The sequence below is a fragment of the Candidatus Woesearchaeota archaeon genome, assembly GCA_018675335.1.
Classification (GTDB): domain Archaea; phylum Nanobdellota; class Nanobdellia; order Woesearchaeales; family UBA11576; genus JABJCP01.
Map to the genome: position 1 here is coordinate 1 of JABGYH010000007.1, position 57,671 is coordinate 57,671.

Genomic DNA, 57,671 nt, shown 5'->3' on the forward strand with positions numbered 1-57,671 from the left:
CGCGATTAAGAGAAGTTCGGTTTTGAGGCAACCCACAAAACCGAATTTGGATGGAGAAGTCTGCAAGACTTCGGAATCTCTTAATCGCTGTTATAATCCCCGTAGGGCTGAAATTTAGTGCAACGTTCCGAAGGAAAATTTCAGAGTAAATCTGGAGTCCGTACATCAAGCACGAAGTGCCTTAGAGTTAGAGTATTAAAGGCAGGAGTTTTACAAAAATTTATATAATTAGAAAATTTGTATTATTATGATGGAACATGATTTGAAATTAAAGGTGGAAGAGTTTGCAAAAAAGTATTGTAAAAAAGATTCAGAAGATGCAAAACTCTGGGAAAATCATGTTCAATTAGTAAGAAAATTTGCTTTAAAATTAGCAGAGATAGAAAAGGCAGATAAAGATGTAGTCGAAATTTCTGCATTACTACATGATATTGGAAAAGACAAAGGCAGAAAAGGACATAATGAAAGAAGTTATGAATTATCAACGAAATTTCTTGAAAAAATAAATCTGCCTGAAAAAAAGAAAAAGCTAATTTTAAATTGTATCTTAAAGCATAGTAGCAAATTTTCTGAAGAAGATAATGAAATTGAGGTTAAAGTAATACAATCAGCAGATGCATTAGGAACTTTTTTTGATAATGAATGGCAAAAGTTCAGTAGAGAAACAATGCCGAAACAAGAACTTTTGGATTTGTTTGATAAGTCCTTCAAAAAAATCAATTTAGCATCTGCACGAAAAATTGCGAAACCTCAAATCGAAAAACTGAAGAAACTATTAGATTAAAACTCCTGCCCATTCTAATTTAGGACTCCAGATTTATTGATTATAACAACTATTAAACGTAAAAATATTTCGTTTAATGTTGGATTTTATTATAAAATGCGTAATATTTAAATATGCCCTGATTTGATTTTAAATTATGAATTCAATTAATGAAATTGAAAATTTAATAATACAAGAGTGCAAACTTAGAGGATATTCTCAAAAAACCATAACTAGTTATTTATATCATACTAAAAAATTTATTGAATCAAAAAAAACACTTAGAAAATATTTACTCTCATTAATTGAAAAAAATAAATCTAATGAAACAATACGATCTTCAGGTTTTGCAATAAAATTTTACTTAAAAATAATAAATAAAAATTCATCAAGCACAAATAATATTTTGAGCAATTTACCCAATGTTAAAAGAGAAAAAAAACTTCCAGTAATTTTATCAAAAGAAGAAATAGAACAACTAATCTTAGCAACAAAAAACATTAATCACAGACTTATAATTCAAATCAGTTATTCTGCAGGACTTCGCATAAGCGAAATTATTAATCTTAAATGGGAAGATATTGATTTTAGCAGAAATATTATCCACATCAAAAAAGCGAAAGGAAAAAAAGATAGAATTGTAATGCTTTCAAAAAAAGTAAAATGTGAATTGCAAAAATTAACTTCAGATAAGACCTGTCATGTTTTTATAACAAATAGAATAAAAAAATATACTTCAAGAACCATACAAAAAATTATTGAAAACGTAGCGAAGAAAACAAACATAACTAAAAAAATAACTCCCCACACTTTAAGACATAGTTTTGCAACACACCTTCTAGAACAAGGAACAGACATTAGATACATAAGAGATTTATTAGGACACTCTAATATTAGTACAACATTGATTTATACAAAGGTTTCAAACAAAAATTTAGCTAAAATTAAAAGTCCATTAGATTAATATAACTTTTTTCAATCAGTAACTTAATTAAATCATAATTTAGAATTAAAGAAAATATTTATTCAGATTTTTCTTCTGATTTAACGTCTTTTGGTTTTGATTCAGCAACAGGTTCTGGTTTAGCTTCTTTTGGTTTTGGTTCTACAGGTTTGGCTTCTTCTTTTACTTTTGGAGTTGTTTCTGTTTTAGTTTCTGCAAATTTAGTTTCTGTTTTTGCTTCAACTTCTTTTGCAGGTTCTTCGTCTTTAATACCCATTTTACCCTTAACTTTATCCATCAGAGAATTTCCTTCTTCTTTCTTTTCTTTAACAGAAAATGAAGTGAATTTAACTCCAACAAGCTCAACAGTTACAGTACCCTCTTTATCTTTAATTGCAGTTACTTCAACTGAACTAGGAGGATGTTGCATACCACGAGCCCAAACCGCTTCATTAAGTTTTGGACCAATAAGAACATTTTCAGATTTCATGTGCTTAGAAATAAAAATACGCACCGCACTAACTGCACGCTTAGCTCGTCTTTGACGAACAGCTTTTCTCCATTCTTTCCTTAAAGGAATTACGTAGTTTCGTTCTAAATCTGCCATTTTAACTGATCAAATATTATTTGTTTATGCGTTAGTTTTTGTGCGTCTCCAATGACGTTTAACTTCAGTATGTCGACCTGGATGAACACGTCTACCAACACCGTAAATTTTAGGCACTGTCCAAAACGGAGCCCATCTTGTTCTTCTACCAAGTTTAATAAGTCTTAATTTTCGACTTTTATGTTTGTATCTTGCCATTTTCAATCGCGTTAAACTTAATTAGTTTTTTTTGAATTTTTATTTTTATGAATAGTAACTGCTAATTTGTCCATCATAGAAACACCTTTAGGCGTAATAATTCTACCTTTATGAACTCCTTTTTCAACATACTTAATAAGTCCTGCTTTTTCAAGTTGTTGAAGTGATTTACGAATAATATTACCAGATGCTCTGTAAAAACGCTCAGGTTTGTGACCTCTGTTTTTTACACCACCATATTTTCTTCTAAGTTTAGAAACTCCAACAGGTCCTAAAATACGAATTGATCTAAGAAGTGCTGCTGAACGAACATACCACCAATCTTTTCTTACTGGAGGACGCTCTCTGTTCATTCCAGTTTTAACCAACGGAGCCCACTCAGGAGCTTCTATTTCAGGCATATTCTGCAGCTCTTTAGCTACATCCTCAATTAGGTCATTTACTGGAACATCAAACATAGTAGGCATTTTTTAATCCTCATGGTCAAAAATAACATATTTTAGTTATTTTCTGGTTATTTGAAGACTTTTCAGTCTTGAATTGGCACATTCAGATGAATGAAACCATCAGAATCCCAAAATAACGATTTTTTGGAATCTTTTTAATAATGTAGTAAATAATAGAGGTTGTTTAAAAAGGTTGTGGTTGGAAGATAAATGAGTCAAAATTCTTACGCCAGTTACGTTCTTATAATCTCAGATTCAAAGAATGATTCTTGAAATTCAGTTAAAGCCCTAATTTGTTCATCAGAATATCTTTTATCTTTTGGCACCACAACTAATTTATCATCACAATCATTAGTTCTGTGAATTATCGCAATACACATTCCAGTAAATTCTTCTTTGGGTTCAAAAACACCTAAAACATATGCATCCAATTCTTCTCCGTCCGGCGCTTTAGTATTTGGAATGAATCCATAATTTACAGGATAAATAAAATTCCACTTAGGATGTTTACTTCCCATTGGACGATCCATTTTCACAGTTACTTCTTGCCCCAAATATTTTTTTGAATAATCCATAATGAATATGATTGTTAAATTATTAATAAATTTTTTGATATGAGATGAAAATAACTTAATATGCAGAATAAATTCAATAAATCTGGTCAAATAAATCAAAACCAAATAATATTCAGATAAATATAAATAAGTTCAACCGATTATTTTACCATTATGCTTAAGAAAAAAGTAAAAGAATGGTTTAACAGATATGCATTTGCCGAATTTATAGGCCTTATTCTGGCAATAATATGTTCATATATCTCAATGCAATTAACAGGAAATATCATAGTCTCAGGTTTTCTCGCTACATGGGCAGACAATTTAGGATTCTATGGAACAATCATTTATAGAGACTTACGAGAAAAAAGAAAAATGAAAGATAAAGCGCACACGAAAAACTATTTAATTCAACTAAGAAATATTTTTATTGAATTTGGACCTGCAGAATATTTAGATAGTTTTCTCATTAGACCTTTTTACTTAATTTTTTTCCCGTATATGATGTCTAACTATTCATTGGCAATTCTTATTGGAACAATTTTAGCAGACATAACTTTTTTTATCCCGACAATTATTTCTTATGAATTTCGTAAGAAAATTTTTAAGAATTAGTTTTGTATTCTAAATTGGTAGAGTGTTTTCTAAATTGAAATATGCCATCCCTTGCGTAATGCCCCTAATTAATAAACGAGTTAAGAAAATACTATTTTTTGTTTTTGATATAGTGCCTATAATAACCAATAAAATTACTTAATAAAAAAGCAAGTTCAGCAATAACTCCCAATGGAGTAAAAATAATTATATTATAAATAAGAATTATTGAAGTTCCAACCATCATTAATTTTCGCATCAATTTATTATCTTTCTGAAAGTTTCCAACAATAAAAACTATTAGACCAATATATATTATCAAATCATAAATTTCCGAGTAAGTAAAAAATAATGAAATAGTATTTAACCCTATAAATATAAATAAAAATTTCTTATTTGTAGTAAAATAACAAGTCATAAATCTTAAAACTGAAATAAAAACAATAACTCCTGCTGCAATTTTATTTAATAAAAAATAATGAGCACTAATTAAGCTTGCAGAAATAATTAAACATAAAAAAGTATATTCTCGTTTTTTGTACTGCAAACTTAAAAAATCAAATCCCATTGCAATAAACATTAAAATTTGTGAAATTACGAAAGCAGCAGTTAATTGAATCATATTAGCATTGAATGCTTGTTTTTTTATAAATGTTCATTTCTTGTATTTAGACAATACTTTGGTCAAAAAGAAACTTTTTTAAATAAAAACCACCGTAGAAAATCCATGAAAATATATGTGAGTCATTCAAGAGCAAAAGGATATGATTTTAAAACAGAGCTTTATGAACCATTGAGATCAAGTAGTTTGAATGATTTGCACGAGATCATATTACCCCATGAAACAAGTGATAATGCATTTCCCACAAAAGAATTATTTGAAAGTGGAATTGATTTAGTAATTGCAGAAGTAAGCCACAATAAATGCGGCCAAGGCATTGAATTAACCTGGGCTGATGAAACATTTAAAATACCAGTTCTATGTTTTTATAAGAAAGGACATAAATACTCAGGATCATTACACGCACTAGGCATAGAAAAATTTATTGAGTATGAAAATAAAACTGATTTAATACACCAAATAGAAATTGCAATGAGTGACATAACACAATGAAATTTAACATAACAAAAAAAGAAATAATTGAAAACGCACCATTAACAATATCATATTTAATTAGAGCAACTTATCTAGTTGCAATAATCGTTACTGCACTCCAACAAAAATGGACAATGCTTTTTGTTAGTTTAGCAGGATTGTTGTTAACATTCTTACCCGCAATACTTGAGCGAAACTATAAAATATACTTACCATCAGAACTTGAATTAACATTTGGTTTGTTCATATTCACAGCATTATTCTTTGGTGAAGTCAGAGGATTTTACACCAAATTTTGGTGGTGGGATATGTTTTTACACACACTTAGTGGAGCAGCACTAGGATTTTTAGGATTTTTGTTATTATATTCATTATATCAAGACAGAAAAATATTTGCAAAGCCCGTCACAATTGCACTCTTCACATTTAGTTTTGCACTTGCAATAGGTGCAGTTTGGGAGATACTTGAATTTAGCCTTGATTCTTTTTTTGGACTGAACATGCAAAAGTCAGGTCTTGTTGATACAATGAGTGATTTAATAGTTGATGCAATCGGAGCAATAATTGCTGCAACCATTGGCTACTTTTATGTTAGCGGAACAAGACATCACATATTCAAACAAATGGTAGAAAAATTTGTAGAAAAAAATCCAGACATGTTTCCTTTGCATCGTAGACGTAAAAAATGGAAAGATAGGGTTAGAGAAAAAATCAAAAAGAATAAAGAAAAACTTAAACGTAAAATAAAAGAAAGCAAAAATAAAAAACAAATAAATAAAAACAAAAGAAAATGAGTTATTTATTTTTGAAGTATTAAATCTAATTCTTCAGGTTTGAGTTTACGAAACTTACCTGTGCTAAGGAATCCCAATTTAAGTCTTCCAATTTTAATTCTTTTAAGAAATCTAATTTTAAGATCGAGTTTTAACATCATTTTACGAATAACTCGATTCATACCTTCATGAATTGTAATTGCAACCATATCTTTTTCATATAATTCAACTTTATGAGGTTTAACTTTTTTACCATCAATTTCTAGTCCCTTTTCAAGCATATTAAATTTATTCTCAGGCAATAATTCAGTTAAGCCAACCAAATAAGTTTTTTTAATTTCATGACTTGGATGAGAAACTTTATTTGCAAAATCACCATCATTAGTTAAAATAAGCATTCCTTCAGTGTTATAATCTAATCTTCCAACGGGAAATACTCTTTCTTTAAGTCTGATATAATCCATTATTGTTTTGTAACGAGGATCAGTTAATGCAGTAACACAACCATGAGGTTTGTTAAAAAGAATATAGGTCTTACGTACTTTTTTTACTTCAGTACCATCAACAGTTATCTTATCATCTTCTTCTGCTTGATCACCAATAGTGATTTTTTTATCATTAACACTAACTCTACCATCTTCTATTAGAACTTCAGCTTTTCTTCTAGAACAGTATCCTCTGTTTGATAAAATCTTTTGAACCCTATGCATGATTTAAAAAGATGAGTTAAGTATTATAAAGTTAACTATTTTGTATATTCGAACGCACAGTTTAGATTATGAAAATATTTAAGAAGGGTTTTGCAGATATTGGCACCATAATGGCACAAATGATAAACTTTGCAGCACTCGGATATTTTCCAGTAGCAAGATTTTTCAGAAAAGAACTTAGCATACCCCATTTTCAAGTACCTGACATATCATACATCAATCCTGAAAGATTAAAACAAGTAGGAATAAAAGGACTGGTTTTTGATAAAGATAATACCTTAACTGCGCCTTACGGCAGAGAAATTTACCCCACAATTAGAGATGCGTTTGAAGAATATAAACGAGTCTTTGGATATCGAATTTGTATAATGTCAAACTCGGCTGGAACTCGCGATGATAAAGGATATAGGGACGCTAGACAAATTGAAGATGATTTGGGAATCAAAGTTTTGCGACATATTCACAAAAAACCAGGAGGGCTTGAAGCAGTCATAGAATTTTTTGATTGTGATCCTTCAAAACTTGCAATGTTTGGAGATCGAATTTTTACAGACATAGTTTTTGGAAATCGATACGGAATGTTAACTGTTCACACAGCATTTTTAACTGAATCAGGAGATCTAAAAGCTGCAGCAAGTGTTCGAAGACGAGAAGTTAAATATATTGAAAAATTAACTCGAAAAGGATTTCTTTCACCTAAACATGACCTTTGCGGACCCGGAATTAGAAAATATTAATAAAAATTAATTCGAACCATTAACATACGGTACAACTGTTACAGGATCTGGCTTAACATAAACTTGATAATTCATGCCATTTCTTCCTTGAAGCGATCCAACACCTCTAAAAAATTGTTTGACATGCATTCTTTGCCCTTTCATGTTAACAAACTTATCAGAACGAAGTGTTTTCCAATAACCCCTCACAGGATGAATTGGCCGAGGAGTTGATGTTCTTGATTTTAAAAAATCAGCAGTATCATTTGTGCTCAGTACGCGATAATGAGGTCTTACTGCAGTTTTTCTAACTTTACCATTAGCTTTCTTTTTAGGAGATTTTCTTGCTAGTTTTCTTGCAATAGCTAAACTATCATTACTTTCAACTCCAATAATAAAATTTTCTGGATCCATAATGTAAACTGTTTGAGCAATATAGGACATAACAGAATTACCAATAGGTTCTTCTGCAGGAAATGATGAAGGCCGCCTAATACCATTTTTCCACTCAGAATAATGGATTAATCTAGCATTAATATTAACTGCACCATATTCAACCAGTTCGCCAATTTCAATATCTGCGATTTTTACTGTATCATCAGGAATTTGTGCTAAGGCCAATGCTTTACTTAACGGATCCATATCTAATTCATCAATACCCCTTTGATCTGAACCAATATGATCACAAATACATTCAACAAAACGATATTTTTTGCCACCCAATGGTTCAAGAATTACAACTGATTGAGCATCTTCAAGTGCAGTAATTTTAAATGGCCTAACTAAAAAATCACCATTCTCTGCTGAAAGTGTTAAATAATCCTTAAGATAAACATGAAACTCTTCTAACCCTTGTCCTAATAATACAGGCCTCAAATCGCGAGAATCAACAGGGAAATCAAATAATGCTGAACGATTAGCCAAACTTGCAAGATACTCATGAACAGAATTTATGCCTGCGGCTGACTCAGTCTTAGAAATTTCAGTTTTATTAATAATCTCAACTAATCTATCAAAATGTACTCCCATAAAAATCTCAACCCTTCAAACACTAGAAATAGGTATTCAATTTTTAAAGCTTGTGGGCGCATTTATAAATAAAAAGAGTCACAAATAGCTTTGAAACACTGTTAAACTAGCACTTATTTCAGGAAGATAATTTATTGCAGCTCCAACTCCATAAGGTATAGTGTAAGGACTTGGCACCCCCCAAATAGAATCCATTGCAGGAGGAATAATTGGAATCCAATGTTCCCCAGTTAATTTTCCTACCAACCCCATAGAAAACCCAAAAATAAAACTTATTCCACTAACAACAACAATATCTCTTGAATCATCCCAACTATTAGATACTTTTGATAATATTTTTTCTAACTTTACAGACTTAGCCATATTTTTCACACCAATTAGACTTAAATCTGCCAACCAATATAAATCTAAGTTGTTATTTTTAATAACAACATTTAAATAGTTATTTTGATCATAAACAAATATGGATTTAATTGAAAAATTAAGAACTGCAGGACTCACAGGAAATGAATCAAAAGTCTATTACGAACTATTATGCAAAGGAACATTATCCGCAAATAATCTTTCCAAAATAATAAGCATGGATCGCACACTAACATATTCTATTTTAAATAAATTAATTGACAAAGGACTTGTAAGTTATATTGTCAAAGATAAAAAAAAATATTTTGACGCAGCAGATCCAAACAACTTACTAAATTCAATCAAAGAAAAAGAAGCGTATGTTAAAAATTTAATTCCATCATTAAAAAAAATAGAAATATCAAAGGAATCAAAACAAGAGATTACTGTTTATGAAGGAAAAGCTGCAGTGCGAATGTTTTTTCGCGAATTTAAAAAACATAAAAAAACTTGTTCATTTGGTGCAACTGGCAGAGCATACGATATACTATATGAGTCACCTGCACTAGTAAAAGAATTAGAAAAAATTGGATTTAGTTCAAGAATAATAACTCACCCAAAATTTAAAAATCATCCTATGACTCAAGTAAAAAATATACAAACAAGATTTTTGAAATTAAAAAGTGAAGCAACTACAACAATTTTTAATGACAACATAGTCATCCACACAATTTCAGAAAAACCAAAAATAATACAAATCAAAAATAAAACAATTGCGGAAAGTTACCAAAACCATTTTGAAATATTATGGGATTCATCGAGTAAAAAATAACAAATACACCCCAATTATTAAGAAAAGTATATAAATAAAGATTGCGTGAGCGACTATATGAAAAGAGGTAAATTATTTTTAGGACTAACACTGCTGATCATTCTATTTATTTGTTCTATTACTTTTGCAATCGCAAGCATAGGAGATGCAATTGAAAACATAGACAATTATGTTGAACAATACAATTCAGGAAAAATAACTGCACCAAAACTTGTGGTATTCATAGACTATGAACTAAATAAAGCATACGAAGATTTAGATGATTCAGGCGAGCGATCATTTTCAGAATCCGACATTGAAAATGTAATGGACGAACAACCAGACAAAAAAAGAAGTCGAGCAAAATTTGAAAAAATTTGGCACACAAATGATTTTGAAATTGCTTTGATGGCAAACGAATTCTACCGACACGATCGAGATTATTACGAAAAAAGAGAAAGTGAATCCGAAGCATTTTATGATGTATTTTTTGATGTTCGATCCAGCGAAGGATTTAGTGATTCCGAAATTGACGAATTTAAAACAGATGTTAAAAATTTTATTAAAGATCTAAAAAAAGAATTAGACTCAGTAGATTCAGATTACCAATATAATTCTAAACAAATGAAACAATTACGTGAAAGATTTAGTAAATTAAAATTTATAGCATTTCAATTTCAAACTGAACAAGAAAAATGTGTCGAAGTCATGGACGAATTATTTGAAGACGAACGACAATACAAAGAAGAAATACAATTTAATACCCGACTAAAAGAACTCAATAGAACGGACTGTCGTTGGGAAAATAGATGTGATCACGTATGTGAACCTGAAGAATTTTGTTCTGACAGTTGTTATGTAGAAGAAGTTTGCGACGATAATTGTTGGGATGATTGCCACAGAGAAGAAGTTTGTGAAAACGTATGTAAAACTGTTGGAACTGGACTTGGAGCAGCAAGTGAACCCTCAAATAATACTGAGGATAATTCAAATGATAATACTACTGAAGATGATTTGGAAAATGATAATACCAACAACAACACAACTTCTGAAAATAATGATGAACCAGATGATTCTGACGATGCAAATTCAAACAACAATTTAGATGAAAACGAGTTCCCAAAAATAGAAGAATGCCACAGGGAATGTCGTCAAGAAACTAAATGTGAAAAAAGATGCGATACAAATTGTCACACCGAACCAAGATGTGAAACACACTGCGAAACTCGAGATAGATGTTTTGATCAATGTTTTCAAGAAGAACACTGCAATAATTTTACCGAAGGCGAACTATGGATAGAAGGAGTATGTTCACCACAATTTACCGATTTAAGAATTAATGGTCATGGACCTGGTCTTGATATGTTTCATGAATTAAATGAATTTGATAATCAAATGGATTGCACAAACCGAATTAAAAACCATGTCCAAATAAGAAAAGCGTTTCAAGATGATGTTGACTCAGAATTTGTACAATGGTATTTTGAAGAATTTATAGGTGACGATCCAGAAAAACTAAGTAATGGAGACTCAGGATTTAGACGAGTTTTAGAAACATTAACTAGAAATGAAGAAGAAATTTCTCGCGAAATGCATTGCGGAGAAGAATCAAGCTCATGGCCTGAAGGATTTGATCAAATAGATATAGATTACAAAAAGAAAAATACCCACGTAGAAGTATGGGAGAAAAAAATTCCAGTAGAAGGAGATATGAAATACTGGACTACACTTTACAAATACACTTGGATGCCTGAAAAAAATCTAGTAAAAACTATGATAGAACATCAAATGGAAAAGAAAAAAGACTTCGGACCAAGCGCAAAAGAAATCTCAGAAATTAAAGCCGACGAAGGAAAGATGGAATTAATATCTCGCCTTGCCGAAAAACATGGAGGGTCATTTGATGTATTATTACAACTTGAAGATTCCAATGGCGCAATTGTAAAAAAATACTTACAAATCAATCCAGATGTTGCCATACAATTTGTTGATAAATTTGAAGGAGATGAAGATATTTCAGTTTTTATAGACTATGACGTATTATATAATTTCATAAGATATATTAAATTTGAAATAGAAGGAGACGAAATAAGAGGACCTTACTGGGTAAATTTTGAAAATGATGATGGGGGCCCAGGAAAATTCTTTAGCATCATTGGAGGAATCTCTAAAATGTGGAGAGAAGGAGTAAAAATACGACCAAGATATGCAATCGCGAAAATGTTTTTTAGTGCAAAAGATATCATGGGAATTATGAAAGAAGGCGATGGAAATAATTTTGATGATAACAACTATGCAAATGAAGGCGGAACAAAAATAAGTGGAAATGTTGTTCTTGAGAGGGAAAGATGAAACTTAATTTAAAAAATAAAAAACTCAAAAATAACGAGGATGAGATTATAGCATTAAAATCCAAAAATAAAAAGAATAATGAAAATTTAAATTTTAACAATAAAAAACATTTATTTGGGACAATACAATTAGGAATAGTCATTGTTGTTTTTTTATTGTGGTTGTCAGGAGCATTATTTATTGAATCATACATTTTACCATTTTTTATAATTCCGTTTGTGATTGGAAACATAGTATTTCTTTTTATTAACAAAACAAAAGGACTACCCGTAAATGTTATTATGATGTTACTCACATTTGTTCAATTCGTGTTTTTACTTGAGTATCTGGCAACAGTCATAGGTGCATTTCTTAGTTTATATCACACAATAAGAATTGGAATTTGGTGGTGGAAAACCATTAAGTAGAATAATATTTTTCATAAATTTTTATTAAATCTAAAACTTTTTTTCCACATCCAAAATCAGTTGCTAAACCAACAATATTTTCTTTTAATTTTGCAGAATAAGACAAAACTTTTTTTTGCGCTGCAACAATTCCAAAACGCTCAGAAGTCTTTGGACTAAATAATTGAAATAATAAAACAGTAACTACATCAGGAGAACTTCCAGAGGGAATCCACTTAAGCCTATCTTGCAAACTAGTATCCCCAACATAAAATGGAACTCCAATTTCTTGATTATATGCAAGAGTTCTATAAACTGAATTTGGATGAAACCAACCCATTTGATCTGATGCTTGAACGATTTTTCCAACTAATGAACTTGGAGGATTTAAATGAGGAGTTAACGTAGGACTTTGATAATCATGAGATAAAATTGCAGACGTCATTAATGGATCATATTCTGCTAAATTAAAATAAGTAGCGAATTGTTTAGCACGAATAGAACTAATCACTTGATGATTATTTTGCTCAGAAGGAACTACTAATCCAAACTCATTAAATCTTCCAGAATCATGAAATAATGCCGCAAGTTTCGTTGCAACAGTTGCTGCAATTAGCGGTTGCGCAGGATTTATACTCAGTCCATCCCCCACAAATTCTTCACGCTCAGACTCAGATAAATTTTTAATCAAATCAACAGACCTATCTTTAACAACAATCCCATGTTTAAATCCATGATGTTCGCTTTGAAAAAAAGCACCAACCCAAGGAACTGACTCAAAACATTCTTTTAGAGCTTGCTCTAAAACTGAATCATGCAATTTAACTAAATTTAATGATCTCATCAATATTGCGTTATTTTAGAACAATTAATAAAAGTTGGTATACGCCCTAAATACTAATTCTCGAAGATTATAAAACTAATATCAGTCAATGCTTTAATTTTATGATAAGTTTTTGCAGGAAATTGAAAATTTGATGGTGCGTTAACAATCCAAGTTTTATCTTTAAGAGTTATTTTGGCCGAGCCAGTTATTAAATAAATAGATTCTGAAACATTAATTTCGTTATCTCCTGCAATAGAATCTTTTACTCTGTAAAGAATTTTAAACTTATCTGCTTGAAAAGTTTTACCTTTTTCGTTTTCTGCAATAAGTTTTATTTCCATGAGGGTTTAGATTAAAATAATATTATATAAAATTATTGTGAATCATATAAATAAAATCAAAAAAAAACAAGAAAAAACCCAAGGGAAAAAAACACACAATAAAAAAAATTATAATTTCTTAGACTTTAACAATAATGAGTTTGATACAACACTAATACTACTAAAAGCCATTGCAGCACCTGCAATCATAGGAGATAAAAGCCAACCAGTTAATGGATACAATAATCCTGCAGCAATAGGAATTCCTAACGTGTTGTAAAACAATGCCCAAAACATATTCTGACGAATTTTTGTCATAGTTAATTTACTAAGCTTAATTGCTTTTGGAACATCTAAAAGATCATTTCGCATTAAAACAATATCACCTGATTCCATCGCAACATCAGTTCCAGAACCCATCGCAATACCAACATCTGCAATTGCCAATGCAGGAGCATCATTAATACCATCACCAACCATTGCAACTAAACCTTTTCTTTGAAGTTGTTTAACATAATCTGCTTTGTCTTTTGGAAGAACACCTGCAAAAACATTTTTTGAAGAAAGATTTATTTGTTTTGCAATCGCATTCGCAGTTCGTTCATTATCACCTGTGATCATAAATACTTTAAGTCCTAATTTGTGAAGTTTTTGAATTGCAAATCTCGATGAAGGTTTAATTGTATCAGCAACTGCAATAACTCCTAATAATTTTGAATTATTTGAAAGAAGCATAACTGTTTTACCTTCTAATTCTAAAGAATTGATTGATTCTGTAAATTCCTCTGAAGAAATTTTATTATTAAGTAATAATTGAGCATTACCTAAAAAATATTTTGTAGAACCAATTTTTCCAGTCACCCCATTACCAGGAATTGCTTTGAAACCCGAAACTGATTTTAACGCAAACTTAGATTCTTTAGCTTTTTTTACAATTGCTTCAGCTAGCGGATGTTCACTAGAATTTTCAAGACTTGCCATAATTTTAAGAATATCTGACTTTGAATGCTTTTTTGAAAAAGAAACAATATCTGTTACTTTTGGTTTTCCTTGCGTTATTGTTCCAGTCTTATCAAAAATTATGTATTTTAATTTATGCGCAGTTTCTAATGCTTCACCACCTTTAATAAGAATTCCTTTTTTTGCACCCTTACCCGTTCCAACCATTATCGCAGTCGGCGTTGCAAGACCAAGTGCACAAGGACATGCAATAACTAAAACAGATACTGCTGCAACTAAAGAAAATTTAAAATCGCCATGTGAAAAAAGAAACCAACTAAAAAAAGTTATGATTGCAATACCTAAAACTGCAGGAACAAAATACGCAGCAACATTATCTGCAAAACGTTGAATTGGAGCTTTACTTCCTTGAGCATCTTGAATTAATTTGATAATTTGAGCAAGAGTAGTATTAGCACCAACTTTAGTTGCTTTAAATTTAAAAGATCCATGTTTGTTAATCGTCCCACCAATTACAGATTCTCCTTTGTTTTTTTCCACAGGAATACTTTCTCCTGTAACCATACTTTCATCAACTGAAGAAAACCCTTCAACAATAACACCATCAACTGGAACTTTTTCCCCAGGTCTTACAAAAATTATATCATTTAATTTAACTTGATCAACAGGGATTTTAAATTCAGTTTTATCCCTAATAACTGTTGCAAGTTTTGGTTGAAGATTCATAAGTTGTTTTATTGCATCAGAAGTTTTACCTTTTGCTCTTGCTTCTAAAAAACGCCCAAACACAACAATAGTTATCAAAACTGCACTTGCTTCAAAAAATTGATGACCTGAATTTGTAACTGTTGCATACACACTGAAAAAATATGCAGAACTAGTTCCAAGAACAATCAAACTATCCATGTTTGCAGAAAAAGATTTTAAAGATTGCCATGCACTTTTATACATTGGCAACGCAACATAAAACTGAATTGGAGTTGCTAAAACCCACATAATATAATTTTGATAAGGAATGGGTGATTTCATAAAAAACATGCCCAAAATAAAAGTAGGAATTGCAAATAATAAACTTAAAAATAAATAATTTTTTAATTCATTTAATTCTGATTTCTTTTTTTGAAAAGATTTAGATAAAGATTCCGATCCACTTAATTTTGCACCAAATCCTTTTGAGTTTATAATTTTCATTAACTCTACAGGAGAAGTTTTTGTATTTGTTGTTATTGTCGCACTATTAGTTGTTAAATTAACTGTTGCTTGTGCTACTTTAGAATTTTTTTCTAAAGCTTTAGTAATTATTGCCGAACAACTAGCACAATGCATTCCTGAAATATCCAAGTTAATTTTGTTATTATCTTTTTTCATATGAATCACCAAACACAAATAATATATGCTATTATCTAAATAATATGCTCACTTATCTTTTCATCTAAACAAACCTGAATTTATTTTGTTCTAGATCCGCCCCATTAATTAAAACAAAATCATCTTCAATTGCGTGTGCTAAAAAACTAGGCCAACATCCTCCAGGCTTATTCTTTGTTCCAATGTCATCAATTTCAAAAGAAGTTCCACATTTATTACATTTCATCTTTGAACCTACTTGAACATAACCTTGACTTCCTCCGCAAACATCACAAGCATCAAATGCAGTGTGAACTTGATTGTCAGAACCAAGCACTGCAAAATACCTAACTTTTGTTCCTGCAGAATCATATTCATAAAAGGATGCGCTGTTTGAAAGTTCGGAAAGTGGTATTTTAACCATATTTGAGTTTGTGTTTGCAACTACATTTCCTGTTGGAGAAGTTGAACTACCACACCCAACTAAAAAAATACTTATTGAAAACAATGCCAATATTAATAATAATTTTTTCATTTCTGACCACCTTTACGCTTATTTTGTTGAATAAGATCTTTAAAAATAAAATAATACACACTCCAAAAAATAAGAGCGAATAAAAAAATAAACAAAAGCCAGCTTAATATTGCTGATCCTGTACCAAAACCTAAACTGCCAAACATAGGGCATGTTGAGTAAGTCATTAAAACTTAACCTCCACAAGATCCACCACACGAACCTGTGCAAGATGGAGTTCCACAACCACCACAACTTCCTTCAGCTGCCCCTGTTGTTGCTGTTGTTGGTGCTACTTTAGTTGCTTGAGTTGAAGGTAATGATTCACTAACAACAGTTGATTCGCTAATAACAGTTGCGGGATACTCATTAAAAACTTCCAACTTAAGAATTTCTTCTTTTGATGTTTGTTTCGAACTAAACGTTACTTCAAAATCATTAGGAAAACTAAAATGAATATTTGAAACTCCGTTAATTGTTTTTAACTCTTCTGAAATTAGCGGTGCGTGACCAGGACACGGAATATCGACACTTAATGTGAGTGCCGCATCTCCAAACTGGGCAGTTTGCGAGGGAGATGCGACAGACACATTTGCAAGTAGCGGAAAAATCAACATAAATAATATTAAATTAATACCAATTGTCGAACCATACATGATAGATAGATACTGCCATTTCTTTTTAGCACCTTTCCAAGATAAAAGCGCATTATTTTTAAGATAAATAAAAGAAGATAACGTTGCAAATCCCAAAGAGATTAATATTAACACATGGAAAAAATATCTATTCATAAGCATTGGTTTAAAAAAATTCATCAGAACAGTGACACCTAAAATTGAACCAATAATAAATGCAATGCAACCAATATGTGGAATTAATCCATACATCACGCCTTTCCAAAAAGTATTTTTTGAAGTTGAATGTTTTGATGTTTTATGTTTAGAAGTATGATTTGCACCTTCAGGCGAAAATCCTAAATGTGCAATCTTATCTTTAATTTTTGTTAAACTTATTTTTTTGCTGTCAAAATCAACTGATACTGAATCATCTGCTAAATCCACATTAATAGATTTAATTCCTTTAATATCCGAAAGTTCAGATTCAATCAATTTAGAACAACTACCACAAGTCATTCCAGACACTTTAATTGTCTTTTTCATATATACCACCTCATAATCCTCGTGAATGTCATAAGGTTTAGTAATTGAGGGTCTTATTAAATACATTCTAGACTGATTAAGCAAGTTTATCGTTTAGAACTACAACATATGAGGGTTAGAACGTTTATGGACGTATTTTAATACTTTTTTCTTAAGAATACTTTATTAGTTTTACCAGAGGGTTTTTTAGTAATAAAATTACGTTCTTCAAGGGATTTTAAAATTAAAGACAGCGTTGATTTTGAAATTCCTGTTCGATATCTTAAAGTAGATTGTTGAATCCCATCTTGTTCATGAATTGCTTTTAGAACATTTTGTTCATCAACCTCAAACCCTGCAACAAACGCTTCAAACTTTTCTTTTTTAGATGAGTCTTTTACTGCAGTTGCAATTTTTGATTGAGTTTGAATTAAGATTTCTTGAGTCTTATCAATAAATGTTAAGTAAATACCGAATAAAAATAAAGCAATTGCCATTGCGTAGCCTGCAATGTAAACCGGACTAGTTTTGAGATCATGCAAACAAGTTCCATCTTCTAAAAAACAAGAATTGCGTTCTTCAATAATTTGATTAACATAAAAATCTTCTCGAGATTTATTAAATAAAACTAAGGAAAAAACTAATATCCCAACAATTATTAATACAATTCCAATATGTTTTTGATTCATAAATAAGAATACATTCACATTTTATTTATAAAATATTGGTTTTAAAACAATAGTCCCCCAGTAATGAGTGAGAAAACTATTTAATTCAACAGCGTTTTTTATAGATTATGAAATTATTTGTATGGGATTTTCACGGAGTATTAGAACAAGGAACCGAACGCGCAGTAATGTCAGTTAGCAATGCAGTACTTGAAAACTCAGGCTATAGTGAAAGATTTACAATCGAGGACTGCCAAAGAATGTTTGGCCTGAAATGGCACGAATATTTCGAATTTCTTTTGCCTGGTACTAACAGATCAATTCATTTAGAATTAGAAGAAGCAAGTTATGCATATTCGCTCGCAAATCCTGGAATTACTGCAAAAGTAATATCCCCTGCACCTCATTCCCAAGAAGTTTTAGAAACAATCGCTCAAAGCGAACATGATCAAATAGTAATCTCAAACACACTTGATTCCGGGCTTGCATGGTTTTTAGGGCTGGTTGATTTAACAAGATATTTTCCAAATGGCAATTCTTTTGCAACCCAAAATCCAGGCAATTCAAAATCTAAATTAGAATTATTAACCGAGTATGTTATCCAACAAAAACTTTTGGGAAAAACATATGATCAAATAATTGGAGTTGGAGATTCTCCCCCCGACGTTGAATTTATCACACAAAGTGGTGGTCGCGCATACCAATATTCTCACCCTTGGGTTGATGTTCGCAATGGAGGCACTAAACCTTACAAATTAATACAGGATTTAAGAGAAGTTTTAGTTGAGTTGAATTAAGTATTTGGTAAATAGAAATTAAATTAATTATTAATGAAAAAACTGAAATAAAAAAAATATTTAAAAAATTAAAAAGATTTTGATGCGCCAACATATAACATAGGAGTCATTGCACCTGTTTCTAAATTAATCGGCAAATCAATCCAAGCTTCTAAAGGCCCATAAATTTTTGCATAAAGTTCTGCTCTCGCAATAGGACTATGATCTCCAGTTACTTTATCAAATGAATCTCCCGCACCAATACCAACAAAAACTGACGAGTTCGGTCTAAAGTAAAACATCCCACTCGCAGATACTGCATCATCACTATTTGCCCAATTAACTGCAAAAGATATGTTCTCAGTATGATGCGCACTAAAAGGAGCCCATCCGTCGAGAATATGTCCCGTTGCAACCATTCTCATGCCAGTTCCATTAAAAACATGTTGCTTAAAATCATAACTTCCTTTTTTGTATGTTGACTGATCTGCAATCATAAAACAACCACTTTGAACATGATCATCAAAATCAACACTCACCTTGTTAAATATCCCAACACTACCAGGATTTATCCAACCAGTTAAAGTGTTAAGTGTTCTTTGCTCGATGTCTCCTCCAGCACTCAAGTATAAATGACCTGAATTCGCTAAAGGGATCGCACCACTAACAAAACCATGTCCGTTAAATTGAGTTCCATCGTACCAAACATCAGCATCAAGAGTTAAAAAATCCATTGCAAACTTTGCTCCGATAAATCCACCCAAAATATCAGTACTCGAATCACTTCCTGCTTGAAATGCACCACTTCTCAAAGTAAGACCTTTGGTCGGGAATGCTTCTAAAAATGCAGTATATCCCCAACTACTAAGATCATGAGCTAAATCTGTTGCTGTTGCAACTCTAAATAAATCATTTCCAAAGGTAGGCGATTTTAATCCTAAGCTAAACAAATGAATTGGTGCTTCATCCCAAATAGGATTTTTTGATTCTGCATTAATTACCGCGCCATTTTCATGACCATACATAACTAATGTATCCACACCACCAGATTTGCTAACTAAAGTTCCACCAAATACATCATTTGGTTTTGGTGCTTCTTCGGCAACCATTTCAACTTGCGCAGCATCATCAGTCGGCACACCTTGATCAGGCACAGGTTGATCTGCCAATACAGGCGTTGCAGTTGCAAGCACGATTGTTGCCAAACCTAATGCCAAAGTATTTTTTCCCAGATTTACTGCTTTACTTAACACAGGATGTTCTAATTCAAAATGATACTCTTTTGGCACGTAAATGCCACTTTTTAATTGTTTGAATGTTTCTCCCTCAAATTCTGCTTTCATTTTTTCGCCCTCCCAAAAAACAAGTTTTCTTGTCGTTATTACGCAATAGTTACAAAGTTTAAGTTTCGGGAAGCAAATATAAACATTTTGATTAAACTATATATACCAGTATAAATGTATAAATATTAAAAAAAGTATAAATTTTTAGAAAGGTTTAAATATCCCGCACAGCTTACAAATCCCATGAAACGAAAAGTAGTCAAACAAGGTGCTGCAACACTCATGGTTAGTTTACCAAGTAAATGGGCCAAAGAAAATAAAATTAAAAAAGGCTCAGAAATAAATATAGACATAACAAAAAATAATCTTTTACAAATTTCTTCAGATGAAATCGAAGTAGAATATAATGAAACAACAATAGAATTAACAAAACAAATAGAAACGTCAATAAGAACTTTAATAGTTAACACATATAGAAGCGGATATGATAAAATACTCGTAAAATTTGAAACAGAAAAACAATTTCACAAACTAAATGAAATAATTAAAACTCATTTAATAGGATTCGATATATCCCATAAAGCAAAAAACAGTTGTTTAATTGAAAATATAACTGAACCAGCACCAGATCAATTTGAAAAAATACTGCGAAAAGTTTTTTTTAATATTTCAGAATTAATTGAAGTTACAAGATCAAGAATTAATGGAGAAGAAACGGATTATTATATAGAAATACAACAAAGAATACAAAAATATGATAATTTCTGTCGACGAATGATTTCTAAAAAAGGTTTAGAGTTCGAAGAAGCAAATCTTTTTTGGGCATTTTTAAACACAATAATACATGGCCAAAGAGAATTATATCACCTAAATAAATATCTCGATAAAAACAAAACTAATTTCAAAGATTTTAAATTTGTAAACAGATTAAAAAATCTATTTAATTTGTTAAAAGAAGCATATTTGTACAAAGACATTTCAAAAGCAGAACTCGTACATGAGAAAGAAAAAATAATAATTTATAAAGATTTTTATTCCGAAATTAAAAAGAAAAATGCAGAGAATATTGTTTATTTTCATTTAGCTTCATCAGCCAAACATTTTTATTTATCAACAAGCCCACTCATCGGCATGTTATTATCACCCAACAATTCTGTGTGAACAACACCAGTTTCATCAGTAATTGAATATAATGCAATAGCCCTCATAATAAGATCTTTTTTTGTGGTTGAAAGAAATGAACCATAGCCAGGACCATTCTTTGTTGTGTAAAAACTATGATTATTCGCTTTAGCTCGTGCGTGAAAAATATCCAGCACAGGATCTTCATCGTCAGCAAAATAACAAGCATAAACATCCGCAACAGAACCATTAGTTCCAAGACACTGTTTCAAATAATTCATACCAAACCCTATTTTTTGCCCAAGATGTAAATTAGGAGATGCCGAACCCACACCATATCTTCTTTGAAATCTCATTGAAAAAACATACGGCACTAAAGAAATATCAAATCGTTTTTTTCCATACTCTGTTTTAATTTCTTCTTTCGGAGTTAACATAATACTCATCAACATTGCTTGAGTCATTCTAACACTAAATTTACGCATTCTAACGTCCAGTTGAACTGCATCACCATATTGCTCATATTCTTTTTCCAACCAACCAATATTTTCTTTAATCTCCGCATAATATGGTTGAAGATCAGCCATTTCATATTTTTCTTCATTTTGGAAAAAATAAGATTGAGATTCTAAAAAATTACCACCGAACAACATGCGCTCAACAGTAGGTTCTAGTCTTTGCGCATACTCATTAGTTAAATTCATGAAATGACCTCCAACTATAATTCCCATAATAACTCCCGTTGCAGCACCCCACATTTTAACTTGATGTCCAAATTTCTTAGCAAGTTTCCAAGAGGTCGAATTAGTTGCTTTTTTAAAATGTCCATCCAACAATTCATGCGCTATTTTTGGATTCACATACTGATCAGGATCATTTTCTAAACTCAAACAAAATTTTAGTAGTGGGCGATACGCACGAGGAACTTCTTTAAGTCTTTTCTTTATTGCTAATTCATGCTCTGCAGTTCCAATGCCATCAATAATTTTTCCATCTTCTCTAAGAACAATATCAATGTATTTATCCCCTGCTTTAATTCTCGTCCCACCTTCTCCCACAACTAATTCCCTATCAAATAAATGTGATCCAGTAAGTGCAAAAAACATTGTTGCACCCAAAGAATAAAACTCAGTTCGTACACCTGATTTAGTAGGCTTTCCCTCCATAAGACAATTCAACAAATCAGGATACGAATATGCAGTTCCACCCCTAGTTTGAGCCAAAGAATCTTCAACAGAACCCATACTCGTCGCATTTTGAAAATCAGTTAATTTAAGATGTGGCATTGAAGAAGAATTTCTAGTTGAAGCAAGAATATTATTTGGTTTAATATCCCTATGAAGAATCTTTTTTTCACAATGAAGATATTTTAGCGCAGAAAGAACTTGTCCAAAAATACTTCCAAATCTTCGAGGGTCATCCGCCAAAGGACTCCACCTGATAAGTTCTTCTAAAGAAGTTGAGTCGTAATAATCCTCAACAGTCATAGTTTTACCTTCAAACTCAAATGTATCTAATATTTGAACTATATTTGGATGTGATAAGTTATTAGATGCCGCAATTTCTCTTTGATTAAGATCTCTTCCACCTCGCCAATTAATCACAGTAGTTGCAGAATTGGAATCAAATACTGATTTTGGAACTTTAAGAACCCTTTTTGTTTTAATTAGTCCTTGTTGATACTCAACAACATAAACATCACGAGTATTTCCTTCCCCAATTTTGTCAATAACTCTGTAACCCCGTTTTTGAAGGATTAGTTCTAGTTCAGAATTAGATTTAACATCACTTCGCACACCAGGCCAAAATCTACTAAAACCTAATTGATCAGGCTCAGATGTTACGTGCATAGGATCAGCAGTCATCTTTTACCTCTTTGATAACGATGAGCTTGACTTCCACAATTGTTCCTGGCGGAAGTTGATCTTCTAGGAGCTTAGGAACTACAATAATTGCTTGTTTACCGTGTTTTGCAACCTTTTTTGTGATTGTGAATTGTTTAAGTTCAACCATAATTTTACCCAATTTATACATAAGATATGTATTTATTGCACAGTAACGAAAGAAGTAGTATATAAATGTTTGGTTTTTTTAGTTACTTAGTAGTAGTTAATTAATTTGAATTAAAATATTTAAAAAACACTTATAAATCCCAACCAATTCAATTTGATAAAATGATTGAAAAACCATTATTTACATTAAGACCAAATATTGCAGTTGCAATAATTCCAATAATACTTGTTGCACTATTCATGGGCTTTTGGGCAAGTTTTTTTTCAATAAGTCTAGGAATAGGAGTTTCAGTAATAATTGGAGTATCAATTGCGATGATTATAACAATTTTTAGATTGTTAAACTTAAATGCGAGAAAATATATTTTTTACCCACAAAAAGCGGAATTCTATGAAGGATTTTTAAACATAATTCAAAGAACAGTACATTACAACAAAGTAACTGACTGTATTCTTACGAAATCTGTTTGGGATAGACTTTTTGGAACTGGAACTATAAGTTTAGCAACTGCAGGACATCAAACAACTGCAAGAGGTGCTTTGGGAGGAGGAATAAATCTACAATATTTAGATAAACCTGATAAACTTTACAAAGAACTTCAAAGATTGTTAAATAAACATTAAATTTTTTTATTAACTTTTTCTTAAAAAATTAACAAACCAATAACAACAATTGATTGCATTATCAACCACAATAAATTTAGAATAAGAATTGGTTTTTCTTTGTGAACAACACCATAAATAAACAAAGGTATTGAGAGAAAGAAAAGAAGTAACCACATTAGTAAAGAAACACCTTCGGTTTGTTTAAGAAAATAAATTTTATGAATTTGAGGTAATGCTGACAAAGGCATAATAACTGCAACCCAAGTACAAATACCATCAAGAAGTTTAATTTTTTTATCAGAAATAAAATGTTTCTGATTATTTTTATGAACTGCCTTTCTTTTATGAATATGATGTTGCGTATGTTGCATAAAAATAATTGATTAAGAATAGTATATAAAATTATTGTTTGAATCTTAAATTTATTTATTATTTTTTTGACGTTGCACTATTCGTTTTTAAAAAAGAATTAATTGTTTTATACGCCCAACCAAATGCTATTACTGAACCCAATCCGTTGCCAATTACAACACCTAACCAAACTCCAAACTCTCCGAAAGAAAAAACAAAAGTAAATAAAAGACAAAATAATAAAACAAAAACTAATGTTCTTAACAAAGTAATTATGAGCGATCTAATCCCTAATCCAACTCCTTGAAAAAAAGATGAAGAAAACATACCTAATGGAGTGAATGGATAAAACCAACAAATAGTTCTTAAAAATGCGATAAGTTGAGGTGCGATATGAGCAGAATTTTTTGAAAAAGTAAATAGAAATGCTATTTGAGGTGCAAATACAAACGTTAGTACTCCTCCAACCACAGCAATTATTAAACCTAGTTTAGTTGAAAATAAAAAAGCAATTTTAAGATTGTTAAATTTCTTTGCACCAAATGCTGCTCCTGAAACTGACACAACTGCCGTTGCCACACCAACTAAAGGTAAAATTGCAAAAGTTACAACTCTCCAACCAGTAGAAAAAACAGCCACTGCATCTGTTCCACCAACAAACACCAAAAAATAATTTAAAAAAAGCATCATCACCGCCATCGAAAATTGTTGCAGCGCAGTTGGAATTCCAACACTAAAAATTTGTTTTACAATAAACCAATCAAACTTAAAACTTCTAAAATTAATATTAAGATATGAATCACTCTTAAAAAATAACCAATACGCAATAATTAATGACGCTACAAAAACAGAAATTACTGTTGCAATCGCAGCACCTGAAACACCAAAACCAAAAGTGTAAATAAATAATGGATCAAGAACAATATTGAGTCCCGCGCCAACCATTAAAGCATACATTGAACGTTTAGCATCACCTTCTGCACGAAGAACTGCATTTGCAACCATCGAGAAAAAAATAAAAAAAGATCCTCCAAAAATAATTTTAGCATAAGGCCCCAATAAATGAATAATTGACCCCGCACCCAATGCAACAAAAATATGTTCTGAAAAAAACATAAGAGGAATACAAATAATAATAAAAACAACAATTGTTAAAACAAAAGTGTGTGTTGCAACTGAATCTGCAAGTTTTTTATTTTTAGCACCAATGTATTGAGAAATAAATGCGCCGCCACCAACACCAAGACCGGTTGCTATTGCAATTAATGCAAAGAAAAATGGAAAGAAAAAACCAACAGCAGATAATGCATCAGAACCAAGACCTGACACCCAAATTGCATCAACAACATTATACACTGTCTGCAAAGACATCGCAATCATCATAGGCCAAGCTAGTTTAAGAATTGCTTTTTTTGGATCTGCCAAAAGCGTTTTGACCCCCATAGTTTTATGTTCCATCAACTCAATAGAAAAATGAGTTAGTTTAAAACATTTTGGATAAATTTAATAAGAATAAATGAGTATGTCTTGTTATGGACCATGTTGCGATACTAAAAAAGAAATGGAAACTGACTTCAAAGATTTTATCAGGTGAAAAAACAATAGAATCTAGATGGTACAAAACAAAAAGAGATCCTTGGAATAAAATAAAAAAAGGAGAAACAGTTTATTTGAAAGATTCAGGAGATCCAGTCATTGCAAAAGCGGAAGTTTTGCGAGTTATTCAAGTACCAGATTTAAATAATTCTAAACTAATTAAGTTATTAGAAAAACATCACCAATCACTTGGAATTGAAACTGATAAAATATCTGAATATGCTAAGCAGTTTTCTGATAAAAATTATTGCATATTAATTTATTTAAAAAATCCAGTAAGAATTGAACCATTTTTTATTGATAAAACAGGATATGGACTTATGTCTGCATGGCTATGTGTTGAGAATATAACCGAGGTGAAAAAATGAATCGAATAATTGCAATTGGTGGTGGAGAAATAGGAAGACCTGGACAACCCATCCAAACCACAAAAATAGACAAAGAAATAATTAAATTAACTGGAAAGAAAAAACCAAAAATTTTGTTCATTCCAACTGCAAGCAATGATTCTGAAGGATATTTTAATGTTGTAACAAAACATTTTGGTAAACGACTTGGATGCAGCGTTGATGTTTTAAACTTACTAGATAATAAAATATCAAAAAAAGAAATTGAACAAAAAATATTTAGGAGTGATGCACTATATGTCGGCGGAGGCAACACACTAAAACTTATGATTGCATGGCGAAAAAAAGGAATTGATAAAATAATAAAAAAAGCAATTTCAAAAGGAATAGTTCTGTCAGGCATTAGTGCAGGTGCAATATGCTGGTTTAAACAGGGAAACTCAGATTCTAGAAGAATTACAAATCCATCTGCAGACTTGATAAAAGTTAAAGGATTAAATCTAGTGAATGCACTTTTTTGCCCACACTATGATTTTGAAAAAAACAGAAAAAAAGATCTAAAAAAAATGATGAAAAAAACAAGCGGAATTGCAATTGCAATTGATAACTGCTGTGCAATTGAAATTGTGGGCAAATGGTATAGAATAATTTCTTCAAAAAAAGACGCTAATGCTTACAAAGTTTATTGGAAAGCAGGAAAATATTACCAAAACCTCATTGAAAAGAAAAAAGAATTTTATCCACTACCTGAATTATTAAAAAAATAAAGAAAAAAAATTGAGATGCTAATTAATCTTTTTTTCTAATAAATAAAAATCCACCTACAACTGTGTTTTTTTAATGCTTTTGCAACCCCAATTAAAGTTCCTCCCGTTCCAAACCCTGCGACAAATGCATCAATTGTTGGAAGTTGACTTACCAATTCTTTTCCCAAACCAAATTCATGGGCTTCAAAATTATGTTTGTTTTCAAACTGCATAGGCCGCCAAGCGTCAGAATGAGTTTTTATCAGTTCGCCATATTTATTTATTGCACCCATTATGTCTTCTTCTTTTGGCGTTTGAACTAAGTTTGCACCAAATTGTCTCATAATTTGTTTTCTTTGTTTGCTCATGTGTTCAGGCATAACTGCAGTAAACTTAAAATTAAGATTTGCAGAAAACATTGCTAACGAAATTCCAGTATTGCCTGTCGTTGCTTCAATAATTTTAGAATTTGTTTTGAGTTTGTTGCTTCGTATTGCTTTTTGAATCATGTAAGAAACCATGCGATCTTTGATGCTTCCACTCGGATTATAAGTTTCTAACTTTGCAAAAATATTTTCAACTTCAACTAGTGGAGTATTACCAACTAGTTCGAACAAATTTGTTGCTACAGGAGGAATCACCCTTTATAGTTTTTATTTTTTTCATTTTTTTATACCTCCAAATAGATTTTATTTATTAGAAAAAATTTTGATAATAAAACTAGAACAATGCAATTAGAATTAACAACAACATACAATAATTTGATTAATAATTGTTTTCATATTTTTAGTAATATGTTATTTATTTATAAAATTTTTGTTTAAATAAACGGAAATTATATATAAATCAAAAACAAGTTAACTAATATGAAACCAAAATTAGTTCGGGATAAAATACCAGAAATAATAAAAGCAGATGGTCGAATTCCACTCACCAGAATAGCCGAGCCAGATGAATATTGGATTAAACTTCGCGAAAAACTAGTTGAGGAAGTAGATGAATTCTTAGAAAGTGAAAAAAAAGAAGAACTGGCAGATATTGTGGAAGTAATAAAAGCCATTTGCGATTACAAAAATCTAGGTTTTGATCAATTACGAGTAATACGAAAAAAGAAAGTAGAAGAACGAGGCAAATTTGAAAAAAGAATAATTCTTGAACGAATAGATTGAGTTCTTAGAAGTTTTAATCAATGTTATTTTTTTCCATATTGAAAATAATTATTTCTATAATCATTAATTAAATGTTTTAAACTTTTTAGTAAGATAATATTTATAAACAACACACCAATAAAAACAGTCATGAAGCAAAACATTCCACTAATATATACCATTGGAAGCCTGATGTGGGCAAGATTTTTTATTCCAGTTCTAGCACTATTTTATATCGCATCAAAAGTAACAATAGAAGAATTCGCATTAATCATGGGAGTATTTGCACTCGCAACACTACTTCTTGAAATCCCATCAGGAGTAATTGCAGACTTACTTGGAAAAAAGAAAACACTAATTATCTCAAGATCATTGTATTTAGTAGAACTATTTATGATTGCGTTTTATGATGGATTTTGGATTTTTTTAATTGCAAAAATAATAAGTGGAATCGGAGTTAGTTTATCTTCAGGAACAGATCAAGCACTGCTTTATGACACACTTAAAAAATTAAAACGAGTTTCCGAACATAAAAAAATAAGTGGAAACTTACAAACCATAACAAGTATCTCCATGGCCCTAGTGTTTATTATTGGAGCCTACCTATTTAGTTTAAATCCCAAACTACCCGCAATACTTTCAATACCTTTTGTTGGAATAGGATTTATATTAACATTTTTCTTAGAAGAACCTTATTTGAGTTCTAAAAAATTAAGTTTTAAAAATTCAATCACTCATTTAAAAGAAGGGCTGAGTTATTTTAAAAATCACAACTACATCAAATATCTTGCATTTTATTCAGTCCCCCTCGTCGCAACAATATCCATTTGCTTATCCATATCATCAGCATATCTCGAAGCAATATTAATTCCAATCTCACTCATAGGAGTAGTTGCATTTGTCGGATCTTTACTTGCTAGCTTTGCATCAAAGCAAACTTACAAATGGGAAGCAATAATTGGAGAGAGAAAATCTTTTTTTATTACCCAAATGGGAATTTTACTCGGTGTCGCTCTTATGAGTTTAATGATCCCAAAAATTGGATTTATATTTTTATTAATCATACAGTTTGTTTCAGGTTATTTTTACGTTTTTGTAAATCATTACACGAATCACCACATTGAAACATCACACAGAGCAACAATGCTTTCAATAAAAAACATGTTTAACAATTTAGGAATTTTTATTATGTTCCCCACAATAGGATACATCACCAAAACACATACGATGCAAAAAGGATTCATATTTTTAGGAGGAGTTTTAATTATTTATTTTGTCGTTTTGTATTTTTATTCTAAAAAATTAAATTTAAACTTAGTGAGATAGATGAGACAATTAAATGTAATAGTTCATGAGGAAATAATTATTGAAAATTCATTCTTAACCTGCGATTTAGGTGAAAAAGCAACAACAACACTCGCAGAAATTAATTCTTTAAGACAAACTGCAACAACTCCCCCCTTAGAACTCATGGGTCCCGCATACGAACTTCACCCTTTGATGCCTCAACCAACTGACGATTTAGAAGTAATTGTATCAGGAGGTTTGAAAAGAGCATGTTGTATCACCCAAGTTTATACATTACTAGAAGCAGGCTATCGTGCAAAACTACACCCAACTGCATGTCTTGATTTTGGAAGTTTACCAAAAGACACAATAGCTAGAATGATCTCAAAATACCCCTCAATTCTTAATTAACTTTTTCTCTTAACATATTCATTAATTTTTAGTGTTTGATAAAAAAATCTCCAATTAATATTATAATTATCTAAACCAATATTCTAAGCAATGAAAATTAGAGGTTTTAGAAAAATGAAACTCATTGCTTTATCAGATTTACACTTAGACAAAGAAGAACACAGGGAAACTGGACTTGAAACAATTGATCAAGTCGCACAAATCCCAGGAGATGTTTTAGTTGTCGGAGGAGATGTTTCTCAAACAAAAGAATATTTAGAATTGGGTCTTGAAGGATTAAGTAAATTTGAAGGAACAAAGTTAGCTTATCTTGGAAATCACGAATTAAGAATCAACGGATTTATTGGCGAGAACTATTCTCGTTTGAAAGATGTTTTTGAAAAATACGGATTCCAATTACTTGATGATTCCCCTGCAGTTGTTAGAAATATAGGATTTGTTGGAAACGTTGGATGGTATGATTTAAGTTTATACTCAGGATCCAGACTCGAAGAATACAGAGAAATTTCAACTGATTTTTACAAAAAAGAATTTGATACTAGAGGAATTAATCAAACACAATTTAATCAAATATGTTTTCGCAGAGTAAAAGAACATATTGAACAAGTTTCAGATAGTGTAGATAAAATAGTTTTAGGAATACACCACGTTGCATTCAAAGAATTTTTAAAGTACGGACACACAGAATATTTTGATTTTAAAAATTTATTTATGGGAAGCACCGAATTTCAAGAAGCATATTCGCACCCAAAAGTTGCCATCGGACTTTGCGGACACACACATAGATCAGGAAGAATTAATTATTCAGGAAAACCAATTTATAATATTAGCAGCGATAAGAAACAAAAATTTCTAGAAATTGAAATTTAAAATATTAAAATAATTTTAATTGAACTGGCCCTTCCGCTTTAGGAGGAACTGGATCTTCTTTTTTAACAGGAGCCGGAATTGTTGAAGGATTAACATGAGTTGGATCATAACTTCTCAAAACAGTACTGATTGAAGAAACATATGCTTGCACGATTCGTCTAGTATCGTAACCCGCTGCAGGAAACGGACGAGGTAAAACACGCACGCGTTTTCCAGAATCATGATGACTTCTTGGATCCCTATGAAAATCAGTTTCAAATAAAAATAAACTAGGTTCGACAACCAACCTTTCTCTTAATGTTCCCACATCACCTTCAGAAACTAAAGATAATCTTTCTTTCAAATTTCTTGTTTTGCCGAATGGATTTAACTTACCATAAGTTTTAGAATCACTTTCAGAAGGACGTTGACCCCTACATCTCCCAATAAATTTATTATATTTTACTAATTTAGGAAATGCCCCCGAATAATTAGGAAACACCCCATCAGATGCATTATAAACTTCCCTAAATAATTCATAAATAGTTGCATGATCAACAAAATCTTTAAAAAATACAGGGTGCTGATTTCTAAGCTCAGTTACTCCAAGTTCAAACGCTAAAACATCATCTAAATTAAGAACAGGATAAAATTCCCTCACAGGAGTGTCAATTAAACCTTCATAAATAGGTCGCACAATTGCTACCACTCCACCAGTAGCGCCTTCAATTACCGTCTTTGTAGATTTAGGACGTTTCATACGATTGCCTGCTTACGAAGAAGTATATAAATGTTTCTATTTTTACCACTACTTAGTAACCACGTAAAGAAAAACTTATAAACTAACTAAAAAACCAACCAAAAACTAACTAAAATACATTAAAATAAAACAAACAAAATAAAACAAAATACCAAAAATGGATGCATTAGAAACAATACTAACTTCAACCATAACAGGAATCGGAATCTATCAAGCAGCAACCATTCCCGATCCAGTTTCAGTGGGCTTTAATGTATTTACTGCCGGAACCACCCCAATGGGCAAATACTTAAGATACATTTCATCCCCATCAGGAATATTTGCAGGACTATACTCAGCAGTAATTTCTGCAGGAGAAAATAAACCACTAAATGTTGCACTAGGAATTGTTATGGCTGCAAGTTCATTAACATTATTAATTTACTCAGCAACTAAAACAAACGAACAAACATCAGATTCAACAAATCAAAAAAAGCCATAAATAAAAATAATCAAACATACAAATACTTAAAACAAAATAAATATTAAAAAAACATGAGGCCCAGAAATATATGAACGACGAATATTCGCACTTACAATTAGGAGAAGATTTAATCTGGCTCGCAGTTTTTCAACGAAAAGAGGGAACTACCCTATCAAGAGGATATTTAACACCCGAAGTAGTAATTAGCAAAGTTGGAAGCATAGATACTTTCGTTACAAAATACATGAGCGCACTTAATTGGCATACCCATCGCAACGAGCATAACTGGGCCAAATTAGTTCAAAAAGGAGCAGACTACGTATTAAACGAATATGCGCGACAAGAACAAAAATTAGAACCTGCATACCAACCACAAGCTTAAGCTAATTAGAATAAATAAAACAAATAAATTAGAATCAATAAAATAAATTTTTAGAAAAAATATTGTAAAAAAAATTAAATATTTCTAAGTTCTTGAATTTGTGAAGATCCAAGTTTAGCTTCTAGTTTTGCAACTTTTTTTTCAAGTGCTACAAGTTGTAACTTCATAGTCCTTTGATTAGAATTTAAGAACAAAATCCACTCATTAACTGAAGTTTTAAGACTTAAAACATCTTCTTTAACACGTTTAAACGCTTTTTTAACCATATTTTCATTTAAAAACACTTTGAATGCCTCCGATCGAGTTTAATAGTATGAAATAAACTTAATTAAAATTAATTAGTTCGTACTCAATAGGTTGCGAAGTCCAGTATATAAAGTTTTCTATCTACCAGTAGTGAATATTACTTGAGAATTAATAAAAAAAAGAAATAATTTAATCAATTCAAACTAAATTTTATGAACTTGATCATACACAATTCTAGCTGCAGGAATTAAACGCATATTTTCCTCATCAACAGTTTCAGGTTTTAATTCATACCCCATATGAACAAACTGTTCCCTTGCAACTTTACCGTCGTGGATTATTTCAAATCTAGGCGCAACACCATACACCCTAAATCCTAGTTTTTCAAAAGTACGCTGCATCGCAGGTTGGTCTCCCCGAGCAAATGCTTCAACAAACCCCAATTTGCGCCCTCGCGCTTCATCCAGCAAATAATCACACATACTATGTGCAACACCATTTCCCCTATGAGGCTTCGAAGTACAAACACGTTCAATTTCTCCAAGGCCAATTGGTCCAACAACACATAATGCTGCAACACCCGCAATTTGTCCGTCTTTTTCTGCAACAACCCAAACCTCGTCAGGATTGTGAATATGATCTTTAATATAATCTGGATTATTTAACAAACCACGATCAACCATTATATGTTCGGGAAACTCTGTTTCGTATAACTTTGCAATTATATCAACATCCCGATCTTTAGCCACCCTTACAATAGTCTGGCTCTCAATAAACTAAATCTGCAATTTCTGCTGGCATTCCTGCCACCTCCATAAAAACTTTTACATCGCCCTTCAACTGATTTTTGAATCTCGTTCTCCAATCTAAGCTATATACTACTAAACAGATTTAACTTAAATATTTAATTGCCAATTATTCGAAAAATAAGCAAAAAACTTATAAATTATCGAATGTTATTCAATTTTGTATGAAAGACATCAAATCTAAACTAATCCAACTATTCAAAACAGGCCACGCAACACCTCAAATCGCACAAATAGCACGCAAAATAAAAGAGCCAGCCACCACAATACATTACAACATAAAAAAATTAGAAAAGATAGGTGCAATAAAAACTTACAAAGCAGTATTTAATCATAAAAAAATCAATTGCGGATTCACTGCATTTGTACTTTTGAATTTATCACCTGACGAATATGGCGATCCAGAAAGAATTGGAAAGGACCTTGCCAAACACGACGAGATAGAAAGCGTAGATGTAATAACTGGCGATTGGGAATTAATAGTAAAACTTAGAGTAAAAGACCAAGATGAATATTATAATTTAATTAAAAATGTTATTTCTAGAAAAGGAGTTGTAAAAATAAAAACACTTACGTCACTTAAAGAAGTAAAAACAGAATTTGTTGAAATGTAACTATTAACCTTGCACCAACCACACAATCACTACACCCTCCACACGACCAACACCCCCAACTCACACAATCCAATAGATCTTTGCTCAAAAATAGTACTCATAGTATTAAAGAATAAAATACTAGTATTTCTATAAATCAGCAACATTTATATATAAACAGGGCAAAGCTAGAAATAAGATGAAACGAAAACTAGTAACCCAAGGAAAAAAAGCACTCACCGTAACACTTCCAATCAATTGGATACGAGACCATAACCTTAATTCAGGCGATGAAATAGAAATAAGTCCACTAGATAACGATTTACGCATTTCAACATTCTCAAATAAAACAACAATAAAAAGCACAACAATAAACATATCAACCGAAAATGCTAGAAATTGCAGCTACCAAATAAGATACGCACTCGCACAAGCATACGATGCAGGCTACAATGAAATAATTATAAAATCAGAACTATTACCAAATCTTAGCACAATACAAAAAGAAATAACTACATTTACAGGACTAGAAATAGTATCGGCAGAAAAAGAAAAACTAATCATACGTTGTTTTCTAAATGATCATGACACACCAGTAGATTTACTAATTACTAAAATGATTCAAGTTTCAAAAACAATTGCTGAAACGTTAAAAAAAGAATGGAATCAAACAAAGTTAAAAGAAATAACCGAATTATTTAATATGAATTTGCGTTTAAGCAATCATTGCAGAAGAACAATACACCAAAATAAATATGGAGATCATAAAACTTACGCATACTATTATCTTGCATCAAGACTTGAAAGATTAAGTGCAAACTTATTTTATCTAGGTAAAAAAATAATTAAACTTAACCCAAAAAAGTCAGACTTACTCGAAGAATTATTTGAAATCCAAAATAAAATTTATGAATGCTTTTTGAAAAAAGATTTTAATGAAATAATGAAATTACAAAACAAACTATATGATCTGTCAAGAAATACAGTAGAAGCAGATGCAATAAAAGAAACAACCAAAAAAATTGATCCAGTAATACTAATTCATTATTATTCCGCAATCATGAATTTATTATCAATAACCAAATCATTACAACGAATAACCTTAGAACTAAAATAACAAAAATACCAAATAAAAATAAGATAAAATAAAAATTAAAAAAAGTTAAAAATTAAAAAAAATCTTAACCAAGATAACTTAAATTCTTTTTTTGACTTTCTTCTTGTGCAACCATACCTTTTTCCATCACACCCTTAATTTTTTCTTCAAACTTATGAGCTTGTTCAAGTAAAGGTTTATAGTCAATCTTTAAGCCATAATATTTATCTATAACTTCAACTGCTTTTGCTGCAGCCTTACTATCCGGCAAGTTTGAATGAGTCTCAACAAAAATACAAGATAGACTAGGTTTTGATTCTGCTTGTAACAATAATGTTGACGTCACACCCAAAATAATACCTTCTTTTAATGGTTTCATACCAATCTTTTGAAATTTATTAGCATTCTTCTTTTGATTAGCATAAAAGTACGCATTAGTAGAATCTTGCATTGCCTGTGTTCCCACACCCTCTAAAGATAAAATTTCGGTAGCACCTAAATCTTTTGCGAGTTTCATTAACACTTGCGAAATTTCCCATTCAAGACCTTTAATATTAGTCATAATATGTAAAATCACAAAATTTTGTTTTTCCGCATAATAAATTCCTATTGGTTGAACTAACTCACCATCATGAATCGCAACTAATGGAGGAAGTTCATTTGCATGAATTGCTCCAATTTGTTTAGCTTTTAATTCATGAATAAGAAATTCAGTAGTAATAGTACCTACAAGACCAAATCCTGGAAATCCTTCAATAATCACCGGATTCTTTGGCTTTTTTTTAAGAACAATATTCATTAACATCACCTCGTTTAAAAATTTTAACAAATTATACTTTATAAAACTTTTTAATCTAAAATATAATTAAGATATTTATTTTTTTGTTTTCTTTTTTACAGTAGATCTTACTTTAGATTTCTTTTTAGGTTTTGGTTTAGATTTAGGTTTAGATTTAGGTTTAGATTTAAGTTTAGATTTAAGTTTAGATTTAGACTTAGGTTGCAATTTAGATTTCGTGTTTGGTTTAGATTTAAGACTATTTTTTGAAGTTATCCCTTTTTTTTGCTTTGCTGTTGTCTTTTTCTTAACAACTTTCTTAGGTGCTTTTTTCTTAACCAATTTCTTTTTAACTATCTTAGTCTTAGTTATTTTTTTAGTCGGAGAAATATGTTTTGATACCATCGTCTTCTTTTTTTCTAAATGCTTAGATCTAACCTTATGTTCATACATCAATTCAATACGATTCTTTGAATTGTGATGTGGTTTAATTTTCCAAATACCAATTAAACACCCAAGACTTGTTGGAATTGTAAAAATCCAAGATGCGAAAAGTACCACCAAAGTAAATGCTCCAAAATCTTCTAAAGTAAAAAATTTCCAACCAATCTTATTTGTAACGAAAAACAAAAATGAAACTAAAGTTACAATAAATGAAATTAAAAATCCAAACAAAAAACCTTCTCTATACAACTTAATATACTTACTAGCCCAACGATCATATACCCAAACAAAATAATAACCGCCAACAACTAACAAAATAACAAATAAACCTAAAAATATCTTATTTAACACAGCAATTGTTGACTCAGACACAGCAAGTAAGAAAAATAATCGAACAACCCCTGCAATGATTAAAACTGCACCACCAACAATTCCTGAAGACACAAAAGCTTTTTTGAAATCAACAGAGTGCGCGATCTTGTGAATAAATCTTGCTTTCAAACCATAAAGCATACCTAATAATCCGCCCAGGGCAAAACCCACACCTAAAACTTGAAAAAACAAATCAGGACTAGAAAATAATTGAAGATTAAATAATCTAATTACAGGAGAGAATGGAACAACAAACCAATCACCTAACGCCCAAACAAGAACTGTCATAACCACTCCAAAAATTCCAGTCAATGCACCCATAAACAAAGATTGTTCAGCAGTCACATGCTCACCATGCTTTTTATGATACACATGCGAGGCTATAAGTGAACCAAAAAATAACCAAAACAAAAAGAATCCATTAACGTAATACAATCCAGGAATTATTGAAACTAAAGTAAAAAATAAAGCTCCAATAAATGCAGGTAAAAAAGTTCGTTCCATAATTATTACACCCTTTTTTTAATTTTTATAATAAAAACATATAATTTGCAAATTCACAGATAATGTTTTATACACACAAATTTATTTTATGCAGCCCTATCACGAATTTGTTTTTGTTCATCAATAAACTCATGACGTTCTTGAGCGCGTGTTTTAATATGTTCTAAATCCATATATTCTCGAAGAGCTTGTTGTTGAATAGATTTTAATACCTTGCCAAATTTTTTGTGAACTGCACCAATACTTTTTTTCAAATGAAGCATATTATTTGATTTCGCCTCCCCTGAAATTTCTTTAAATAATTTTTCAGAGGTGTGAATAAGAACATGCCCTTCATGCATGATATGTTCCAAATCTTCAAATTCTTCATGATATAATGCAATTAACTCTTCAAGTTTCCTATGTAACTCAACATGATTTTTAACCTCATCTAATGAGTTTTGTAATTCATCAATTTTAGTAATAACTGTTCTTACTTCAACCGCATTATGTCTTAACCGACGCTTATGAGACCTGGGCCCCCTCAAAGATAAAAGTTCAATTTTAGTAAACCCTCGAGCTTCTGCTTTTGATATAATCCAAAAATGATGTTGTGCTTCAACCATTCTTTCAATTAAATGATCAATTTTATGAACAAGCGCTCTTTTTTCATTAATAGGAACAATAAACGCAGGATGAGAAACTAAATCCGCTGCTTTTTCTAACGAGTTTGCTTCACGAAATAATAAAGTATCATCATCTAAAACTACACCCTCTAAATCAGTTAAAGCATCACCTAAATACCTAAATGCAGTTTCAAAGTCTTTTTGTGTTTGAAGAACTTGTTTTTTATGTTGTTTTACAATATGATGTCTTTTTTTTGCAGACTCAATTTTATTTAATTCAACTAACAAATGATTTAATTCGGAAACTTCAGATTCAGACTTTGCATGCAAAAGAAGAAAATCTTTGTAAACCTCATAGAATTCAACAACTAATCTAATAATCTCAACTACCAAACCAGATGTTTGAATGAGTCGATACCCATGTTTTCTAAACGGATTTAAACTAATCATTTTTATTTTATAAGAATCAAACCTTAAATTTAATGAAAAAAAAATTAAAAAAATTAAATTACATCTCCATTAAGAATCCAGATATCAATAAAAAGAATCCTTCAACAATAAAGATAATATGGAATAAATAATCTCCAAGACCTGCTAAAAAACTTAAACTAAAAAATGCAGGACCAATGCCAAATCCATTAAGTATTGGAAGTAATCCAATTGATAATAATACCAAAGCAACAATGATGGAAATACTACCCATACCATTACTATTAGTAATTTCAATAATTGATGCATACACAAGAAATAACGCTCCTGCAGCAATAACATAACTTAGAATATTTGTAGGCAATGATAGTGCAAACCAAGATGGACCAACACCCAACTTACTCAGTAAGGGAAGTAGCCCTAATGCAATAATTGCAATACCAACAAACATAGCAACAAAATCACGAGTCTCAAGCATTTCAAAACACCTCTTTTAAAAAAATAAAGAACTCAATACTAAAATATTGTGTCCTATAGTGCTAAAAGTTTTTATAACTTTTAACAATGAATAATACCCCATAATTATTAAATTAAATAAACTGTATATCTAATAATATATTATTTATAAAACAGGATTAATTGGTATATAATACTTTCGGTAAAATAAAATCAGAATATTAAAACAAAAAAATGTTTAATATATGTCATAAGTATATGAATAAAAAAAAAAGAAACAGAAAGAAATAAAAAAATTAAAAAAATTAACCAAGACGTTTAGCTAAAGCCGCAGTTTGTTTAATCTCTCCTTCAAGTTGAACATCAACAATTCTTAAATTATGAAGATATGCAACTTCAAGACGCTGAACAATTTCATGAGTTAAATCTTTAACATCTTTATCATCTTGTGCTGGCAATTCATGAATTCCAACTGCACGCGCAATAATTTGTAAAAACTCATAGATTTTTTTGTTTAATGCATCCCAACTTGTAAAAACAAGTTTATCAAATTTCGCAAAATCTTTATGCAGTTTATCTTCTAAAACTTGAAGTCGTTCTAATAATTTTTTTAGATCTGGATGTTTTTTTATCTCAGCAACCATATGTTCTACACTAGAATCAGTTTTTCTAATATCACGAACAAGACGGTACTCTCCAAAATATTTCATATAACCTTCAGTTTTAACTACATCAGTCATAACATTTCTGAAACCATGACCTCCTTCTGCACGAGCATAAGTTGCATTAATGGTTTCTCTTTGTTGTTTAACATCTGCTTTCCAAGCATTAACAATCCCTTCAAAGAATTTTCTGATTTTTGGATCTTTAACTTTCAACTTAATTAATGCAGCTTCAATTGCTTGAATTTCTTCCAAATCATGCTTTTTGTAAAGCGCAGTTGAATGAATTAAACTATACATCATCTCAAAAGCATGAACTAACTCAGTAATGATGTGTTTTTCATCATCTTGTGCATGCCTAATTAAATGTCCTTTAATTGCTTCCTCAAGATGTGCCATATCTGCATCAATATGTTTTTCATCATTATGTGCATGTTTTGATTCTAACTTTGTTGCCATATATCTAATTATGCCGTGGAGTTTTTCTCCTTTAACTCCCGCAATATGTACTCTAGAAAGCCCATGATGAATTTGCTCGAGTAATTTTCTTTTATCTTCAGGTTTCATAATAAACACCTCGTTCTTTTATATAATAATGATTAATGACCAACCGAATATGAGTTTATATAATCAGCTGATATTTAATATTTTCTACATTTTAATTTTTAATTTAAAAAATTTAAGGTAATAATAAAATAATCCTTGAATATGACTGTTTAGTTACTTTTATTTAAAATATTAATATCTTTAAAAGACATCTTTCTAAGTTTTGCAGGAGTTACACTTTTTAACTCAGCCCATTTTTCTACAGAGTTAGTTGAAATCCATAACTCTTTCAAACCACCAGTAGTTAAATCAAATTTTTTCTGAAGTTGTCCAATTAATTTATCCCCTGTAATGTTTAAATGTTCACAAAGTCCATTAATAAATTCTAGCCAACCAGATTTTAATTCAATATCTCCTGAATGAAACGTTTTATCATCCCAAGCACGAACTGCTTTATCTAATTCGTCAGCTAATTTAGCGCGAGCTTCACGTTCTGAATCAGACACGGGTTTTCCAAATGTTAACATTTCCCATAAATAATCAAAACCTTGACGAAGAATGTTATAATGCGCACATAAATGATCTAAATCATTAAACTTAAGCTCTTCAGGAAGTTTAAATGCAATGTACACATATCTTTTTTTACGTGCAATTTTTTTGTATGTTTCATTGTATCTTAACATATGATCTTTAAGTTCTCTAAATGAATTTTCAAGTGCCATTAATTCTTCAAATTTGTATTCAGGCAAACCATCTTTATTGGTTTTTTGAGGTTTTGCAATACTTAACGCAATAAGTTCTTTTTTACCTGCTAGAGTATACATCCAAAAATCAATTAAATCAGACTTATCAATACTTGCTTTTTTACAAATATCCTCAATATTTCCCCCGAGTTTTTTGTTATTTACTAAGAAATTAATTAAATCATTAAACCCACAATTAGCTAGTGCAGGTTTTGAATTTTTAGACTCATTATCCCACTCAGTAATTGCATCCAATAAATTATCCTCATAATCTTGTTCTTTCTTTTTCTCTTTAACTTTTTCTGTTTCAACGTCTAGAGGATTTTGCTTAACAACTTTTCCGCTTTCATCGCGCACTTCAAATTTAAATGTGTCTAGAGTGCCGCACTGAATGATATCACCATCTGCTAAAACAAATTCTTCTTTAACTGGATTTATCATATAGACTTTTTGATTTTTAGGAATTTTTAATTGGGATTTGAAAGTTTTATCTTCTAAAAGTTTTAGTAAAGGTAAATCCTCTAACGATAAATAGAACCAACCATCAGATCTTTTAACAACTACTGGCGCGAATGCTAGTTTTCCCGGGTCATCAACTGTAGGAGTATTTCTTTTGAATACTGAAATCTTCCAGTCTTTTGAAATTGAGAACATCTTTGGAATAACATTTTTTTTATCACTCACTACAACCCAATTACCTAATACTTTTGAACTACCAACTAATACTTCTGGTGATTCGCAATCTTCTAATCGAATCTCAGTATTCTCAACATACTCGTGCTTGCCTTCAAATACATGACTAACACTTACCTTAACATTTTTTAAAGGAATTAAAAAATGACCTTTTTTACGAGCAGTAATTACTTTATTTAACTCTTCAAGTTTAATTTTAAGTTGTTGAACATAACCAAATATTTTATCAATTAAAAACTTCTCATGATAAATATCAATACGTTGAAACTGATTAGGATTTGGATCTGAAACTAAAAGCTCTTTTTCTTTAAGCATCTCTTCAAAATATTTTAGTAAAGCATCTTCTTTACCATTTATTGAAAGAATTTTATCAATAAGTTTAACTTCATTACCCAGTTGAACATCTTGTTCTTTTAAAATCCATAAAAATCTAAGTGAAGATATATGTAAAAAATGTAATGTAACTGCTAAAAATTTAATAAGTAATAATTCTTGATCTTCCAATGATTTAGGATTTTTAGTAATTTCAATACGTCCAGTCTTTTGATTAAGCACAATTCGTTTGTCATCAATCATTTTTTGAACTTCTGCTGATACTTCCGATAAATTATCATTTTCAAGAAGCTTTTCTTTTGCATCTGCTTCTTTTTCTTCTTTTTGCACTTCTTGTTTAGCGCCTTTACCTAAAACATTAATTTCAATTTTAGTTAAGTGAGCCAAAATATCTTCTTCAAGTGCTCTCATGTCTTTAACAAGTTTTGACTCTTTATTTGAAATTTCAACAATATGTTTACACAATATTTTTAATTTATTTAAAACTTGAATTTTATCAGTTTCACTATAAATTGCAATATAAATTGCTGCGATTGATCCTGCATTTATTTCTTTTAAACCAAACTTAGACATAACTTTTTTTAATCCTGACTCAGGAGTTTTATAAACACCCAAATGTTCTTTTAAGAACCTAATCTCAACTTGAGCATGCACAGGTTTTAACGCCTGACTCTCAACTGCAACTCTAATATGTTCATCAAGTTGAACTTGATTTAATTGTAAAAACTTCATAAATTGTTCTTTACCAAACTCTTGATCTCTAGGATAATTAAGAACTGCATTAATATTTGCAATAATATCATCATGTTCCAAAATCCGTTTAACGTGTGCTTCAACCATTTTTATTAAATTTATTTTTTTAAATATTATGTTCTAAATATCATATTATAATTAAATATTAGTAAACTATTAATTTTGATCATATTTTTTATGAACTAACTCTACAAACTTACCCCTAATGCCTTCTGATTGAGTTAACTTAATTGCCAATCTATCCAATGCCATAAATGCTTCAGGCATCCCTTGTTTTTTACCAATTTTATAAAAATCACTCAATACTCCATCAATAATAGTTACAATTTGATCTCCCGAAAATTGATTTTTAGATCCTTGAATAACTTTATGTTTTTTAATTCTAGATTTCAAATCTGCTAAATCTTTTGCATCAGAAATTTTATCTTTATTTCTTAATCCGCTTAAAGCTGAACTTAAACTTCGCTTCGGTTCTTTTTGAACTTGAGATTTATGTTTTTCTTCTTCTGTTAAATGACGAACTTCTTCAAGATTTTTTTTAATAAGACTTTCTTTAATCTTCCAAAGTTTTAATAATTCATTTTCTAAATGTTCCAGTTTAGATTCATCTTTTTCAGACTCTTTTTCTTGTTTCTCAGTGTTTTCATTAGACTTTCGTCTAATTCTAATCCATAACCAAATCAATAATAAAATCGCTATTGCTGCAATCCACCAATACCAAGGCAAAATAGAATCAGACTCTCCCTCGTTCACAACTGAAGTAGGATCATCCCCACTAAGTTCAAGATACTTGGAATTCCAAAGTGCCATTAAATCAGAAGATCCAAAAACTGCTCCATTATCAGAATCTGCAGTCTCAACAAAAGACTTAATGTCATCTAATTCCTCAACAGAAATGCTTGAACTAATAAGTGCTTTAATAAGATCATTAGACTCGCCAATTGTAGTTGTTACTTGAGCTTGATCTAGTGCTAAAACAAATGAAGAACTAACTAGTAATATAATCAAAAAAGGTACAAGTTTTAATAAATTAAATTTTTGTTTCATCTTTTTTTAGTTTATTTTTTATTCAACCTTGAATTTATTATGTAATTCAAATAAAATCTTACGAGCTTTCGATATTTTATCAACTGCTGCATTTCTTAAATCTCTTCTTTGATTTAAGTTAATTTCATTCTCTTCACAATTTAATAAACATAAACCCGGATCTGCATCAAGCTTATTTGAGTCTTCAATTAATTTTTTAGCATCAATAAGTAACTTTTTAGCATTATCAAAATTTTCTTTATCAGTTTTAGATAATTCTGTGTGACCTTCTAAAAGATAAATAATACGTTTATCTTCAGGATTGTTTGGATTTAATTTAGTTTTTTGTACACACTGAGGATCTAAACATTTGTACCAGTCAGCACCTTGTTTTACAAAACAACCCAGATCATCAATGCACTTAACACCCTCAGGAACTTTTGACTCATCAAAAGGAGGAGGCATACATGCATCAACAGTAAAACTACCCAAAGAAGGCGCAGGCAAAAAACTAGAATAATCAGATCCAGTAAATGAAATAGATTCAGTTGATATTACTGCTCGCCTATCAGAACCAAAACCATTATTTGAAAAAGTTTTTGGAATTTCACCAATAGGATGAATTTGAACCATAGGATTTGCGAAAGTTCCCATTGCAATTGCAATATCGGCAATTTTATGTTCAATTGATTGAGCACGCTTCTCTGCTAGAACCAAGTTCTTTTTAACTGATCCTTCAGGAGATGCGAACGTATAAATATGAATTCCAGTGCCTTGTGCTAATGCACCACGAAGATAATCTTGAAGATCTGTGTCTGAGATTTTTGGCTCAGCCTTATTATAATCAAATTCTACGTCCAATCTACAAACACCATTGATTGTTTTTCCAACTTCTATTTTTTTAGGTTTTGTTTTAGTAGTTTTTTTTGGTGTTGATTTTTTATTTTGATCATTAATACAAATAACTTTGTCATTCATAATAGTATATGGATAATTCGTTCCTTCAAACTCTGCAGTACCCAGAACTTTAATTTTACTTTCGTAATCATCCCCTTTTTCAGTTAGGGTTTCTTTAGAATTAAAAATTGACTTAACATCATTAATCCACCAGTCACGAACTTCAACACATATTTTTTCATGCGCGCCTTCAATACAATGACATTCGGAACCTACATTAATATATTGAGTGTAGTTTTTATTTTCACACTGAACTTTTCCTTGCTTTAATTCATACTCCACATTATTATACATTATATGAGTATCTTTGCCAGGAATTTTTGAAACAACTCTACTAGGAATTTTAGAATGACAAGTTTTTGTGTCAGGAAGTTTATCGCCGTATTGACAAACAAACATGGCGCCAGAAATAAAACTATCAACTAAATAATCTCCAGCTAGTTCAGACTCACACATAAATTCAGGCAAATCTTTAGGTATACAAGCTTTTTTATCTCCTTGACCAAGATATCTAGAATAAGAAACACCATTAAAAAATAGATTATTTTGAGATCTATATTCCAAAGCAGTGTAAGTTAGTTGTTTTTTTTCTAAATTTACTCCTTTAGTTTCTTTAAGTACTAAATGTTTACCTCTTAACGCATACTCTTCAGGATTTGTAACACCTATACATTGTTCAGATTTTTTATCGACTAAATCAACTGTTCTATCTTTAATAGCACCAAGATAATGCACTCTTAATTTAATTTTTCCATTAAACGGAGGGGAAACACCTAAACTTTTAAGTTTAGCATAAGTAATAATAATTTTTGAAAACCCTTTTTCACCAGAATAAAAATATTCTTGAGTTTTATCATAACTAGCAAAATTAGAATTAATTGTTTGATACAAATAATTTTGATACGTTTTTTTAACAGGATCATTATGAACATAAGTAACTTCTAATTTAAAGGGGGCGCTTTTAGGAGGGCAATTATCAGTTCCAACAGTGCGTTTACCATCAATTACAACTTTAAATGGAATTTCAACAGAATCAACTAAATTAAAATCATTACCACTACCTGGCTCGCCCCAATCAAGATCAAAATCACCACTAACAGAACTAATTTCGCAATCTAAACCAAAAGCAAATGAACTAGAAATTAGAAAGGTAATTACTACTAATAATGTTAATAAAAATTTTCGCTCACTCATCCTCTTTTTTCACCAATTTTTGATTCAACGAACCAAACGTAATTTGTTAATATACATTAAATATTAAAATAATATATTAAAATATACTAAAAATATACGATTAGTATACATTTGTTGTTTTATATTATATAAACATTTCGTTTTTAAAAATATTTTTTGAAAAATAATTTCTCGAATGTGAATTTATAAATAAAATTTAACAATTTTATATTTATTCCTGCCAATCGCAGTTTAACCCTGTCAATTGCAATCACAATTTTTTAAGATCCAAAAACTAACCCTAACAAAAAATTAAAAACTTACAAAATAAGTTCTAATTCTTACTAAATCCTCCACTATGTCAGGAGAAAAGGCTTTATCAAATTCTCTAAATGATCTAATTAAATGGTCATTAATTAAAGCATCAGAAGGACTGCTTCTTTTCATAAATTGAACAAGATTGGCAATTTTATACGGTGCTTTTTTATGAAGTAATAATTCAATTTGTTTTAAATTACGAGTTACAATAACTGCATCATTAACCGCAGTGGGATTTAATGGAATCCAAATGTGCTTTGGATACTCATGAAAATGAATAAAATCTTTGCCATTTTTGTGATGATAATCGTCAACAATAGCATAATGACTACCATGCCGGACTTTATGTTTAAGAACATGCTCTTTAATCACAGAATCATTTGAACCTTGAGCACGAATAAAAATAATATAGCGACAAAGTTCAGCTGCACTAACTTCAGGCTGCATTTTTTCAACAACAGGGTTTGTTGCAATTGTTAAAACTTTTTCTAAAACATGTTTTGTGCAAGGAATCCACCCTGCAGGAATACCAGGAATGTGTTCTACTTCATGTAATCCTGCTAACATAACATGTTTTTGATGATAATTTAAAATTTGGAATTTTTTATTTCTAAACTTAATAAATTTTTGAACAAGCAATGTATGAACATTATTACTTGGTTCTGCCACATTAAATTCAAGAATTCTTAAAAACTCATCAACAGTAAGTTCATCTTTTTCTTCTAATTCTCCACGAGCCGCACGTTCTTTTTTAATATCTCTAAATTTCGGCACTTCACGTCTTCTATCTGCGAGTTCATGTTCTTCTCGCTCAAACGCGTTTTCTTCACCCGCTACAGTTTGTTCTTTAGCTAAAGCATGATCAAGAGCTACCATTGCACCTTTAAAATCTATATTTTCAAACGCAGATCTAGCTTGAGCTATTTGTGCTGCCAAAGATTTAACATCCACAGGTTCGTTTTTGGGTAAAGGGACTGCAACCATTTTTTATAACACCTATTTTGAAATTTATTTTGTAAATATAACCTTACTTTTTGATAAAACATTTATTTGGACATAATATTTATTTTTCATGTAACATTTATTTGGATATAACATTTATTTTGTAAAAGTAGACCATTGCCCACTAGCATCTTTATAACCATGAAGTTCATCAGACTCTAGACGAGTAAGATTGCCTGCAGGATTTCTATAAGTAATCGCATACCTATAATGATATTGACCATCAGGTTGGCCTGCAGGAGTTTGAAAATCCCAAATATGATTATGTTTTGCAACTAAATCATGAGTTGTTGGACTTACTGCACCAGGAGTTCTAATTTGAACTTTTGCACTTAAAACATCAGTTGAATCATTATGATAAATAAATAAAACACTACCATCAGGATTTACAATTGGCGACACTGTTAATTTTTCTAAACGATTAATTAATCTTGTTGCGCGATTATATCTTGAATGAAATAAATGATAAAATTTTTCATTAACTAATCTTTCAGCTTTCCTTAACACATAACCAGTTTCGATAAAATCATCTCTTAATCTAACACGATCAGCACCAGTCAATCCAGGAATAAACGAAGCATCATCAAATAATTTTTTAACTGCTCTTTTCATCCCAGTAATAGATTTTGTTTGAAGTGCTTTTTTTAATTTAGCCATTTCTTGATTATAAGCAGGACTTGCTAAATACCCTCGAGGAAGATTATGCATGGTGTGCGATAGAACATGAATCTTTTTTTGTGCGAGTAAAAGTAACCGCCTTATTTGATCCAGTTCAGTATTAAGAGTTCTATTCCTATCAGTAAACTTACGAAAACCAAAAGCTCCGCCAAGTACTAGTAATAATATCCCTCCAATTATTAATGCCCAAGCCCACCAAGGCAAACTTGATCCAGAATTGTTTGATGCAATACACGAACCATCAACACATTCTTCTCCTGAAGCACAATCTGAATCATCAAGACAAGTTTTTTTCGGAGGAGTTGGAATTACACAAGCACCATTAACACATTTTTCTCCCGCTTTACACTCGCTATCTTTTGTACAAACTGGAGGAGGAATAGGCATAGGAATACATTTTCCATCATCACACTTCTCTCCCGCCTTACAATCTTTATCAACTTTACAAACAGGAACTGGTGGAACTTCTTTTTCACAATCAAAAATTGAAGATCCTAAACTTGGAGCAGGAGTAAACACGCCCAATGATTGAGTTGAAATAATAAATCTACGATTAGGAGGATATGTACCATCAAATAGATCAGTTTCACCTTCACCACTAACAGAAACACTTAATCCAACACCCACTGAATTAATTTCAGACTCAACAGTTTTTGCTCGCCTAGTACTTAAACCAGCATTATGGGATTCACCACCTTCTTTTGATGCGAACCCATAAACATAAACTTGATTTATACCTGCAGCTTTAACTCTTCTAGAAAAATCTGCGATATTACCTTTAGTAACAAAATCAATTGTATCATATTTAAAATTACCATCTAAACGACAAATGCCTTTTTTTACAGGAGTTGTACCACCTGAGCCTTTGCCATCATCCGAACCAGTTCCACCTAACCCCGCACCAGATGCTCCACCTGAAGTACCAGATCCAGAATCTCCAGATCCACTAGAACTACCGTCAAACCAACTCGGATTAATCCACTTAGCAAGACCTCTCATTCCTGGAACAAGACCTTCCATACATTGAGGATCATTACGATTAGGTTCCATTAAGCAAACGTAATTAATTGCAATATTGAATAATACAAATGCAAGAATACCTGCAAGAACACCTGCAACTATTTTAGAAGTCCAAGACTCACCACCAATAAGTGCATCATTACTCAGAATACCATATAATACAAGCCAGAATATAACCAGCATAAAATTCTTTGCGATAGGAAATAAATTAGTAACAGAAAAATTAGTAACAGTCACAATTGCAAATGAAAGTAAACAACCAATAGCAAAAGATAACCCTATAACTGCACCTTTTGCAGAACCAGCATTACCAAATCCACCACCAAACCATTTTGAAAAAGCAAGAAATGCTGCTGCGAAGAATAACGTGAAAAATAAAAAGAAATCAATCATCTTACTATAATTTTGATATTTTCCTTGCGAAAAAAAACTATTAATTGAATCAAGTGGACCCGCACTAACTGAAGATGCGAAAATACCAATTAACGAAATAACTAAAACTAGTAATAAAATTGCCTTTAATGCTCCCTTTTTATTCATTTTAACAGCTCTTTTTAAATTCTAATTAATTATGGTATATAAATATTTTTATTTTATAATGTAATATCATAATTTTTTATTTTAAATTTTTAAATTTGTATTTTATTTTAATTTAAGTTTTATTTTTTTATTTGATAAATTATTCAACTTTATTATGAATTAAATTAGTTCGAATCTGCTTCGGATTTGGGTTTTGATCTTTTTAACCTTGCCCACTTTGGCCAAAATGAAGGAGACTCCAATACCTGCTCTTCTTTTGCTTTTCTACCCACAACATAATCTAATGCGTCAAGATTTGATTTATTTTCTGAATCAGACGAGGTACTTGCACGATGAATTTGAAATTTACCTTCAGTTGAAATTGCAAGCCACCCCCCATAACTCCTATTATAGAAATTAGACATTCCAAAATCAATATTATAACGAGCAGTATCTTTTTGTTTGAATTGCCGATTTGCAAGCGCAATACTTTGAGGCTCAGTATGCCCGTGAACTAATGCAACATAACCTAATTTCTTAATTGGATTTTGCTCATCAAATAAAGTATTCTTTGTTTTTTTATTTTCAATATTATACCATTCCCACACACGACCATTTTCATCACCTGCAAATAACGGAGTTTGTGGTCCAAATACATCACTTACTTGAATATTATCAGCACGTATTCTTGATTGTAATTGCATACAACAATCTAAAAATTCCCGTCTATCAAAAAATCTTTTTTCTTTTTTAATAACTGGAATTCCCGCATGAACAAATAAAATATTTGAATCAACATGCATAACTTGAATTGATTCTTTTAAAAATTTAAAATAATCATTAACAAACAATCCAGAGTACCAAACTTTTGCGTGAAGCAATGCAGGATTTAACCTACTCAAAAATGAAGCATATGTTCCATCTAATTCTGCAAGAACTGATTGAATCGCAACATATTCTTTTAACCTTACACCATACAAATAATTAAACATCTTTTTACTGCCATTATCTTCTGATCTTCTATCATTGACAAACCACTGAGACATCAATTCAATATTATGTGCAGCCATACCACTTAAACCACCTAAAAACATACCTTCATGATTACCACACAACATTACAAATTCATCAGCAGGTGCTTGAGATTTTAAATGCTTAAGCAAATCAAGAACCATAAAGGTTTGCCCTCCACGATCAACATAGTCCCCAATAAAAACTACTTTTTTACCACCAATCCAGTCGAGATTATTATTAATTATTTTTGCTTGCTTTAAAACATTAGCTAGACGGAAAAAATCGCCATGAATATCCCCAATTGCAACTATTGGTTTTTTAGGAGTTTTATTTTTTATTTCAGATTTAAAATTAATATGAAATTGCTCCCACTCAAAAATATTTGATTTTTTAACTAAATTAAATACGAACCCAAATTCTCTTTCTGAATCTAACCAAATAACATCTCCATCATTAAGTATGCATTCAGTTTTAACCGAATCAGTATTAATTATCATCCCAGTTCCTGATTTGTTTTCTAAACAATACCCGTTAGCAGAATGAGTTATACAAAATTGACTAGGAACTAACCCCCTAATAGTTGAAGGTTCTAACTCCTCATGATAACGCAGATCTACAAATCTAATAACAACATCAGATTCATTAGATGTTCCAAATGAAATTTCTTTTTTATTTAACAAAATTTCTCGATTTGTTATAAGTTCAGAATCATCACATAAAAATTCAACATCCTCAACACTACCAATAATAGAATCAGGATGTTTATGAACTGCAACATGCGGGGTCAAAACTCCCACTAACACAGGAATTTTCTCAGATTTTAATTTCCTAATATGCACAATAAACTCTTTAATCTGAGTTATTTTTTCATCAGGATACGCAATTTCTTGAGCTAACACAAATGCTCTCTCCATTAATACTAATGCAGCATCATATCGCTCATTAAAATACAAACTAACTGCTTGATTTTCAATACCCACTTGCAAAATTTCTTTTTCAGTTCTTTCTCGTTCATTTTTTAAATTATTCAATTCTAATTCGGTTTGTTTAAATAAAGTTTCTGACATCAATAACTTCCTAGACAAATCACTAATTTGCCCATTTAAACGTTCAACATCTGCCTCAATTCTTAGTTTATCAGATTGTTCTTGTGCTAATTTTTCTCGCATACCTCTAAGTTTTGCAACCATCAAAAGACCTAGCCTGTTTAACCTTATATTCTCTTGACTTGCCATTGCTGCTGTTTGTTGAGACTCAGCTAATTCTCGCCCCATATCGCCAGCAGCAGAATTTGCAACTTGTGCTTGTCGTTTCAACTCAGCAACAACAACTGCATGAGCCTGCCCTAATTCAGCAATTCTTTGACCTTGCCTAATTTGTAAATCTTCAATCTGCCTCACATGATGCTCAGTTAATTTTGTAATTCTTGTTGCAACCGAATCAGATCCATCTGCACTTTGTTCATTTGACTGAGTTAATGCCGCAACACTCAATTCATGTTGTTGATTCATTCTTGCAATTTCCCCTGCATGAGCCGCAGTTAAATCTGCAAGTTTTGTTTCGTGTTGTTGAGTTAGTGAAGCAATTTTAGATTTATGATCTTCATTTTGATTATCCAATAATGAAACATAATTATCAATCCCTTCTGATAATTCTTGGATTGTAAGATCACTACTTGCCAAATCACCCCTCAATATAGATACATTTTCTCTTAAAAATTTAATTGCTTGACTTTGTTCTAACACCAGTAAACTTACTGAAGACAAAACACTTTGTGCACTTACTTGAGATTTTCTAACTGCAGATTTCAATTTAGTTCCCATTTGAACTGCATGATCAGACGCTAATTTCATGGAGCGTGCTAAGCGAGATGAATGATCTGATCCTGAACCTAAAGAATTATGTGACCCAATTACTTCTGCGCGCAAAAGATCAATCTGTCTAACAACTTCCCCATAATCTTTTTGTGATTTTGCAACTTCACCTTTAGACACGTCAAATTTGGAATGTTCTTCTTGTAATTGACCCGTCAGTGACGCAATACGCAACATCAATTCACTAATTAAAGATTCATATTCTGAAACTCGTCTTAAAAGCATAATCCTAGTTTTTGTAAATGCTTCAGAAATACTTTTTGTCTCATCGACCAAGCTATCAATTTTTTCTTCGCAAGCACTAATTAACTTAAGCACTCTTTTAATTTCAGATTTTACAAACGAGATATCATCATTAATTCTCGCTGTTTCTTCCTTAAGAAGATTAGGATCTGAAATTAACTGAGGAAGTTCAACTAATTTTTTAAAATATAATTTTTCAAAAGAATTTAATTCAGTTAATTGAGAATCTAATTCTTCAAGCAATTCTAATGATGATTTAATTTGAGCAGCAATAGAATTATCTAAAAAAGATAAATCAAGAACTGCTTCTGAACGCGAAGAAATATCTTGAACTAAAGAAATAAGTTCTCTGTGAATTTGAGCTAATGCAAACTCATAATTTTCTTTTTCTTCTTTGTGTTTAGCAACAAGTTTTTGAAATGCTTCCACCCAGAAAATATTAGAGTCCTCAGTTTCTGATCTGTTTTGTGCGTAGGCTAACTCTTTTTCTAATTCAACTTTTTCTTTTTGTAACTCACTAAATCTTTGGTCAAGTTCTGCAAGACGCGCCTTCGCATCTTTTGTTTCTACCCAAAATTTTTCTGATGCTCGAGCTAAAATATCAATTAATTCTTTTAATTCTCCCGTAATTTTTGATTGAACTTGTTTTTGTTCGACTAATGTTTTGGATGTTTTACCCTTATTTTCTTTAATTTTTTGATGCTGCTGTTCCGCTTCCAATCTTTGCTTTGCAAAAAGACCTGATTCAGATTCTAATTGTTCAATAGTTCTTGTAGTAACACTTAATTTAGATTTGATAATTCCCAGTTCAATACTTAACTCTCTAATTTTATCTTCATTAGTTTGAGATTTTAAGTTTTCTTTTTTCAACAATTCTTCAACATGTTTTTCAGATAAATCTAAAACTTCAAAATGAAGATACAATAATTCAGTTAATTTTCTACAAATAAAATCCAAATCAGTTAAAACATAAGTTTTATGCTGATACCTAGAATTAACTCTACCCAAAACAGATTCTAATTCAGACAATAAATCAATTAAATTAACAGTTGCGTCAAATTTTGCCTTAATTTTTTTAGATGTAATTGATTTGGACTTCAAAGACTTAACAGTTTTTTTAGCTGCAGCAAATAAAGATTTTAATTTATGATCTAACTCGGATTGAGCAGTTAACTCTTCTGCAAGACGAGCATTTAAGAATGTAAGTTCATTTTTTTTGAATAACAATAAATCTTCCAACGCATGAATACTTTTTTCTGCTTGTTGATCTAATAACTTATTGCGTCCACGTTCAAATTCTAAATCTTCTTTTTGAACTTTTAATGATTTAGCAGCTACTGCTTGAACATGCACAATAATTCCACGTAACAACTCTTTCTTTTTTTCAAATAATGCACTCATTCGAATAGCATTTTCCTTAATTGATCTAAGCTCTGCTGCTCTACTTTTATACGCTGCAGGTTTTTTTGCCTGAGATAAATGTTTATTATACGCAACTGAAACATCCTCAACTTGTTTACACAACTCAGTTAGATAACCAAATTGTTGTTCAGTAACAGATAATTCCCCAATTAAATTTATTAGATCGTGATCTTCTTGACTTGCCAAATAAACTAATGCTTCTAAGTTGCCATCAAACGAATCAAATGCGACTTTTGACTGATTAAGCTTAGCAATTGTTTCTTCAAGTTCGGATTTTTTTGCAGAAACTTTTTTTACATCTGCTTGAAGTCTTTTAAAAATTTCCTCTGCAAGTTTTAATTCAACCCTATTGTGCCGCCTAAGATCTGAAACATCAGGAGATACTTTTTGTTCTACTTTTGCCACAACCCCTAACTGGTCACCAACAGTTTCAGCAGCTTCTAAATTAGCAGGAACTGCAGTTAATAAATCATCCACACTAATTTGTTCCGCTGCAGTTTCACGACTAAACTCAGCAGTTTTTCTAGCAATATCCTCTTGATCTAAACTAAGTGGAGGAATAACAGTATCGCTTCCACTAGTTTTGCGAGCCTTTTTACCTTTCCCAGGCAATAAATTTTTTAGCCACCTACTCATTTGTCACCTTCGATTCTCCACCTATTTTTGGAGTTGGAACTATTGAATCTGAACTAACTGGATTAGAACTTACATTACTAGAATCATCAGGAGTTTCAGATGTACTTGGAAGGAGTTGAGATGGATCTGTTGATTTTTTGAACTCTGCCTCGCATGCGTTAATCTTATTTGTGCAAAATTCTATCTCCCCAGTACAAAGTTGAATTAAATTATCTAATCGGACAATTACTTTTTTTAATTCATTACGACGAACATCAGGATGAATAATTTTATTTGCGACTTCTGCAAAAGATTTGCTATCTTCAAACTGTTTTTTTGCAGTTGAAAAATACTTAAATGCATCAGCATAAGTTTTTTCTGCGAATTTGGTTTCACCAATTTCTTTTGCTTCAATTGCTGAGTTTTTTAGAGTTACAGATAAACCTTCAAATGCAATTGCTTTTTCCCCTTCTAAACTTCTTAAATCTAAAATTTTAGAATCCAACTCATTACTTAAACTAACGATTAATTGGAAATAACCATACTTAATTCTAAATCTTTGTTCTACATCCAAAGAAGTTGAAACTAAATTTGCAATACCACTCTTTAAATTGACCCAACCCTCGACTTTTTTTAACCCTTCAAATAAATCTCTAACTTCACTATAAACTTTCTTTAGTCGTTCTTGATTATTAATCCGCTCAGAATGAATAACTTCAAAACTCAGTTCATCAGTAAATTGATCATATTTTCTCTTTTTAAAATCTAGAAGTAACTTTAACTGATCAGCATTTATTGCTATTAATTTATATGATTTGTCTAAAGTTCCAAACGCATTTTCAACTTGTTTTTTTTCTAATAAATCAATTTTTTCAAAAATTTGACTCATCGCAGGAATCCTAGATACTAAAGTATTAATAACATCTTTAATTGCGTTAAAATAGTCTTTTTCGTCACCACACTTAGTTGGAAGATGTTTAAGTTTAGTGCTAATATTTCTTGATAAATCAAATTCTTTAATTTTTTCTATTACTTTACCAACAACAGAAAGATCCTCCCGATCAGTTCTTTTATCTTTGACATGTTGGTTTAGCCATTCAAAAGTAACTTTACATCCTGCATCCTTACTAAAAAAATCAGTTTCTTCTAAAGATAATTGTTCTTTTAATTTTTTTAATTTTGTTTTCAAAACTAAATTTTGATCTTCCAAATATTTAATGAAATCACGAACTCGTTTAAACTCAACTTCTTCTTCAGCTTTAATTGGATCTGGATCTGACTCGTTTTCGTCCACACCGGTCTTTTTTGAAGAACCATCATTTTCTTTATGTGGTGCACTATCCGCAGCAGCATTTTCATCATCTTCATTTTCTGAAGCCTTTTTAGAATACCGATTCCTAACTTTACCTGCAATTGCAAGAACAACTAATAACACTAAACATATTGCAACACCAATAAAAATCCATTTAATTATATTCCAACCACTCCACGAACTAGAACTTTCTGAGTTAGACGATTCACAATTATTATCTTCACAAGTTTCAGTTGAAAGACAATCAGAATCAGAATTACACTTAAGATTTTTTGAATTAGATAAAGCTCTTGCTTTATTAATAAATGCATTTTTAACAAGTGCAGTATCTTTTGCAGCCAAATATGCTGGAGATGATTTTATTTCAATTAATTGATCTCTACTCGCATCTTCAATTGAATTAAATAAAGCAGTATTTCTAAAAGTTTCTAACGATTTAATTTTTGAACTAACTTCTTTTGAGGATAACGCAAAAACAAATACTGCAGATGAGATTAACAAAATAGTTAAAACTAGTAAAACCAAACTACCATATTTTAACATTTTATTTGAAGTCATTTTTTTGATTGAGTGTTTTGAGCAGGAGTTACCTGAGAGGACGTTTTAGCTTTTAATTCGGATTTTAATTGATTAAGAGATACAATATGACCTTGCGCTAAATTTGCATCTTCAAGATTTTCAGGAGATGTATCTGACAAAAACTTAGTTGCGGCAACTAATCGAGGATCATTATCAGACCCAGGTTCACCAACTTTTGAAGAATCATCTGATTTTGATTTATCATCAGAATTTGAAGAACTAATATCTCCAAGACCTAAATGGCCTAAAATTGAATCCGATCCAAACATTTTTTTCAAAACTGAATTTGAATTACATGAATTATCATTACAAACAGTGACTATCAGAAAATAAAATATCACACAAGAAAGTATTAGTGCAAGAACTAATGCAATAATTGCTTTACCCGCACCTTCACCCAGAACTTTTCTAATAACCCAAAATAGCCCCCCCATTAATGCAAAGAATAAAATAATCACACTAATTGGAAGAAGTTTAGTCACAGTAATTTTTCCTCCAAAAACAAGTCCACCAGTAAGGGCCGCACCAATTGCTAAAACTGCTAAATAAACTGCAGCGTTATTTCCCTCTCCCCTAAATTTTTGAAGTCCCATAAATGCTATGAAGCAATAAATAATCATAAAAATAAGAAAATCACCAAATGACGGAGTATCATCAAATGCGAATAATTTTTTCATTGAATTTCCAACTGCAGCCAAAGGTGCTGCTTCAGCCACTTCTGCAAACAAAGAAAATGCAAATAAACCAATAAGTAAAACTAACAAAAACTTCAAACAATTATTTGAACTCAATATTGTATTTATTGAATTTCGTTTTTTTGTTGTTTTTTTATTCATTTTTTATGGTTTATTTTTTTGATTTTGATTATTTTTGATTTTATTTTTTGAACTTTAGCCGATCATGCTGCTTTTTGATTTTGTACTAAACTTAACTCAGGTTTTGAGTTTGAATCTGACGAACTATTTTGAGATTTATCTGACGAGCGTGAAACTACATTTGCAGATTTTGCATGTTTTTTTGTAGCAATATCTTTTGCAGAAAAAATACGACTCAATCCAAATGGCAATCTAAGATAATGTTTTTCTAATGGAGGTTCGCCAAGTTTAACTCTTATTTGCTCATCTTTTAATTTTCTATAAAATGCAATTTTTTGTTTTAAATTATGAATATCATTCAATAATTGTTTAATTTTAGCATCCCGTTTAGAAACATTCGATTTTATTCTTTTGTCTAATGTAACTATAAAACCAGAATTATCATTTGCAGCAGTAAATAACTCAACAACCCGTTCTGGATCTGCCCCTTTAAAATTAGATGTTGCAACACTCCCAATAAAGTCTTCTCGTTTTGATTTTTCTTGTTGCGCTACAACCGCCAAACTATGATAATGCATAATAACTGATTTCGCAATTGCAAAATTACGATACAACTCACTTTCATCAGTTTGAATTTTTTTTAATGAATTAAGTTCATGACTCAACCCCTTTGAAAGTTTATGCGCTCTATCACTAATTGATTCAATAAATGCAACTTGTACTTTTTGAGATTTTTTCTTTAACTCTTCAAAGTATAATTTAACAATAACCTTAACTTGAGCTACTGCTTCATGCTCAACTTTACTCAACCT

Annotated in this window: 60 protein-coding genes (1 of these 60 running past the window's edge); 22 read left to right on the forward strand and 38 right to left on the reverse strand. The window is 30.9% G+C overall.

The genetic code is table 11. The annotated features are described in order from the left end of the window. Positions 1-250: 250 nt before the first annotated feature. Complete coding sequence (locus tag HN587_04325; GenBank protein ID MBT7903068.1) at positions 251-784, forward strand: HD domain-containing protein; 534 nt, start codon at positions 251-253, stop codon at positions 782-784. A 136-nt stretch (positions 785-920) separates the two neighbouring features. Next, positions 921-1,727, forward strand: a complete 807-nt coding sequence (locus HN587_04330) for a tyrosine-type recombinase/integrase (GenBank protein MBT7903069.1) — start codon at positions 921-923, stop codon at positions 1,725-1,727. Between the two features lie 58 nt (positions 1,728-1,785). Here HN587_04330 and HN587_04335 read toward each other — a convergent pair whose 3' ends face one another. From HN587_04335 to HN587_04350, 4 genes are all read right to left on the reverse strand, one after another. Next, complete coding sequence (locus HN587_04335; protein MBT7903070.1) at positions 1,786-2,313, reverse strand: hypothetical protein; 528 nt, start codon at positions 2,311-2,313, stop codon at positions 1,786-1,788. A 24-nt stretch (positions 2,314-2,337) separates the two neighbouring features. Continuing rightward, complete coding sequence (rpl39e, locus tag HN587_04340) at positions 2,338-2,511, reverse strand: 50S ribosomal protein L39e (GenBank protein MBT7903071.1); 174 nt, start codon at positions 2,509-2,511, stop codon at positions 2,338-2,340. 17 nt (positions 2,512-2,528) lie between these two features. Continuing rightward, on the reverse strand, positions 2,529-2,978 hold the full coding sequence (locus tag HN587_04345; GenBank protein MBT7903072.1) for a 30S ribosomal protein S19e: 450 nt from the start codon (positions 2,976-2,978) through the stop codon (positions 2,529-2,531). 212 nt (positions 2,979-3,190) lie between these two features. Then, the gene (locus HN587_04350; GenBank protein MBT7903073.1) at positions 3,191-3,532 is read right to left on the reverse strand and encodes an inorganic pyrophosphatase; all 342 of its coding nucleotides are present in this window, start codon (positions 3,530-3,532) and stop codon (positions 3,191-3,193) included. Positions 3,533-3,685: 153 nt separating this feature from the next. Between HN587_04350 and HN587_04355 the strand changes: the two genes are divergently transcribed. Further along, positions 3,686-4,126 (forward strand): hypothetical protein, encoded by a 441-nt coding sequence (locus tag HN587_04355; GenBank protein MBT7903074.1) that lies wholly within the window; start codon positions 3,686-3,688, stop codon positions 4,124-4,126. 91 nt (positions 4,127-4,217) lie between these two features. Here the strand turns inward: HN587_04355 and HN587_04360 are convergent, their stop codons facing one another. Further along, positions 4,218-4,727, reverse strand: coding sequence for a YgjV family protein (locus HN587_04360; GenBank protein MBT7903075.1), 510 nt, complete (start codon positions 4,725-4,727; stop codon positions 4,218-4,220). A 105-nt stretch (positions 4,728-4,832) separates the two neighbouring features. Here HN587_04360 and HN587_04365 point away from each other — a divergent pair, with 105 nt between their 5' ends. Both HN587_04365 and HN587_04370 read left to right on the forward strand, forming a co-directional pair. Continuing rightward, positions 4,833-5,219, forward strand: a complete 387-nt coding sequence (locus HN587_04365; GenBank protein ID MBT7903076.1) for a hypothetical protein — start codon at positions 4,833-4,835, stop codon at positions 5,217-5,219. Then, a complete protein-coding gene (locus HN587_04370; protein MBT7903077.1) occupies positions 5,216-5,995 on the forward strand; it encodes a hypothetical protein in 780 nt (259 codons plus the stop codon). The genes HN587_04365 and HN587_04370 overlap by 4 nt, the downstream gene beginning before the upstream one ends. Before the next feature lie 5 nt (positions 5,996-6,000). Here the strand turns inward: HN587_04370 and HN587_04375 are convergent, their stop codons facing one another. Next, on the reverse strand, positions 6,001-6,684 hold the full coding sequence (locus HN587_04375; protein ID MBT7903078.1) for an rRNA pseudouridine synthase: 684 nt from the start codon (positions 6,682-6,684) through the stop codon (positions 6,001-6,003). A 110-nt stretch (positions 6,685-6,794) separates the two neighbouring features. On the opposite strand from HN587_04375, the gene HN587_04380 reads away from it, so the two are divergent. Beyond that, positions 6,795-7,421, forward strand: coding sequence for a YqeG family HAD IIIA-type phosphatase (locus HN587_04380; protein MBT7903079.1), 627 nt, complete (start codon positions 6,795-6,797; stop codon positions 7,419-7,421). Positions 7,422-7,427: 6 nt separating this feature from the next. Here HN587_04380 and HN587_04385 read toward each other — a convergent pair whose 3' ends face one another. Next, the gene (locus tag HN587_04385) at positions 7,428-8,429 is read right to left on the reverse strand and encodes a hypothetical protein (protein MBT7903080.1); all 1,002 of its coding nucleotides are present in this window, start codon (positions 8,427-8,429) and stop codon (positions 7,428-7,430) included. A gap of 78 nt (positions 8,430-8,507) precedes the next feature. Next, a complete protein-coding gene (locus tag HN587_04390; GenBank protein MBT7903081.1) occupies positions 8,508-8,792 on the reverse strand; it encodes a hypothetical protein in 285 nt (94 codons plus the stop codon). 100 nt (positions 8,793-8,892) lie between these two features. On the opposite strand from HN587_04390, the gene HN587_04395 reads away from it, so the two are divergent. The 3 genes from HN587_04395 to HN587_04405 are packed head-to-tail and all read left to right on the forward strand — an operon-like array spanning position 8,893 to position 12,341. After that, positions 8,893-9,603 (forward strand): hypothetical protein, encoded by a 711-nt coding sequence (locus tag HN587_04395; GenBank protein MBT7903082.1) that lies wholly within the window; start codon positions 8,893-8,895, stop codon positions 9,601-9,603. 57 nt (positions 9,604-9,660) lie between these two features. Further along, complete coding sequence (locus HN587_04400; protein MBT7903083.1) at positions 9,661-11,934, forward strand: hypothetical protein; 2,274 nt, start codon at positions 9,661-9,663, stop codon at positions 11,932-11,934. Next, positions 11,931-12,341, forward strand: coding sequence for a hypothetical protein (locus HN587_04405; protein MBT7903084.1), 411 nt, complete (start codon positions 11,931-11,933; stop codon positions 12,339-12,341). Before HN587_04400 ends, HN587_04405 begins: the two co-directional genes overlap by 4 nt. On the opposite strand, the gene HN587_04410 is transcribed toward HN587_04405, so the two are convergent. From HN587_04410 to HN587_04440, 7 genes are all read right to left on the reverse strand, one after another. Continuing rightward, positions 12,334-13,164 (reverse strand): hypothetical protein, encoded by an 831-nt coding sequence (locus tag HN587_04410; protein ID MBT7903085.1) that lies wholly within the window; start codon positions 13,162-13,164, stop codon positions 12,334-12,336. The genes HN587_04405 and HN587_04410 overlap by 8 nt on opposite strands. Positions 13,165-13,217: 53 nt before the next feature. Continuing rightward, the gene (locus tag HN587_04415) at positions 13,218-13,487 is read right to left on the reverse strand and encodes a hypothetical protein (protein ID MBT7903086.1); all 270 of its coding nucleotides are present in this window, start codon (positions 13,485-13,487) and stop codon (positions 13,218-13,220) included. Positions 13,488-13,595: 108 nt separating this feature from the next. After that, positions 13,596-15,794, reverse strand: a complete 2,199-nt coding sequence (locus HN587_04420; GenBank protein MBT7903087.1) for a copper-translocating P-type ATPase — start codon at positions 15,792-15,794, stop codon at positions 13,596-13,598. 64 nt (positions 15,795-15,858) lie between these two features. Then, entirely contained in the window at positions 15,859-16,308 is a 450-nt protein-coding gene (locus tag HN587_04425) for a DUF2318 domain-containing protein (protein ID MBT7903088.1), read from the reverse strand. Next, entirely contained in the window at positions 16,305-16,475 is a 171-nt protein-coding gene (locus tag HN587_04430) for a hypothetical protein (GenBank protein ID MBT7903089.1), read from the reverse strand. The genes HN587_04425 and HN587_04430 overlap by 4 nt, the downstream gene beginning before the upstream one ends. A gap of 6 nt (positions 16,476-16,481) precedes the next feature. After that, positions 16,482-17,447, reverse strand: a complete 966-nt coding sequence (locus HN587_04435; protein ID MBT7903090.1) for a heavy-metal-associated domain-containing protein — start codon at positions 17,445-17,447, stop codon at positions 16,482-16,484. A 137-nt stretch (positions 17,448-17,584) separates the two neighbouring features. Then, entirely contained in the window at positions 17,585-18,115 is a 531-nt protein-coding gene (locus HN587_04440) for a MarR family transcriptional regulator (GenBank protein ID MBT7903091.1), read from the reverse strand. 107 nt (positions 18,116-18,222) lie between these two features. On the opposite strand from HN587_04440, the gene HN587_04445 reads away from it, so the two are divergent. Next, positions 18,223-18,891, forward strand: coding sequence for an HAD family hydrolase (locus tag HN587_04445; GenBank protein ID MBT7903092.1), 669 nt, complete (start codon positions 18,223-18,225; stop codon positions 18,889-18,891). A 68-nt stretch (positions 18,892-18,959) separates the two neighbouring features. Here HN587_04445 and HN587_04450 read toward each other — a convergent pair whose 3' ends face one another. Beyond that, on the reverse strand, positions 18,960-20,213 hold the full coding sequence (locus HN587_04450; GenBank protein MBT7903093.1) for a hypothetical protein: 1,254 nt from the start codon (positions 20,211-20,213) through the stop codon (positions 18,960-18,962). A gap of 183 nt (positions 20,214-20,396) precedes the next feature. On the opposite strand from HN587_04450, the gene HN587_04455 reads away from it, so the two are divergent. After that, positions 20,397-21,314, forward strand: coding sequence for a hypothetical protein (locus tag HN587_04455; protein ID MBT7903094.1), 918 nt, complete (start codon positions 20,397-20,399; stop codon positions 21,312-21,314). Here HN587_04455 and HN587_04460 read toward each other — a convergent pair. Together HN587_04460 and HN587_04465 are read right to left on the reverse strand one after the other, a co-directional pair. Beyond that, the gene (locus HN587_04460; protein ID MBT7903095.1) at positions 21,257-23,140 is read right to left on the reverse strand and encodes a protein kinase; all 1,884 of its coding nucleotides are present in this window, start codon (positions 23,138-23,140) and stop codon (positions 21,257-21,259) included. The two genes, HN587_04455 and HN587_04460, sit on opposite strands and share 58 nt — an antisense overlap. After that, complete coding sequence (locus HN587_04465) at positions 23,130-23,309, reverse strand: hypothetical protein (GenBank protein ID MBT7903096.1); 180 nt, start codon at positions 23,307-23,309, stop codon at positions 23,130-23,132. Before HN587_04465 ends, HN587_04460 begins: the two co-directional genes overlap by 11 nt. A 140-nt stretch (positions 23,310-23,449) precedes the next feature. Here HN587_04465 and HN587_04470 point away from each other — a divergent pair, with 140 nt between their 5' ends. Continuing rightward, the gene (locus HN587_04470) at positions 23,450-23,911 is read left to right on the forward strand and encodes a PH domain-containing protein (protein MBT7903097.1); all 462 of its coding nucleotides are present in this window, start codon (positions 23,450-23,452) and stop codon (positions 23,909-23,911) included. Between the two features lie 20 nt (positions 23,912-23,931). Here the strand turns inward: HN587_04470 and HN587_04475 are convergent, their stop codons facing one another. Together HN587_04475 and HN587_04480 are read right to left on the reverse strand one after the other, a co-directional pair. Then, positions 23,932-24,264 (reverse strand): hypothetical protein, encoded by a 333-nt coding sequence (locus HN587_04475; protein MBT7903098.1) that lies wholly within the window; start codon positions 24,262-24,264, stop codon positions 23,932-23,934. Between the two features lie 58 nt (positions 24,265-24,322). Then, a complete protein-coding gene (locus HN587_04480) occupies positions 24,323-25,702 on the reverse strand; it encodes an MATE family efflux transporter (GenBank protein MBT7903099.1) in 1,380 nt (459 codons plus the stop codon). A 74-nt stretch (positions 25,703-25,776) separates the two neighbouring features. On the opposite strand from HN587_04480, the gene HN587_04485 reads away from it, so the two are divergent. Continuing rightward, positions 25,777-26,208, forward strand: coding sequence for an ASCH domain-containing protein (locus HN587_04485; GenBank protein ID MBT7903100.1), 432 nt, complete (start codon positions 25,777-25,779; stop codon positions 26,206-26,208). After that, positions 26,205-26,954 (forward strand): type 1 glutamine amidotransferase-like domain-containing protein, encoded by a 750-nt coding sequence (locus HN587_04490; GenBank protein ID MBT7903101.1) that lies wholly within the window; start codon positions 26,205-26,207, stop codon positions 26,952-26,954. The genes HN587_04485 and HN587_04490 overlap by 4 nt, the downstream gene beginning before the upstream one ends. A gap of 35 nt (positions 26,955-26,989) precedes the next feature. On the opposite strand, the gene HN587_04495 is transcribed toward HN587_04490, so the two are convergent. Next, entirely contained in the window at positions 26,990-27,574 is a 585-nt protein-coding gene (locus HN587_04495) for a cysteine synthase family protein (GenBank protein MBT7903102.1), read from the reverse strand. Positions 27,575-27,799: 225 nt separating this feature from the next. On the opposite strand from HN587_04495, the gene HN587_04500 reads away from it, so the two are divergent. The 4 genes from HN587_04500 (at position 27,800) to HN587_04515 (ending at position 30,649) form a co-directional block, all read left to right on the forward strand. After that, entirely contained in the window at positions 27,800-28,102 is a 303-nt protein-coding gene (locus tag HN587_04500; protein ID MBT7903103.1) for a nucleoside triphosphate pyrophosphohydrolase, read from the forward strand. 129 nt (positions 28,103-28,231) lie between these two features. Next, positions 28,232-29,407, forward strand: coding sequence for an MFS transporter (locus tag HN587_04505; protein MBT7903104.1), 1,176 nt, complete (start codon positions 28,232-28,234; stop codon positions 29,405-29,407). Further along, positions 29,408-29,779 (forward strand): hypothetical protein, encoded by a 372-nt coding sequence (locus tag HN587_04510; GenBank protein MBT7903105.1) that lies wholly within the window; start codon positions 29,408-29,410, stop codon positions 29,777-29,779. A 114-nt stretch (positions 29,780-29,893) separates the two neighbouring features. Beyond that, positions 29,894-30,649: a hypothetical protein gene (locus HN587_04515; protein ID MBT7903106.1), complete on the forward strand. Its 756-nt coding sequence runs from the start codon at positions 29,894-29,896 to the stop codon at positions 30,647-30,649. 4 nt (positions 30,650-30,653) lie between these two features. Here HN587_04515 and HN587_04520 read toward each other — a convergent pair whose 3' ends face one another. Next, a complete protein-coding gene (locus HN587_04520; GenBank protein ID MBT7903107.1) occupies positions 30,654-31,388 on the reverse strand; it encodes a hypothetical protein in 735 nt (244 codons plus the stop codon). A 157-nt stretch (positions 31,389-31,545) separates the two neighbouring features. On the opposite strand from HN587_04520, the gene HN587_04525 reads away from it, so the two are divergent. After that, on the forward strand, positions 31,546-31,869 hold the full coding sequence (locus tag HN587_04525) for a hypothetical protein (protein MBT7903108.1): 324 nt from the start codon (positions 31,546-31,548) through the stop codon (positions 31,867-31,869). Between the two features lie 70 nt (positions 31,870-31,939). After that, complete coding sequence (locus tag HN587_04530; GenBank protein ID MBT7903109.1) at positions 31,940-32,233, forward strand: hypothetical protein; 294 nt, start codon at positions 31,940-31,942, stop codon at positions 32,231-32,233. A gap of 74 nt (positions 32,234-32,307) precedes the next feature. Here the strand turns inward: HN587_04530 and HN587_04535 are convergent, their stop codons facing one another. Both HN587_04535 and HN587_04540 read right to left on the reverse strand, forming a co-directional pair. Next, positions 32,308-32,517 (reverse strand): hypothetical protein, encoded by a 210-nt coding sequence (locus HN587_04535; protein ID MBT7903110.1) that lies wholly within the window; start codon positions 32,515-32,517, stop codon positions 32,308-32,310. 165 nt (positions 32,518-32,682) lie between these two features. Next, on the reverse strand, positions 32,683-33,228 hold the full coding sequence (locus HN587_04540) for a GNAT family N-acetyltransferase (protein ID MBT7903111.1): 546 nt from the start codon (positions 33,226-33,228) through the stop codon (positions 32,683-32,685). Between the two features lie 221 nt (positions 33,229-33,449). On the opposite strand from HN587_04540, the gene HN587_04545 reads away from it, so the two are divergent. Together HN587_04545 and HN587_04550 are read left to right on the forward strand one after the other, a co-directional pair. Next, a complete protein-coding gene (locus HN587_04545) occupies positions 33,450-33,899 on the forward strand; it encodes an Lrp/AsnC family transcriptional regulator (GenBank protein MBT7903112.1) in 450 nt (149 codons plus the stop codon). A gap of 178 nt (positions 33,900-34,077) precedes the next feature. After that, entirely contained in the window at positions 34,078-34,995 is a 918-nt protein-coding gene (locus HN587_04550; GenBank protein ID MBT7903113.1) for an AbrB/MazE/SpoVT family DNA-binding domain-containing protein, read from the forward strand. A 64-nt stretch (positions 34,996-35,059) separates the two neighbouring features. Here the strand turns inward: HN587_04550 and HN587_04555 are convergent, their stop codons facing one another. From HN587_04555 to HN587_04620, 14 genes are all read right to left on the reverse strand, one after another. Then, positions 35,060-35,773 carry a proteasome assembly chaperone family protein gene (locus HN587_04555; protein MBT7903114.1) on the reverse strand — a complete coding sequence of 238 codons (714 nt, stop codon included), beginning with the start codon at positions 35,771-35,773 and terminating at the stop codon, positions 35,060-35,062. 75 nt (positions 35,774-35,848) lie between these two features. Next, positions 35,849-37,072, reverse strand: coding sequence for a hypothetical protein (locus HN587_04560; protein MBT7903115.1), 1,224 nt, complete (start codon positions 37,070-37,072; stop codon positions 35,849-35,851). A gap of 86 nt (positions 37,073-37,158) precedes the next feature. After that, on the reverse strand, positions 37,159-38,127 hold the full coding sequence (locus HN587_04565; GenBank protein ID MBT7903116.1) for a hypothetical protein: 969 nt from the start codon (positions 38,125-38,127) through the stop codon (positions 37,159-37,161). 58 nt (positions 38,128-38,185) lie between these two features. Further along, entirely contained in the window at positions 38,186-38,584 is a 399-nt protein-coding gene (locus tag HN587_04570) for a hypothetical protein (GenBank protein ID MBT7903117.1), read from the reverse strand. 283 nt (positions 38,585-38,867) lie between these two features. Further along, positions 38,868-39,791 carry a hypothetical protein gene (locus HN587_04575; protein ID MBT7903118.1) on the reverse strand — a complete coding sequence of 308 codons (924 nt, stop codon included), beginning with the start codon at positions 39,789-39,791 and terminating at the stop codon, positions 38,868-38,870. Positions 39,792-39,940: 149 nt separating this feature from the next. After that, positions 39,941-42,379: a hypothetical protein gene (locus tag HN587_04580; GenBank protein ID MBT7903119.1), complete on the reverse strand. Its 2,439-nt coding sequence runs from the start codon at positions 42,377-42,379 to the stop codon at positions 39,941-39,943. A 69-nt stretch (positions 42,380-42,448) separates the two neighbouring features. Continuing rightward, positions 42,449-43,339, reverse strand: a complete 891-nt coding sequence (locus HN587_04585; protein MBT7903120.1) for a hypothetical protein — start codon at positions 43,337-43,339, stop codon at positions 42,449-42,451. A gap of 18 nt (positions 43,340-43,357) precedes the next feature. Beyond that, positions 43,358-45,469 (reverse strand): hypothetical protein, encoded by a 2,112-nt coding sequence (locus tag HN587_04590; protein ID MBT7903121.1) that lies wholly within the window; start codon positions 45,467-45,469, stop codon positions 43,358-43,360. Between the two features lie 291 nt (positions 45,470-45,760). After that, a complete protein-coding gene (locus HN587_04595; GenBank protein ID MBT7903122.1) occupies positions 45,761-46,750 on the reverse strand; it encodes a hypothetical protein in 990 nt (329 codons plus the stop codon). Positions 46,751-46,864: 114 nt separating this feature from the next. Next, positions 46,865-49,006, reverse strand: a complete 2,142-nt coding sequence (locus HN587_04600) for a hypothetical protein (protein MBT7903123.1) — start codon at positions 49,004-49,006, stop codon at positions 46,865-46,867. A 164-nt stretch (positions 49,007-49,170) separates the two neighbouring features. Then, positions 49,171-54,174, reverse strand: coding sequence for a hypothetical protein (locus HN587_04605; protein MBT7903124.1), 5,004 nt, complete (start codon positions 54,172-54,174; stop codon positions 49,171-49,173). Beyond that, positions 54,167-56,023 carry a hypothetical protein gene (locus HN587_04610; GenBank protein MBT7903125.1) on the reverse strand — a complete coding sequence of 619 codons (1,857 nt, stop codon included), beginning with the start codon at positions 56,021-56,023 and terminating at the stop codon, positions 54,167-54,169. Before HN587_04610 ends, HN587_04605 begins: the two co-directional genes overlap by 8 nt. Then, complete coding sequence (locus HN587_04615) at positions 56,020-56,880, reverse strand: hypothetical protein (GenBank protein ID MBT7903126.1); 861 nt, start codon at positions 56,878-56,880, stop codon at positions 56,020-56,022. Before HN587_04615 ends, HN587_04610 begins: the two co-directional genes overlap by 4 nt. A 62-nt stretch (positions 56,881-56,942) precedes the next feature. Beyond that, a protein-coding gene (locus HN587_04620; GenBank protein MBT7903127.1) for a hypothetical protein crosses the window boundary here: on the reverse strand, positions 56,943-57,671 show its end. 1,128 nt of this gene lie beyond the right edge of the window; the window shows 729 of its 1,857 coding nt (coding positions 1,129-1,857); the start codon falls outside the window, past its right edge; its stop codon occupies positions 56,943-56,945.

Coding starts and splice junctions, on each gene's coding strand:
- HN587_04435 (MBT7903090.1), bottom strand. CDS start 17,447: ATGAAAAAGACAATTAAAGTGTCTGGAATGACTTGTGGTAGTTGTTCT.
- HN587_04445 (MBT7903092.1), top strand. CDS start 18,223: ATGAAATTATTTGTATGGGATTTTCACGGAGTATTAGAACAAGGAACC.
- HN587_04365 (MBT7903076.1), top strand. CDS start 4,833: ATGAAAATATATGTGAGTCATTCAAGAGCAAAAGGATATGATTTTAAA.
- HN587_04585 (MBT7903120.1), bottom strand. CDS start 43,339: ATGAAACAAAAATTTAATTTATTAAAACTTGTACCTTTTTTGATTATA.
- HN587_04390 (MBT7903081.1), bottom strand. CDS start 8,792: ATGGCTAAGTCTGTAAAGTTAGAAAAAATATTATCAAAAGTATCTAAT.
- HN587_04600 (MBT7903123.1), bottom strand. CDS start 49,006: ATGAATAAAAAGGGAGCATTAAAGGCAATTTTATTACTAGTTTTAGTT.
- rpl39e (MBT7903071.1), bottom strand. CDS start 2,511: ATGGCAAGATACAAACATAAAAGTCGAAAATTAAGACTTATTAAACTT.
- HN587_04375 (MBT7903078.1), bottom strand. CDS start 6,684: ATGCATAGGGTTCAAAAGATTTTATCAAACAGAGGATACTGTTCTAGA.
- HN587_04570 (MBT7903117.1), bottom strand. CDS start 38,584: ATGCTTGAGACTCGTGATTTTGTTGCTATGTTTGTTGGTATTGCAATT.
- HN587_04335 (MBT7903070.1), bottom strand. CDS start 2,313: ATGGCAGATTTAGAACGAAACTACGTAATTCCTTTAAGGAAAGAATGG.
- HN587_04490 (MBT7903101.1), top strand. CDS start 26,205: ATGAATCGAATAATTGCAATTGGTGGTGGAGAAATAGGAAGACCTGGA.
- HN587_04415 (MBT7903086.1), bottom strand. CDS start 13,487: ATGGAAATAAAACTTATTGCAGAAAACGAAAAAGGTAAAACTTTTCAA.
- HN587_04345 (MBT7903072.1), bottom strand. CDS start 2,978: ATGCCTACTATGTTTGATGTTCCAGTAAATGACCTAATTGAGGATGTA.
- HN587_04325 (MBT7903068.1), top strand. CDS start 251: ATGGAACATGATTTGAAATTAAAGGTGGAAGAGTTTGCAAAAAAGTAT.
- HN587_04395 (MBT7903082.1), top strand. CDS start 8,893: ATGGATTTAATTGAAAAATTAAGAACTGCAGGACTCACAGGAAATGAA.
- HN587_04380 (MBT7903079.1), top strand. CDS start 6,795: ATGGCACAAATGATAAACTTTGCAGCACTCGGATATTTTCCAGTAGCA.
- HN587_04590 (MBT7903121.1), bottom strand. CDS start 45,469: ATGAGTGAGCGAAAATTTTTATTAACATTATTAGTAGTAATTACCTTT.
- HN587_04505 (MBT7903104.1), top strand. CDS start 28,232: ATGAAGCAAAACATTCCACTAATATATACCATTGGAAGCCTGATGTGG.
- HN587_04400 (MBT7903083.1), top strand. CDS start 9,661: ATGAAAAGAGGTAAATTATTTTTAGGACTAACACTGCTGATCATTCTA.
- HN587_04355 (MBT7903074.1), top strand. CDS start 3,686: ATGCTTAAGAAAAAAGTAAAAGAATGGTTTAACAGATATGCATTTGCC.
- HN587_04545 (MBT7903112.1), top strand. CDS start 33,450: ATGAAAGACATCAAATCTAAACTAATCCAACTATTCAAAACAGGCCAC.
- HN587_04610 (MBT7903125.1), bottom strand. CDS start 56,023: ATGACTTCAAATAAAATGTTAAAATATGGTAGTTTGGTTTTACTAGTT.
- HN587_04480 (MBT7903099.1), bottom strand. CDS start 25,702: ATGGAACATAAAACTATGGGGGTCAAAACGCTTTTGGCAGATCCAAAA.
- HN587_04605 (MBT7903124.1), bottom strand. CDS start 54,174: ATGAGTAGGTGGCTAAAAAATTTATTGCCTGGGAAAGGTAAAAAGGCT.
- HN587_04350 (MBT7903073.1), bottom strand. CDS start 3,532: ATGGATTATTCAAAAAAATATTTGGGGCAAGAAGTAACTGTGAAAATG.
- HN587_04615 (MBT7903126.1), bottom strand. CDS start 56,880: ATGAATAAAAAAACAACAAAAAAACGAAATTCAATAAATACAATATTG.
- HN587_04520 (MBT7903107.1), bottom strand. CDS start 31,388: ATGAAACGTCCTAAATCTACAAAGACGGTAATTGAAGGCGCTACTGGT.
- HN587_04360 (MBT7903075.1), bottom strand. CDS start 4,727: ATGATTCAATTAACTGCTGCTTTCGTAATTTCACAAATTTTAATGTTT.
- HN587_04595 (MBT7903122.1), bottom strand. CDS start 46,750: ATGGTTGCAGTCCCTTTACCCAAAAACGAACCTGTGGATGTTAAATCT.
- HN587_04560 (MBT7903115.1), bottom strand. CDS start 37,072: ATGGAACGAACTTTTTTACCTGCATTTATTGGAGCTTTATTTTTTACT.
- HN587_04430 (MBT7903089.1), bottom strand. CDS start 16,475: ATGACTTACTCAACATGCCCTATGTTTGGCAGTTTAGGTTTTGGTACA.
- HN587_04575 (MBT7903118.1), bottom strand. CDS start 39,791: ATGAAACCTGAAGATAAAAGAAAATTACTCGAGCAAATTCATCATGGG.
- HN587_04510 (MBT7903105.1), top strand. CDS start 29,408: ATGAGACAATTAAATGTAATAGTTCATGAGGAAATAATTATTGAAAAT.
- HN587_04460 (MBT7903095.1), bottom strand. CDS start 23,140: ATGACTGCTGATCCTATGCACGTAACATCTGAGCCTGATCAATTAGGT.
- HN587_04530 (MBT7903109.1), top strand. CDS start 31,940: ATGAACGACGAATATTCGCACTTACAATTAGGAGAAGATTTAATCTGG.
- HN587_04455 (MBT7903094.1), top strand. CDS start 20,397: ATGAAACGAAAAGTAGTCAAACAAGGTGCTGCAACACTCATGGTTAGT.
- HN587_04485 (MBT7903100.1), top strand. CDS start 25,777: ATGGACCATGTTGCGATACTAAAAAAGAAATGGAAACTGACTTCAAAG.
- HN587_04470 (MBT7903097.1), top strand. CDS start 23,450: ATGATTGAAAAACCATTATTTACATTAAGACCAAATATTGCAGTTGCA.
- HN587_04465 (MBT7903096.1), bottom strand. CDS start 23,309: ATGTATAAATTGGGTAAAATTATGGTTGAACTTAAACAATTCACAATC.
- HN587_04515 (MBT7903106.1), top strand. CDS start 29,894: ATGAAACTCATTGCTTTATCAGATTTACACTTAGACAAAGAAGAACAC.
- HN587_04440 (MBT7903091.1), bottom strand. CDS start 18,115: ATGAATCAAAAACATATTGGAATTGTATTAATAATTGTTGGGATATTA.
- HN587_04500 (MBT7903103.1), top strand. CDS start 27,800: ATGAAACCAAAATTAGTTCGGGATAAAATACCAGAAATAATAAAAGCA.
- HN587_04450 (MBT7903093.1), bottom strand. CDS start 20,213: ATGAAAGCAGAATTTGAGGGAGAAACATTCAAACAATTAAAAAGTGGC.
- HN587_04420 (MBT7903087.1), bottom strand. CDS start 15,794: ATGAAAAAAGATAATAACAAAATTAACTTGGATATTTCAGGAATGCAT.
- HN587_04555 (MBT7903114.1), bottom strand. CDS start 35,773: ATGAATATTGTTCTTAAAAAAAAGCCAAAGAATCCGGTGATTATTGAA.
- HN587_04405 (MBT7903084.1), top strand. CDS start 11,931: ATGAAACTTAATTTAAAAAATAAAAAACTCAAAAATAACGAGGATGAG.
- HN587_04580 (MBT7903119.1), bottom strand. CDS start 42,379: ATGGTTGAAGCACACGTTAAACGGATTTTGGAACATGATGATATTATT.
- HN587_04410 (MBT7903085.1), bottom strand. CDS start 13,164: ATGAGATCATTAAATTTAGTTAAATTGCATGATTCAGTTTTAGAGCAA.
- HN587_04565 (MBT7903116.1), bottom strand. CDS start 38,127: ATGATTAGTTTAAATCCGTTTAGAAAACATGGGTATCGACTCATTCAA.
- HN587_04385 (MBT7903080.1), bottom strand. CDS start 8,429: ATGGGAGTACATTTTGATAGATTAGTTGAGATTATTAATAAAACTGAA.
- HN587_04370 (MBT7903077.1), top strand. CDS start 5,216: ATGAAATTTAACATAACAAAAAAAGAAATAATTGAAAACGCACCATTA.
- HN587_04550 (MBT7903113.1), top strand. CDS start 34,078: ATGAAACGAAAACTAGTAACCCAAGGAAAAAAAGCACTCACCGTAACA.
- HN587_04330 (MBT7903069.1), top strand. CDS start 921: ATGAATTCAATTAATGAAATTGAAAATTTAATAATACAAGAGTGCAAA.
- HN587_04525 (MBT7903108.1), top strand. CDS start 31,546: ATGGATGCATTAGAAACAATACTAACTTCAACCATAACAGGAATCGGA.
- HN587_04425 (MBT7903088.1), bottom strand. CDS start 16,308: ATGAAAAAATTATTATTAATATTGGCATTGTTTTCAATAAGTATTTTT.
- HN587_04475 (MBT7903098.1), bottom strand. CDS start 24,264: ATGCAACATACGCAACATCATATTCATAAAAGAAAGGCAGTTCATAAA.